41 protein-coding genes and 1 pseudogene (1 of these 42 running past the window's edge) are annotated in these 57671 nt (G+C 46.4%); 20 read left to right on the top strand and 22 right to left on the bottom strand.

From position 1 onward, the window contains the following. Positions 1-316: 316 nt before the first annotated feature. Positions 317-2353 (bottom strand): S9 family peptidase, encoded by a 2037-nt coding sequence (locus LZG72_RS12540; protein WP_409017698.1) that lies wholly within the window; start codon positions 2351-2353, stop codon positions 317-319. 383 nt (positions 2354-2736) lie between these two features. On the opposite strand from LZG72_RS12540, the gene polA reads away from it, so the two are divergent. Continuing rightward, on the top strand, positions 2737-5610 hold the full coding sequence (polA, locus tag LZG72_RS12545; RefSeq protein WP_233872399.1) for a DNA polymerase I: 2874 nt from the start codon (positions 2737-2739) through the stop codon (positions 5608-5610). 194 nt (positions 5611-5804) lie between these two features. Here polA and LZG72_RS12550 read toward each other — a convergent pair whose 3' ends face one another. Beyond that, complete coding sequence (locus LZG72_RS12550) at positions 5805-7400, bottom strand: SusD/RagB family nutrient-binding outer membrane lipoprotein (RefSeq protein ID WP_233872402.1); 1596 nt, start codon at positions 7398-7400, stop codon at positions 5805-5807. A gap of 45 nt (positions 7401-7445) precedes the next feature. Then, positions 7446-10700 carry a SusC/RagA family TonB-linked outer membrane protein gene (locus LZG72_RS12555; protein WP_310590557.1) on the bottom strand — a complete coding sequence of 1085 codons (3255 nt, stop codon included), beginning with the start codon at positions 10698-10700 and terminating at the stop codon, positions 7446-7448. 590 nt (positions 10701-11290) lie between these two features. Between LZG72_RS12555 and LZG72_RS12560 the strand changes: the two genes are divergently transcribed. From LZG72_RS12560 to LZG72_RS12605, 10 genes and pseudogenes are all read left to right on the top strand, one after another. Continuing rightward, positions 11291-11494: a response regulator transcription factor gene (locus LZG72_RS12560; RefSeq protein WP_233872405.1), complete on the top strand. Its 204-nt coding sequence runs from the start codon at positions 11291-11293 to the stop codon at positions 11492-11494. 124 nt (positions 11495-11618) lie between these two features. Then, on the top strand, positions 11619-13340 hold the full coding sequence (locus tag LZG72_RS12565; protein ID WP_233872408.1) for a family 16 glycoside hydrolase: 1722 nt from the start codon (positions 11619-11621) through the stop codon (positions 13338-13340). A 44-nt stretch (positions 13341-13384) separates the two neighbouring features. Next, the gene (locus LZG72_RS12570; protein ID WP_233872411.1) at positions 13385-15376 is read left to right on the top strand and encodes a plastocyanin/azurin family copper-binding protein; all 1992 of its coding nucleotides are present in this window, start codon (positions 13385-13387) and stop codon (positions 15374-15376) included. 175 nt (positions 15377-15551) lie between these two features. Continuing rightward, the gene (locus tag LZG72_RS12575; RefSeq protein ID WP_233872414.1) at positions 15552-16169 is read left to right on the top strand and encodes an RNA polymerase sigma factor; all 618 of its coding nucleotides are present in this window, start codon (positions 15552-15554) and stop codon (positions 16167-16169) included. Positions 16170-16316: 147 nt separating this feature from the next. Then, positions 16317-17417: a FecR family protein gene (locus tag LZG72_RS12580; protein WP_233872417.1), complete on the top strand. Its 1101-nt coding sequence runs from the start codon at positions 16317-16319 to the stop codon at positions 17415-17417. Between the two features lie 184 nt (positions 17418-17601). Beyond that, positions 17602-21069 carry a SusC/RagA family TonB-linked outer membrane protein gene (locus LZG72_RS12585; RefSeq protein WP_233872420.1) on the top strand — a complete coding sequence of 1156 codons (3468 nt, stop codon included), beginning with the start codon at positions 17602-17604 and terminating at the stop codon, positions 21067-21069. A gap of 81 nt (positions 21070-21150) precedes the next feature. Further along, a complete protein-coding gene (locus LZG72_RS12590; RefSeq protein WP_233872423.1) occupies positions 21151-22683 on the top strand; it encodes a SusD/RagB family nutrient-binding outer membrane lipoprotein in 1533 nt (510 codons plus the stop codon). 26 nt (positions 22684-22709) lie between these two features. Next, a complete protein-coding gene (locus LZG72_RS12595) occupies positions 22710-23642 on the top strand; it encodes an RraA family protein (RefSeq protein WP_233872426.1) in 933 nt (310 codons plus the stop codon). A gap of 232 nt (positions 23643-23874) precedes the next feature. Next, entirely contained in the window at positions 23875-25359 is a 1485-nt protein-coding gene (locus tag LZG72_RS12600; protein ID WP_233872429.1) for a mandelate racemase/muconate lactonizing enzyme family protein, read from the top strand. A 107-nt stretch (positions 25360-25466) separates the two neighbouring features. Next, positions 25467-27045, top strand: a pseudogene (locus LZG72_RS12605) (IS1182 family transposase). 145 nt (positions 27046-27190) lie between these two features. Here LZG72_RS12605 and LZG72_RS12610 read toward each other — a convergent pair. Further along, the gene (locus LZG72_RS12610) at positions 27191-28012 is read right to left on the bottom strand and encodes a complement C1q domain-containing protein (RefSeq protein ID WP_233872432.1); all 822 of its coding nucleotides are present in this window, start codon (positions 28010-28012) and stop codon (positions 27191-27193) included. Between the two features lie 213 nt (positions 28013-28225). Here LZG72_RS12610 and LZG72_RS12615 point away from each other — a divergent pair, with 213 nt between their 5' ends. Both LZG72_RS12615 and LZG72_RS12620 read left to right on the top strand, forming a co-directional pair. Further along, the gene (locus LZG72_RS12615; protein ID WP_233872435.1) at positions 28226-30499 is read left to right on the top strand and encodes a cation:proton antiporter; all 2274 of its coding nucleotides are present in this window, start codon (positions 28226-28228) and stop codon (positions 30497-30499) included. Positions 30500-30604: 105 nt separating this feature from the next. After that, positions 30605-33856, top strand: coding sequence for a cyclic nucleotide-binding domain-containing protein (locus LZG72_RS12620; RefSeq protein ID WP_233872438.1), 3252 nt, complete (start codon positions 30605-30607; stop codon positions 33854-33856). A gap of 5 nt (positions 33857-33861) precedes the next feature. Here the strand turns inward: LZG72_RS12620 and LZG72_RS12625 are convergent, their stop codons facing one another. The 11 genes from LZG72_RS12625 to LZG72_RS12670 form a co-directional block, all read right to left on the bottom strand. Further along, a complete protein-coding gene (locus LZG72_RS12625) occupies positions 33862-34431 on the bottom strand; it encodes an HD domain-containing protein (RefSeq protein WP_233872441.1) in 570 nt (189 codons plus the stop codon). A gap of 1 nt (position 34432) precedes the next feature. Beyond that, on the bottom strand, positions 34433-35479 hold the full coding sequence (locus tag LZG72_RS12630) for an adenylate/guanylate cyclase domain-containing response regulator (protein WP_233872444.1): 1047 nt from the start codon (positions 35477-35479) through the stop codon (positions 34433-34435). Beyond that, the gene (locus LZG72_RS12635) at positions 35476-35853 is read right to left on the bottom strand and encodes a response regulator (protein ID WP_233872447.1); all 378 of its coding nucleotides are present in this window, start codon (positions 35851-35853) and stop codon (positions 35476-35478) included. Before LZG72_RS12635 ends, LZG72_RS12630 begins: the two co-directional genes overlap by 4 nt. A gap of 40 nt (positions 35854-35893) precedes the next feature. Then, positions 35894-37258: an ATP-binding protein gene (locus LZG72_RS12640; RefSeq protein WP_233872450.1), complete on the bottom strand. Its 1365-nt coding sequence runs from the start codon at positions 37256-37258 to the stop codon at positions 35894-35896. 116 nt (positions 37259-37374) lie between these two features. Beyond that, positions 37375-38058 carry an NAD-dependent epimerase/dehydratase family protein gene (locus LZG72_RS12645; RefSeq protein ID WP_233872453.1) on the bottom strand — a complete coding sequence of 228 codons (684 nt, stop codon included), beginning with the start codon at positions 38056-38058 and terminating at the stop codon, positions 37375-37377. Positions 38059-38121: 63 nt separating this feature from the next. Then, on the bottom strand, positions 38122-38961 hold the full coding sequence (locus LZG72_RS12650) for an oxidoreductase (RefSeq protein ID WP_233872456.1): 840 nt from the start codon (positions 38959-38961) through the stop codon (positions 38122-38124). Between the two features lie 85 nt (positions 38962-39046). Next, complete coding sequence (locus LZG72_RS12655; protein WP_233872459.1) at positions 39047-39949, bottom strand: AraC family transcriptional regulator; 903 nt, start codon at positions 39947-39949, stop codon at positions 39047-39049. Positions 39950-40033: 84 nt separating this feature from the next. After that, positions 40034-40462 carry a hypothetical protein gene (locus LZG72_RS12660; protein ID WP_233872462.1) on the bottom strand — a complete coding sequence of 143 codons (429 nt, stop codon included), beginning with the start codon at positions 40460-40462 and terminating at the stop codon, positions 40034-40036. Between the two features lie 25 nt (positions 40463-40487). Then, a complete protein-coding gene (locus LZG72_RS29165; protein ID WP_255701018.1) occupies positions 40488-40619 on the bottom strand; it encodes a hypothetical protein in 132 nt (43 codons plus the stop codon). 150 nt (positions 40620-40769) lie between these two features. Continuing rightward, the gene (locus LZG72_RS12665; protein WP_233872466.1) at positions 40770-41444 is read right to left on the bottom strand and encodes a metal-dependent hydrolase; all 675 of its coding nucleotides are present in this window, start codon (positions 41442-41444) and stop codon (positions 40770-40772) included. A 75-nt stretch (positions 41445-41519) separates the two neighbouring features. Then, positions 41520-42089 (bottom strand): Crp/Fnr family transcriptional regulator, encoded by a 570-nt coding sequence (locus LZG72_RS12670; RefSeq protein WP_233872469.1) that lies wholly within the window; start codon positions 42087-42089, stop codon positions 41520-41522. 215 nt (positions 42090-42304) lie between these two features. Between LZG72_RS12670 and LZG72_RS12675 the strand changes: the two genes are divergently transcribed. The 7 genes from LZG72_RS12675 (at position 42305) to LZG72_RS12705 (ending at position 49656) form a co-directional block, all read left to right on the top strand. Then, positions 42305-44734: an ABC transporter permease gene (locus LZG72_RS12675; RefSeq protein ID WP_233872472.1), complete on the top strand. Its 2430-nt coding sequence runs from the start codon at positions 42305-42307 to the stop codon at positions 44732-44734. A gap of 1 nt (position 44735) precedes the next feature. After that, entirely contained in the window at positions 44736-45851 is a 1116-nt protein-coding gene (locus LZG72_RS12680; protein ID WP_233872475.1) for a hypothetical protein, read from the top strand. 57 nt (positions 45852-45908) lie between these two features. Then, a complete protein-coding gene (locus LZG72_RS12685) occupies positions 45909-46391 on the top strand; it encodes a PA2169 family four-helix-bundle protein (RefSeq protein ID WP_233872476.1) in 483 nt (160 codons plus the stop codon). A 187-nt stretch (positions 46392-46578) separates the two neighbouring features. Then, a complete protein-coding gene (locus LZG72_RS12690; RefSeq protein ID WP_233872580.1) occupies positions 46579-47103 on the top strand; it encodes an RNA polymerase sigma factor in 525 nt (174 codons plus the stop codon). Continuing rightward, positions 47090-47929 (top strand): zf-HC2 domain-containing protein, encoded by an 840-nt coding sequence (locus LZG72_RS12695; RefSeq protein WP_233872479.1) that lies wholly within the window; start codon positions 47090-47092, stop codon positions 47927-47929. The genes LZG72_RS12690 and LZG72_RS12695 overlap by 14 nt, the downstream gene beginning before the upstream one ends. 21 nt (positions 47930-47950) lie before the next feature. After that, on the top strand, positions 47951-48814 hold the full coding sequence (locus LZG72_RS12700) for a hypothetical protein (protein WP_233872482.1): 864 nt from the start codon (positions 47951-47953) through the stop codon (positions 48812-48814). A gap of 5 nt (positions 48815-48819) precedes the next feature. Continuing rightward, entirely contained in the window at positions 48820-49656 is an 837-nt protein-coding gene (locus tag LZG72_RS12705; RefSeq protein ID WP_233872485.1) for a DUF4097 family beta strand repeat-containing protein, read from the top strand. A gap of 163 nt (positions 49657-49819) precedes the next feature. Here the strand turns inward: LZG72_RS12705 and LZG72_RS12710 are convergent, their stop codons facing one another. The 7 genes from LZG72_RS12710 to LZG72_RS12740 form a co-directional block, all read right to left on the bottom strand. Next, a complete protein-coding gene (locus tag LZG72_RS12710; RefSeq protein WP_233872488.1) occupies positions 49820-50254 on the bottom strand; it encodes a MarR family winged helix-turn-helix transcriptional regulator in 435 nt (144 codons plus the stop codon). A gap of 138 nt (positions 50255-50392) precedes the next feature. Then, positions 50393-52240: a chloride channel protein gene (locus tag LZG72_RS12715; RefSeq protein ID WP_233872491.1), complete on the bottom strand. Its 1848-nt coding sequence runs from the start codon at positions 52238-52240 to the stop codon at positions 50393-50395. A 182-nt stretch (positions 52241-52422) separates the two neighbouring features. Beyond that, a complete protein-coding gene (locus tag LZG72_RS12720) occupies positions 52423-53118 on the bottom strand; it encodes a hypothetical protein (RefSeq protein ID WP_233872493.1) in 696 nt (231 codons plus the stop codon). A 170-nt stretch (positions 53119-53288) separates the two neighbouring features. Then, the gene (locus tag LZG72_RS12725) at positions 53289-55217 is read right to left on the bottom strand and encodes a response regulator (RefSeq protein ID WP_233872496.1); all 1929 of its coding nucleotides are present in this window, start codon (positions 55215-55217) and stop codon (positions 53289-53291) included. 41 nt (positions 55218-55258) lie between these two features. After that, entirely contained in the window at positions 55259-55711 is a 453-nt protein-coding gene (locus LZG72_RS12730; RefSeq protein WP_233872499.1) for a chemotaxis protein CheB, read from the bottom strand. After that, positions 55708-56523 carry a protein-glutamate O-methyltransferase CheR gene (locus LZG72_RS12735; protein ID WP_233872502.1) on the bottom strand — a complete coding sequence of 272 codons (816 nt, stop codon included), beginning with the start codon at positions 56521-56523 and terminating at the stop codon, positions 55708-55710. The genes LZG72_RS12730 and LZG72_RS12735 overlap by 4 nt, the downstream gene beginning before the upstream one ends. A gap of 3 nt (positions 56524-56526) precedes the next feature. Next, a protein-coding gene (locus tag LZG72_RS12740; RefSeq protein ID WP_233872505.1) for a response regulator crosses the window boundary here: on the bottom strand, positions 56527-57671 show its end. Its footprint extends 2263 nt past the window's final position; only the last 1145 of its 3408 coding nucleotides appear in the window; the start codon falls outside the window, past its right edge — the gene reads right to left on this strand; the stop codon is at positions 56527-56529.

A 57671-nucleotide genomic window follows, 5' to 3' on the forward strand; every position in this document is an offset into this window, starting at 1 on the left:
ATCCGAAACTGGGGCATGATCCTGAATCAATTTTTGACTATTTTTGAAAACAGAGTCAGGCTTTAAGCTTTGCCCGACCCCGATTGAAAAGTTTACACAGTTAATGCGATAGTCCCAAAGTAAGATTTAAAAAGTAATTCCTACATTTCACATTTACTTCTCACATCCCACTTTTTACTTCTCACATTTTACTTCTCACATTTCACATTTTACATCTCACATTTCACATTTTACATCTCACATTTCACTTCTCACATTTTACATCTCACATTTTACATCTCACATTTTACATCTCACATTTCACTTCAAACACATCTCACTCCCTAATCCCTTCCAACGCAAACATAAACGCACATCTCAGCGCGATTTCTTTCAGGTAGTCGAACCTGCCTGACGCGCCGCCGTGGCCTGCCTCCATGTTGGTTTTCAGGAGCAGCACATTTTTATCGGTTTTGTGCGTTCTAAGCCTCGCTACCCATTTAGCGGGCTCGAAATACTGGACCTGACTATCGTGCAATCCGGTGGTAACTAGCATATTGGGATACGCTTTCTTCTCAACATTATCGTAGGGCGAGTACGACTTCATATACTCGTACGAATCTTTGTTCTTCGGATTTCCCCATTCATCCCATTCATTGGTCGTCAGCGGGATACTCTCATCGAGCATGGTTGTGACCACATCCACAAATGGCACATCGGCGACAATTCCCCGCCATAGGTCCGGGCGCAGGTTTGAAACGGCACCCATTAACAGACCGCCTGCACTCCCACCTTCTGCGAATAAATGGGCAGTGGATGTATATTTTTCTTTGATCAGGAATTCGGCGCAATCGATGAAATCAAAGAAGGTATTCTTCTTTTTAAACATTTTCCCGTCCTCATACCATTGACGTCCCAGTTCCTGTCCGCCGCGAATGTGCGCAATGGCGAAAATAAAGCCGCGATCCAGTAAACTGAGCCTTGAACTGCTAAAACTCGCATCCATGCTATACCCGTATGATCCATACGCGTACAATAACATCGGGGTTTCCGCGCTTTTCGCCGTTCCCTTTTTGTACACCAATGAGATAGGCACCTTCACGCCATCACGCGCCGTGGCGTACAACCGTTCCGTCACATATTCTTCGGGATCATATCCGCCCAGCACTTCCTGACGCTTTTTCAATTCCTTCTTTTTTGACTCCATATCGTAGTCGTAAACCGAATTTGGCGTCGTGAGTGAGGTGTACGAGTAGCGCAGGTTTTTGGTATCGTATTCCGGATTGCCGGATGGATAAGCTGTGTAGGCCGCCTCGCCAAAATCGACATAATGCTCGGCCTGGTTGGTGATATTCCGGATACGCAATTGCAGCAAACCGTTTTTGCGCTCGGTAATCACGAGATAATCCTTAAAAACATCGATTCCCTGCAACAGAACATCTTTTCTTGTCGGGATCACCTCCTTCCAGTTTGCAACGCCCGTTTTCCCAATAGGCGTTTCCATTAATTTGAAATTCAGCGCGTCCTGATTGGTTACGATCAAAAATTTGTCGTTCTGGTGATCGATGTCATAAAGGACATTTTTTATCCTGGGCTGAAAAACCTGGAACTCACCTTCGGGTTTATTCGCATCGAGTATGCGGTGTTCTGACGACATGGTTGCCGTGGAAGAGATTACAATGAATTTGTCAGATTTGGTTTTGCCTACTCCGATGTAGTTGCTATTGTCCTTTTCTACATAAACCGTCACATCCGTTTTAGGATCAGCCCCCAGCGTATGTCTTTTGATTTTTTCGCTTAAAAGCGTTTTCGGGTTTGTAGCGGTGTAAAAAAGCGTTTTATTGTCATTCCCCCATTCGTACCCCGGGTCAGTCGGAAAGATCGCATCTTTCAGGATCTCGCCCGTTTCCAGGTGTTTAATGTGAATGGTATACTCGCGCCGCGAGACGGTATCCACTCCGAATGCCAGCAACTTGTTGTCCGGACTGACGCTAAAACCAGATGCAGAATAATACGGGTGACCTTCCGCCATTTGATCGACATCCAGTAAAATTTCCTCCGTCGCTTCGAGCGTTCCTTTTTTTCGGCAGTATTTGAAATATTGTTTACCCTCCTCGCTTCGGGTGTAATACCAATATCCATTGCTGAACACCGGAACAGACTCATCCTTTTCTTTAATGCGGCCTTTCATTTCCGCAAAAAGGTCTCTCTGAAACTGCTTTGTACCTGCCATCATGGTATCCGTATACGCATTCTCGGCATTCAGATAGTCTACCACTTTCGAACTGTCCGGACCTTTGCTGAAATAATCGGCCATCCAGTAATACTCGTCATTCCTTTTGTCGCCATGCATTCCAGTCTCATGGTCTTTCATTTCTGCTACGGGAGGCGTTGCTTCCGGCCATTGATATGCTTCTTTCACTTCCTTATTTTGTTTACACGAAAAAATGATAACAGCTAAAAACAGTATAATAATTCTCACAGGCCAATATTGTTTAAATGAATAAAAAGTTCGGTATGCTGTAATAGAATGATACTTTTGAAACTGATCATACTATTTAAAAGAAAGATTATTAAGTTATTAATTAAATGAATTTTATGTATTATTAATTAAATACTTTTAAAACATATATAATGTATTATAATTACTATAAGTAATAACTAAATGAGCTTACAAGGCAATCTACAAAAATCCTCCTGTAATCCATTTCAGTCCTCCGACTTACATTATATTTGAGTTTCGATACAAACTTACCCATGGATAAACCGGTTCATAAGCTTTTCCTTCTCGACGCAATGGCGTTGATCTACCGCGCGCATTTTGCCTTTATCAAAGCGCCGCGTATCACGTCACGTGGGTTGAATACCAGCGCCGTTTTCGGCTTCACGAACACCTTGCTGGAAGTATTGCAAAAGGAAAAGCCGACCCATATCGGAGTGGCATTTGACACCCCCGCACCTACGTTCCGACATGTGCAGTTTGAAGCGTATAAGGCACAGCGCCAGGAACAGCCGGAAGACATTACCGTCGCAATCCCATTGGTGAAACGCTTGCTGAAAGCCATGTGCATTCCGGTGCTGGAACTGGACGGTTATGAAGCCGACGACGTGATCGGGACGATTGCGAAAGAGGCGTCATCGCACGGTTTCGAAGTTTTTATGATGACGCCGGACAAAGATTATGGTCAGCTGGTTGAACAATATGTCCATATTTATAAGCCTGCATTCCTTGGAAAAGGCGCTGAAGTACTTGGTGTAAATGAAATCCTGGAACGCTGGCAGATCAAACGCATTGATCAGGTTATTGATATTCTAGGGCTCATGGGGGATGCGGTCGACAACATTCCGGGTGTTCCGGGAGTGGGCGAAAAAACGGCGCAGAAACTCATTGAAGAATATGATACCATTGAAAACCTCATCACGCATGCAGATGAGATCAAAGGAAAACTCGGAGAAAAGATCCGCGACAATTTCGATAAAGCGATTCTCAGCAAACAGCTCGCGACCATTGATACCAAGGTTCCCGTTCCATTTGATGCCGAAGATCTCACCATCTGCGCAGCGAATTCGGATCTGATCGTCGAGCTGTTCGATGAACTTGAATTCAAAACCTTAAAAGCCCGCGTTTTGGGCGGTACAAATCAGCCGGTTCAAACCACGCAGATCTCGCGCCCGGCGGCTAAAAGCAAAGGTCAGCTCGACCTTTTTGGTAACCCGACCGAGGAAGTCGGAAAACAACCCGCGATCATCAGTGAAGGCATTGCCGACGACGATGCTCCGGAACAATCCTTTGAAGATCTTCGAATTCCCACTACCAGAAGGACGATCGACAATACATTTCACCGGTATCACACGGTTGATACACCGGAACTGATGAAAAGTCTTGCCTATTATCTGAGTCTGCAGGATGCTTTTTGCTTTGATACCGAAACCACGTCGTTGGATACGATCGATGCAGAACTGGTGGGATTATCGTTTTCTTACCTGGCCGGCGAAGCATTTTACATTCCGGTACCGGCTGATAAAATGCAGGCCCAGGAGATCGTAGAAAATTTCCGGGCCGTTTTTGAAAATGAGAACATTGAGAAGATCGGCCAAAATATCAAGTATGATCTGCTCGTACTGAAAAACTACGGCATTGATGTGCACGGAAAACTGAGCGACACCATGCTCGCGCATTACATCCTGGAACCGGACAAACGCCACGGAATGGATATTCTGGCGGCATCTTACCTCAATTATGACCCCGTTTCCATTACATCTTTAATTGGTAAAAAAGGAGTTAAACAAGGCACCATGCGAGATGTTGCGATTCCTGAAATCACGCAATATGCCGGGGAGGATGCCGATATTACCTTTCAGTTGAATGAAATTTTTTCAAGAGAACTGCCGAAAGTAAATGCATCGAAACTCTATTATGACGTAGAAATGCCTTTACTGAAAGTGCTCGCATCTATGGAAAGTACCGGTGTAAGACTGGATATCAATGCATTAAAAGAAATGTCAGGTGTGCTGGAAACAGATTTGCGGATTACCGAGGCAGAAATTTACGAAGCTGCCGGTCAGTCGTTCAACATCAGTTCTCCGAAACAGCTGGGCGAGGTTTTGTTTGAAAAAATGAAACTGATCGAAAAGCCTAAAAAGACGAAAACCGGACAATATGCGACCGGCGAAGATATTCTGTCCGACCTGGAAGCAAACCACATCATCGCCAGAAAAATACTCGATTATCGGGAGCTGCAGAAACTGAAATCAACCTACGTGGATGCATTACCGTTATTGGTAAGCAAGAAAAGCGGCCGCATTCACACATCATACAATCAGGCCGTGGCGGCGACGGGTCGCCTTAGCTCTACAAACCCAAACCTCCAAAACATCCCGATCCGCACCATCCGCGGTCGCGAGATCCGGAAAGCATTTGTGCCCGACACCGACGAATTCCAGATCCTGTCCGCGGATTATTCCCAAATCGAGTTGCGGATCATGGCTGCATTCAGCGGGGACGCCAGTATGACGGAAGCATTCAATCAGGGACGTGACATTCACGCCACCACGGCCAGTAAGGTTTTCAAAGTCCCGCTCGACCAGGTTTCTTCTGATATGCGCCGCAAATCCAAAATGGTGAACTTCGGGATCATTTACGGGATTTCCGCATTTGGGCTGGCGCAGCGCCTGGCAATCCCGCGCGGCGAGGCAAGCGAAATCATCCGTGCCTATTTCGAGGAATTTCCGGCAGTGAAAGGATATATGGACCGCATTGTGAACGATGCGCGTGAAAAAAAATACGTGGAAACGATCTTAGGAAGAAGACGGTACCTGCCGGACATTGTTTCGGGAAACCAGACAAACCGGGGCTACGCGGAGAGAAATGCCATTAATGCGCCCATTCAGGGTTCAGCTGCCGATATGATCAAAGTAGCGATGATCCGGATACACGACTGGATGGCGGAAGAAAAGCTGAAATCACGGATGATCCTGCAGGTGCATGATGAACTCGTGTTCGACGCGCATTACAGCGAAATCGACCTGCTGAAACAAAAAGTCGACGACCTCATGCGAAACGCGATCCCGATGTCCGTACGAATGGAAACCGGCATCGGAGTCGGTGCCAACTGGCTGGAAGCGCACTGACGAAGGAGTGTCGCTGGTGAGCGAGGTGTTGCTGGTGAGCGAGGTGTTGCTGGTGAGCGTGGTGTTGTTGGTGAGCGTGGGTGTTTCTGGTGACAACACCAGCAACGGCTGGGTGGCCGGATGGCGTGGGAATGAACGGAGAAAGAGCGGCTTGCCGCTCTTTCTCCGTTTTCATCAACCATACCGAAGGCTTCTTACTTCGAAATCCATAATGGCTGGTTAATATCATCTTTCCCGGCAAACTGCGCCTGAATGGCCGAATTATAGTTGGCCTCATTCGTGGTGCGTTCGGAAAGCGGGTACTGCCAGCGAATGGCTATCCTGCCTGAGTTACCCGTTCCCACGCCGGTCATGAATTTTGGAAATCCGGTGCGCCGATAGTTGAAATAGGCTTCCATACCCGAGTTCATGAAGAATGAAAGGTATTTCTGCGTCACAATCTGCTCGATACCCGTAATGTTGTTCCCCGCATATTTCACCAGTGGCTGCGCGTAATACGTATCAAAATTATAATTGACCGTATAATTTGCAAAATCCGTCGCGGCACGTCCGCCCGTTTTGGAATAAGTCATGGTCAATGCACCGGTTTTGACGCCGTAAAACTCCTGGGACGCTTTGATGCCTTTCTTGTACCAATCTTCGGCACTTCCCGCACCCCATCCTCTCGCAATACCTTCGGCAATGTTGAAGCACATTTCAGGATATCCCACGATGAATGTACTTTCACCAATGTAGTTGGAATAATACCTCGATCTGCTCTGAAATGAATATTCGCCCGGCGCGAAACCGGCTCCATTATCCTTACCCGCTTTGTTGGACATATCCGAAAGATCTTCTCCCGAGCTGGCAGCAATAAATGCAGTAAAATCCGAAGGTAATTTCCCGGCTTTCAATTGTGCTCCCGCAGGTTCCGTCGTCACCATCACGCGCGGATCTTTACGCTCGGTCAGCAAACCCACATACGTTTGTGCCATGTTCTGGCGGGTAGCGTCAAAACCGAAGTTGTCCGGGTTCGAAGGGTATTTGTTGAAAACATTCGATTTGAATTCCAGATTATCAGCCATTCCATCCATCAATGGATATTTGGCAGGATTGGCCAGAATTTCAGCAAACTGGGCTTTTACATTCATCCCGGCCTCATTTTCTTTTTTACTCAACCGGATCAATATCCGCAACCGGAAACTGTTAACCACTTTTTGCCATTTAAACAGATCCTCGCCCAGATAAAAATCACCCGTCAATTTCGAATTACCGGAAGCGATCAGGGAAGCCATTTCTGCATTGGATTGGTCGAGCCACGCCAGGATCTGCATGTAAACATCTTTCTGTGAATCATACTTCGGTTCCAGGTTTACCAAACCTTTCAGTGCCTCGGAAGCTGGGAGGTCGCCCCCCCGAATCGACATCTGATCGATGAAGAATGCACGGAAAAATTTACCCACTGCCGAATACACATTCACATCCGCAAGTCCGGCGCGTTTCGCTTCTTCTTCCATTTTCACCACATTTTTCAGCGTGGCATAATGGTCGGTGAAAGTGGACCAGGTGTATTCATTGTTCCCATAATAATTGTAATTGATCGCATAAAACTGATTCCAGCGCATTTCTTCACTAAAAGGTCTTCCGGTATTGTCGTACATATCGAACTCGATACCTTGCAGCACAAGCGATGCGGGCGCAGTAACAGCGCGGTTTGGATCTTTCTCGAGTTCCTCGAAACTCTTTTCGCAACCCGATAACATCAGGGCAAAAACAGTGCATAATCCGATAAGTTTATGATTGAATCTCATTGTTTCAAGAATTGGATTGTTGAAATAATCTGTCTTAGACGTGATTTAGAATGTCAGGCTTACGTTGACACCATAACGGCGGACCGACGGAGTTTGCAAACCAGAACCGCCATCGTCGATGTACTGGTTAAGGTCCACGTCTTTTTTCTCAGCAAAATAGAGCAGGTTACGTCCCACAAGCGAGATGGAAGCATTGCGAATGAAGGTTCTTTCAAGCAATGCAGCCGGGAAACGATACCCGATCACCACTTCACGCAACATGCCGAAAGAGCGGCTCATGAGGTTACCTTCATCCGAGTTGTAATAACGGCTCACCCAGTCCTGTACATTCTGCGCAGTCGCATTCGGCTTAAATTTCAGCTCGTTAAGATTGGTAATGTTGCCATCGGCATCGAAATTGAGAGCAGTTCCACCCACCACCTGCACCCCTTCTCCCACATATGTTTTGTTCTCCGTATTTTTCTTGAAAGCGATGTAATCCGTTTCGCGGGAAGCACCTAACTGGCCTTGAATAAGCTCGATGTGGCGTCCTCCCCGGAAAGTCTGCTTCTGAATGTAGTTGGAGATCACGCCCCCGATGCGCCCGTCGAACTGAAAACCCAGGTTGAAGTTACCGTAAGAGAATTTGTTGTTGATACCAAACACAAACTTGGAATTGGTGTTGCCCAGGTACCTGGATTGTGAAGAATAGATAGGGCGGCCCGAGTCGTCATTGATGATCTGCCCGTCAGCGGTTTTGGCAAATGCGCGACCATAGAATTTGTCCAGCCTATCGCCCACTTTGAAAAACGTATTGAACTGGCCCTGACCCGGATAGATCTCGGTCAGCACTTTTTTGTACGTAGAATAGTTGGCCACAATATCCCAGTTAAATCCTTTTTCCGAACGGATCGGAGAACCTGTCAGGGAAATTTCCAGACCGTTTTTCCGCGTTTTGATACCATTTACCAAGGCAGCCGTGTAACCCGTTGTGGATGAGATCGGTAAGGCAAAAATACTTGGACCGTCGTTGGAGACAAAATAGGTAACGTCCAGTCCCAGACGGTTTTGCATAACCCTCACGTCTAGTCCCACCTCTGTTTGCGAAGTTGTGCTCGGCACGATTTCGGGGTTGTTCAATGTGTTGGTGTAATACGCAGCAGGCTTGTTATCGTAAGCGAAAGGAGTTGAATAAACAGCTGAATTCTGGTAAGTGGGTCCGCCGTAAGACGATTTATACTCCTCACCATAGCCCAGAAAATAGCTGGTTCCCGGAGTTCCTACAATCTCCGATGCTGTCAAACCATCTTTCACATTGGCATAAGATCCGCGCAATTTCAAAAATGAGATCACTTCCGGCAGGTGCGTGTAATCCGAGATCACCGTAGACAAAGCCACAGATGGATAGAAGAATGCATTATGTCCTTTCGGAAGCGTCGAAAGTTTGTCCATACGGCCTGTTGTAGATACCGTCAGGTAATCTTTAAAAGTAAAATCCGCAGAATAGTAGGCAGATGCCACACGCATATCCGAAATAAAGTTGGCAGTTTTCACCGGATTGGCGGAGTTTCCGAAGTTATACAAACCAGGCACGTTCAGGTAATCCGTGGTGGTGAACTGCGAGTTGTACGAGAAGCTGCGAATGTTACCGCCGCCCCAGATCTTCGCGTTGAAGCCTGGAAAAATATCCTTATCGAACTTGATCAGCAGGTCCGTATTGTTTTCAAACAGGTTCCGGCGGTCCTCACGGTAATCACCGCGACGTTCCTCACGGCCATAGGAACCAGCCGAAACGGGCATTTTTTCACTGCGGAACATGCTCCACGTATTCACCTGCGAACGGAACGTTGCTTCCAGGAAGTCAGTGAATTTATAGGTCATTGCAGCCTGCCCGATAATATCTGATTTCTGGTGGCCTCTCAGCCATTCATAACTCATGAAATACGGGTTGTTATAACGCTGATATTCCGCGTAGATCTGCTGAGTACCTTCTTTTCCTGGCTGCCAGTAGTTACGCATATCATCCACATTCCAGTCCGCACCTGCCCAAAGTACAATGTTGTAAATGATCGAGTTAGGACCATAGTTAATGTCCGGGATGTTCGGCGTGTACTGACGGTTGTATTGCAGTGATGAATTAAATGTCAGCTTTTTGGAGAAATTGTAATCCGCTACGATGTTGAAGTTTGTAATGTTCAGTTTCGTGTTCGGGACAATCCCTTTTTGATGAATATGCGACGTTGAGAAACGTAAATTGTATTTTTCACCAGATGCAGAAACGGATATGTTGTTTGTAGATAAAAGACCTGGCTGCAAAAAGCGACTCAGGTTGTCTTTTCCGCGCGCTACCCACGGAGTTCCCTGCCTCACGCCGGTCACCGGGTCTACCGGGCTGTCGTATTGCGGGATCAGCTGGCCTTCAAATTTCGGTCCCCAGCCGCCATCGTAGTCACCGTCGTTCAAACCGCCGCCTTTGCCGTCGCCAAATGCATAACGACCGTGGTCACCTGGTCCATAAAGATCCTGAACTTTCGGGATTGCGTAAAAACCATTATCGATCATGGTCGACGAGTTGAAATCTACCGAGAAGCCGCGTTTGTCTTTTGAACCTCTTTTGGTGGTGATCAAAATCGCGCCGTTTTTCCCGCGGAAACCGTAAAGTGCAGAAGCTGAGGCACCTTTTAATACGGAATAGGTATCAATATCATCCGGACTAACATTCCACGTGTCGGAGTTTACAGGCACACCATCCACAACAAAAAGTACGTCTGAATTGCCACGGAGCTGCAAATTCGGTTTGCGGAGCATCTCCTGCTGCACACCCACGGTAAGTCCCGCCACTTTTCCGGCCAATGCATTGATCGCGTTCGGTTCGCGTGCCTTTACGGTCGCATTTCCATCCACGGTCTGAATGGCCACTCCGATTCTCCGGATGTCTTTTTTGATCCCGAGTGCCGTAACAACCACCTCGTTCAATTGCCTCAGATCCGGCGTCAGGATCACGTCAATCACGGAACGGTCGCCAACTTTGACGTCTTTGGAAGCAAATCCCAGAAATGAAAAAGTCAGTTCCGCTGCATTATCGCGAACATCCAGCTTATATTTTCCTTCCGAATCCGTGATCGTTCCGTTGGCGGTACCTTTCACGACCACACTTACACCGGGGATCGGCGCGCTATCTTCCTGTCCTTTCACCTGCCCGGTAATCGCGAGCTGAGCAAATGTCGCCTGAGCGAAAAGCATGATGCCAAAGAGCAAACCGGCCTGCCTGCTCCGTCCGGAACTAATCAGACTTGTTTTTAAGTAGAGTTGTCTAATCATGAGCTAAAACATTTAATTGTGATAATTAAAGAAAGATTTTTGGAGTGAATAACTTATCCAGAATACAAAACTCCTGTTTTAGACGGCTATTTGTGTTAAGTATTTATTAACATACTATAAACAAATCTGAATAAGCTTATCACCCCTGCTCGTTATGGGAATGCCTCGACAAAATGGCAATGGAAGGTCTCACCAGGCATTTGTCACCGGTGGCACTGCTGTCTTTAAATGTAAAAAAAATGGTTCAGAAAAGGAACAACTTCCCTTCAACTTATTTACCTATAAATAAGTCAATTACAGTTACATTTAACTAAATCCATCCCGGATCAGCACTTTATGTTGGTAAGAGTAAAGTGCTTTCCGTAAATGCTTTTCCGGACATTTCACTGTATCAGGCGATTACAGTTTGTAGAACGACACTTTCGATATTTCGGCGGGGCTTCCCCATTTTTTTGAAAATAAACTGTCCCTGTATTTTAAATAAAACTAAACATCCGGCCTTCATCCGACCTTTCAATTTTTTTCCGTTACTTTTTCCAAATCCCGCGTATCAATAGAAGTGGTTAAACGATCATCAAAAACCAATCATCATGTTCACAAAGAGAGAAATCGAAATCATTCATCTGATATCAAAAGGTAAAACTTCACGCGACATTGCATTAAAAATGTTCGTGAGCGAGTATACGGTGAAGACGCACCGGAAAAATATCCTCCGTAAAATGCGAAAGGCGGAAACCGAATTCATAATGCTGGTCGCGAATTCCGCCAGACTACATAACCGTCTGAAAAAGTAGCTGTTCGGTGAACGTTTCGGCAACGCATTCATTTAAAAATAAATCATAATAAATCAGGATATATTAGTAGAAAAAATCCCGACCTTCGCTTTTTAATTGTAAACAATACACTTAATATATTACAATGCGTCACGTCATTTTAAAAGCATCCTTTCTGTTACTTAGCTGCCCCATTCTGGTATCGGCACAGAAAGGAAATTACTCGCCGCTTCCTCTCACAGACCTCAGTTCATTCGAAACCAAAAGTGCCAACTGGTCGGTCCAGGGCAATGTCGCGATTCCTCCGACGGCCAACGGCAAGATTAAAACAACAACGGGAAGCGGAGTACTGGTGGGTAATGCAGGTACTGCAATAACCACAAAACTGAAAGCAAGTGACCTGCGCCTTTATCTCGAATTTGCCGTCTCCCCAGGCGCGGAAGGAAGTGTTACCCTGCCCGGCGGACAAAAAGTGCGCATTTCAGACAGTAGCAAACAAAAACAGTTAAGTGCACTGACCTCGGGTTATATCGGGCAATTTCCAACGCAAAATGCTGCAAAAGCTGCGGGATTATGGCAGACAATGGAACTTGCGTATGATGCTACTGTTCAGCACCTTCCTAATTCCGCGAGATTGAATTCACTGGTGTTGAATAACGTGACCATTCTCGAAACCATTTACCTGCCGAATTCAAAGACAGCGGCAGATGGTCAGCCACTGACTTTCGAAGTCACCAAAGGCACGATCGCATTCCGGAATGTCGGCTACCAATTACTTGCGAGCCGTAAACCGCTATCGTTAAATAACCTGACCTACAAAGTATACTCAGACAAATGGGACGCCAAAGAATATACGAAGGTCGATCATGAAGGAACTTCACAGGTGCTCACACAGGAAGTCACCAATGGAATGCGTGAGTTCCACCTGATTTACGAAGGTGAAATGGAAGCCACCGAAGCTGGTGATTACAATTTTACTTCCATTTATTCCGGTAATGTCATGACCCTGGATGTGGACGGAAAAAGCGTGCTGAATAATGGTGAAAGTACTTCCCAGGAAAGTCACACCGGCTCGGTGAACCTGACGCAGGGCAAACACAAGTTTAGGATCCATTATTCCAAATTCCCGTGGCGCGCGCCAGCACTTGGTTTACGCGTTGAAAAATCCGGAATCCGGCCGTACGATCTGCATACACTTTCATCGCTCCCGGAGCCAGAACCGAAACCGTACATCAGTGTCACTCCCGAAATGCGGCCTGAAATGGTCCGTTCATTTATCTTAATCGACGGAGAAAAAACAAAACGCACGCATTGCATCTCCGTGGGAAGTCCGGATGGCTGGAACTACACCATCGATCTGAACCGCGGCGCATTGATCCAGGCATGGCGCGGACAGTTTGCGGACGTGACCGAAATGTGGTACGAGCGCGGCGAGCCTCAGCTCCTTTTTCCCGCCGGACTAAAAATTCATGTTTCAGGAAGAAGCAGCTTTGCAGGTCTTGAAAATACAAATGCAACCTGGCCGGATTCTTCGGATATCAATTTCCTGGGCTATAAAATCAATCCGCAGGGATATCCTGTATTCAGGTACGGAATGGACGGCGCTACGGTGAGCGACGAGCTTGTTTCGGCAGGTAATACGCTATCGCGTACATTAAAACTGGAAGGAACAGCAAAAAAACCACTTTATTCCTTGCTGGCGAGTGGGAACAAGATCGTAGAAATTGAGAGCGGTCTTTACCAGATCGACGACCGGTTTTATGTGGTGGTCGATAAAAAAGCCAAAGCAGTTGTGCGGCCGGCTGGTCAGGTACAGGAACTGATCTTACCGATTTCGGGTACCACCAACTATTCCATGTACTGGTAGTTGTCGACCCATCTCATTCGTTTCAAGATATCCGATTTTAATAAATGAAAAATATAGTTCTTACCTCTCTGATTTCCCTTGGCTGCATGGCCGCGCTGGCACAGTCAAAAACCAATAAAGAAGACGATTTCTATCGCATTGTAACATTACCCATTCCTGAAAACATCAGGATGGAAGTGGGCGGAATGCAGGTTATGCCCGATGGCAGACTGGCCACCACAACACGCCGCGGCGAAGTGTGGCTGATTGGCAATCCATACCTGAAAGGCGATGGAAAACCGTCGTTTCACAAATTTGCGAGTGGCTTGCACGAACCGCTAGGGCTGCTGAACCGTGGAAAAGACTTTCTGGTGTCGCAAAGAGGCGAAGTGACGCGCCTCGTTGATACTGATAATGATGGTGTTGCCGACGTGTACGATTCGTTCGCTAAATGGCCGCTTTCCGGAAATTATCACCAGTATTCATATGGTCCTGTTGCGATGCCAAATGGCGAGTTGCTGGTTACACTGAACCTGGACTGGGTTGGCCGCGGGGCGAGTGGTTCCAAATGGCGTGGCTGGATGCTCAAACTCGGTGAAGATGGAAAACTGACTCCTTTCGCAACGGGACTTCGTTCCCCATCCGGATTCGGGTCATATAAAGGTGATATATTTTACACTGAAAACCAGGGTGACTGGGTTGGTTCGGGAAGAATGACGCATCTTGAAAAAGGCGATTTCGCAGGTAACCCGGCCGGATTGAAATGGAGCGGCGAGGAAGGGTCCCCAGTGAAACTAAAACCCGAAGACATCCCAAACACCGGCGAGCCGATCTACGACGTGTCCAAACGAGTAAAGGGCCTAAAACCGCCAGCTGTATGGTTTCCTCACACATTGGTCGGTATTTCAACTTCGGACTTCAAAGAAGATGTTACAAATGGAACATTCGGGCCATTTGCCGGACAGATGTTTGTTGGCGACCAGGGACATAGTATCATCACCCGCGTCGATCTTGAAAAAGTGAATGGCGTTTGGCAGGGAACTGTTTTTCCTTTCCGGGAAGGATTTATGTCCGGGATTTTGCGACTTGAATGGGGCCTGGACGGTTCTTTATTTGTAGGTCAAACGAGCCGTGGCTGGTCTGCAACGGGTAAGGAAGAATTTGGTATCCAGCGATTGGTGTGGACAGGTAAAATGCCTTTTGAAATGAAAACTGTCCGCTCGATGCCAGACGGTTTCGAGATCACATTCACCAGCCCGGTCGATAAAAAAGCTGCTGCGGATCAGAATGCCTATAAATTAAACAGCTTTACCTACAAATACCATCAAACCTACGGTAGTCCGATCGTAAATACGAAAGAAGTCCCGCTGAAAGGAATTGTCGTTTCCGAAGATGGTTTGCGTGTAAGACTGGTGGTAGACCCTGCCCTGCTTCGCAAAGGATACATTCATGAAATAAAAGCTGACGGCGTAAAAGCGACGGAAGGAAATGCATTGCTACACGCGACCGGCTACTACACCCTGAATGAAATTGCGGCGGGAAATCCGGTAGCCAGCTCACAATTCACGACGACTGTAAAAGCAGAAGCAGATCACAGCGCCCATGCGATGCCGGCCGCTGAGGCTGCAAATACCGCTGCTTCGGCAAAACGCGTTACCGAGATGCCGGCGAGCTGGACGAATGGTCCAGACCAGGTGGTGACGATTGGTACGGTACCGGGTCTCAAATTTGATATTTCAGAAATTCAGGTGAAAGCCGGAAGCCGCATTAAGATTGTTTTTAACAACAACGATGATATGCTTCATAATCTGGTGATTACCAAGCCAGGAACGGCCAATGCTGTCGGCGAAGCCGGTTTGAATTTAGGGCTGAAAGGTACTGAAATGAATTATGTGCCAAAAACCAATGACGTACTCTTCCATAGTAACATCGTCGAGCCGGAAAAATCGGAGTCCATTTATTTTGTTGCTCCGAAACAGGCCGGGACATACCAATATGTGTGCACATTTCCGGGACATTATACTTTAATGCAGGGAAAACTGAAAGTCGTTAAGTAATATTTGCTGCCGGTTTTAGTGACGTTCACCCCGAACAATCCACTAAAACCGGCATTTTTTTCAAATCATCCATTTTCTCCAAATAAATAGCAGGTATATACAAGGAGAATAAAAGTACAGTCGACTTTGATTAGCACAATTCATTGAATAAATAAAACAAAGCGTATAAGTAACTTTGAGCAGCACGGACTCTATACTGCAAGCTACTGACATCAACATTCACCTCTGGAAACGATTCAAAGCGGGTGATTCGGATGCTTTGGGCCAGCTCGCCCAGGTCCACTACCGTGCTCTTTACAACTACGCCACCCGTTTTTCTTCAGATCCCGACTTCATCCGCGACTCCATCCAGGACATGTACCTCGAATTGTGGGAACGCCGCAAAAACTTATCCGAAACGCATTTTGTCAAGTCGTATTTACTTAAAGCGTTGCGCCACAAACTCATCAAGGAGAGCATTCGCTTAAAACGGTTTCAGGAACCTCAGAGTGACTTTTTTGGTGACGATGACACCGACCCTTCCATTGAAGCGCATATCATCGAAGACGAAAACCTCCGGTACCAGAACGGCAGGCTCAAACAGATCATCACGCTTCTCTCAAAAAGGCAACAGGAAATCATCTACCTGCGCTTTTATCAAAACCTCGACAACGAGAACATAGCAAACATTATGGGACTCGGTCGGCAAAGCGTTTCGAACCTTCTCTCCCGCACTTTAAAAGACATAAAAGAAATCTGGGTTCCGGTGGAATTTGTTCTGGTGCTGTCGCTTGCGTTTTTTTGTGAGATGTGAGATGTGAGAGCCGACCGCCGAAAGCCGACTGCCCTATCACTATTTGAAAAAAAACTATACTTTTTTGGTTATATCCTGCTGAAAAGCTGACATACATACATAGAGACCATTCATATCTACGGACTTTATGATTGCAGCATTTACCCGATGATCAACTACCGCGCGCATACCGTTGAAGAATTGGCGACGGATGAGATGTTTCGCCGCTGGGTGATGGATCCGACGCCCAAACTTGCTTCGTTCTGGAAGCAATGGACGGATGAAAACCCCGACCGGCTGCATATAGTGGCCCAGGCGAGGGAGATGGTGCTTGCTGTCCATGATATTTACAAAGATGAACTCTCCGATGAAATGGTCGGTCACGAAATCCGGGAGATTGTCCGACTGGCCGAACTGAGGCCGGAGCCGGAGCAGCGTAATATTTTTTACTGGCCTGCTTTCAGGCGAATTGCTGCTGTGGTCACACTGGTGTCGGGACTGGGTTTGCTCTATTACGCCAGTGAGTCCTCATTACCGTTGGCGGGAACGAAACCGCAGGATGAGCAAACGGAAGAGTTGATGTTCTCAAAAACGAACACCACGCAGGAAGAAATGATCGTACTGTTGAGTGACAATAGTGTCGCTACGTTGTCTAAAGGCAGTAAAATCACTTTCCCAAAACATTTCGGGACTAAGGAGCGAAGGGTTTATCTCACCGGTGAGGCATTCTTTGATGTGACGAAAAATCCAGCGCAGCCATTTCTGGTTTATGCCAATGAAACCGTCACCAAAGTGCTCGGGACCAGCTTTCGGGTGAAGGCGTTTGAGGAAGACAACACCGTTCTGGTAGTTGTAAAAACCGGCCGGGTATCTGTATTTCCAAAGCATGAATATGAGGTAAAGCCCGGAGAAAAAATCGAAAAAACAATTGGGGTCATACTCAACCCAAATCAGCAGGCGGTATTTCTGAGAAAGGAAAACCGGCTCGAAAAAGGGGTCGTAATGCAACCTGCATTACTATCGGAGTCTGTAGTCCGGAAAGACCAGATTTTTGATGAAAGACCTGTTTCCGAGGTGTTCCAGTCGCTTGAAAAAATGTATGGTATTACGATCATACACAATGCCGAAACCTTGTTGAATTGCATGATCAGCGCGCAATTTGTGGATGAAAACCTGAAACAACGCATGAATGCAATTTGTGGAGCGATCGGTGCCAGCTATGACATGATAGACGGGCAGATTGTGATCAGTTCGAAGGGTTGCAACTAGTTTTTGTTTGAAACAAAACTCCTCCTGCCTATGATATAAATGGTACCGACTTGTAAATATACCAAGAATAGGAGCCAGCGATGTTTGCGCCATCACTGACTCCATTACTCCAAAAAACACATCTACTAAATGTGGGAGGCCGTTTGTCCTATCTTTTCAAATACTGAACAAAACAATCAAAAGTATGAAAAAACACCGACACTTGTCCAGGCTACTTTATCGGGTTATGAGAATATCATTTTACCAATTAATAATTGCCTCTTTCTTCGCAGGGATTTCCCTGGCGAGTCACGTTGGAGCCCAGAATGTACTTTCACAAAAGATTACCATTCAGGTTAACAACCAGGAAATCAAGACGGTACTCAGTAAATTGAACAAGCTGACGCAGGTTCGGTTTACTTATAATGCATCCATCCTGAAAACGCAGCAGAAAGTGTCCATTCACGCGGTGGAGCGTCCGCTGGGTGATGTGCTCGACGAACTGTTCAAGCCGATCAATATTACGTATAGAATTGAGGGAAAGCAGGTTGTATTGGTCAAAAACGCTCCGGAGCCCAGCTCTTCAACGCCTTCACAACTGAAAGATCCGGCCATAATTGACCGTACGATTTCCGGTAAAGTTTCGGATGAAAAAGGCCAGCCGCTGCCCGGAGTCAGCATTGTGGTGAAAGGGACAAAATCCGGAACCGCTACAAATACGGAAGGTACATACCAACTAAGCGCCCCGGACGCTGGCGGCGTTCTCACATTTTCTTACGTGGGTTATACCTCTCAGGAAGTGACGCTCAGCAGCCAGTCCAACTACGACATAACCATGCAGCCGGACGTCCGCAACCTCGAAATGGTGGTGGTGACAGCACTGGGTATAAAAAGGGACGCAAAAAAGCTGGGCTACTCCACAGCAACCATTAACACGGAGGAAATTACGACCAATCGCACAACCAACCTTGGTAACAGTTTACAGGGTAAGGTGGCCGGCCTGAATGTGACACCTCCTGCGAGCGGCCCGGGCGGTTCCACGAAGATCCGTATACGCGGCCAGTCGTCGTTCGGCGGCAACAACTCCCCGCTCATTATTGTAAACGGGATTCCGATCAATAACAGCAGCGTTTCGGCAGGTGGTTCAAATGGGAATGGAACCGGAAACCCTACCGGTGGCTCTTCGGATGCGGGCGACGGTTTGCAAAGCATTAATCAGGATGATATCGAGTCGATGACGGTGCTGAAAGGTGCAGCTGCCGCGGCATTGTATGGTTTTCGTGCGAAAGATGGCGCGATCATCATTACCACTAAAAGCGGCAGCAAAACCACGGGCATCGGCGTCGAACTGAATTCAAATTTCCAGGCGCAGGAAGCATTGGATTACACGGACTTTCAGTATGAATACGGGCAAGGTGAATTTGGGAAAAGGCAGACCTCCGTTGCAGAGGCGCAAAGCTCTGGTGTGTTTGCATTCGGTGAAAAAATGGATGGGAAACCAACGCCGCAATTCGATGGAAGTACTCAACCTTATGTGGCCCACAAAAACCGCATCAAAGACTTTTACCGCACGGGTACCAGCTTTACGAACTCCGTTGCATTATCGGGCGGAAATGAGAAAGGCAACTTCCGTCTTTCGTTTGCGAACACGGACGCAACTGCGATCATGCCGAATTCCGATTATCATAAGAAGATTTTCAACCTCGGTCTGAATTACAAGTTTTCCCCAAAGCTATCGGCGCAGCTTAATGCCAATTATTCCAACGAGTACAACAAGAATCCACCGCAGATCGGTATTCAGGATATGAATGCCAATACGACGATCTACACGCTGGCCACAAGCATTGATCCCGAATGGCTCAAAAACAGGAAGGATGCGAATGGAAATGAAATGCCACTGGCCCGATTTACAAACCGCAACAATCCATACTGGGTTGCCTACGATCGTTTTGAAAACGTCCGCCGCGACCGGATCTTCGGAAATACTTCACTTAGGTACGATTTTACGGACTGGCTTTTTGTCCAGGGCCGCATTGGACAGGATTACTACACGCGTCCGTATAACTACAACCGTCCGACCGGAACACGATCGATCGGAGCCGTGGCAACCGGCTTTAATGGGTATTACTATCAGGATGTAGCAACATTCCGTGAAAGAAACTTAGACATTCTGATTGGTGCTAACCGCACATTCGGCGATTTTGGCATCGATATTACATTAGGTGGTAATCAAATGCTGCAGGTGAGCGACAACGTTTCTACGGCGGTAACCAATTTTTATGTACGCGACCTGTATACCATCGCGAATGGCCAGGTGAAAAATCCAAATTACGGGTATAGCAAAAAGAAAGTAAACTCTGTTTACGGCGCAGCTGAGTTTTCCTTCAGAAATTTCCTTTTTGTGAATGTAACGGGCCGCAACGACTGGTTTTCTACTTTAAACCCGATGTCGAACAGCTACCTCTACCCTTCCGTGAGCGCGAGTTTTGTATTCAGTCAGGCATTTCAGAATGCACCTAACTGGCTGAGCTATGGCAAATTGCGCGCTGCCTATGCGGAAGTGGGCGGCGATACGGACCCTTATTCCAATAATTTGTACTACGGGATCAATGCTAACCCATTCAATGGAACGGCACTCGGAAACTTTCCATCGACTGTCAGCCCGAATGCGAATTTGAGGCCATTAAAAGTGAAAGAAGCAGAAGTCGGAATCGAAATGAAAACGTTCGATAATCGTCTGAACCTTGATCTTTCATTATACCGTAAGAACACGGTCGACGAAATCCTGAATGTTGACATCTCAAATGCTTCCGGATTCAGTCAGACCAAAGTGAATGTGGGTAAACTCCGCAATCAGGGCGTTGAATTCCTTTTGACGATCGTGCCGGTCAGGACGGAAGGCGTAACCTGGGAAACCGGTTTCAACGGAAGTTACAACATCAGTAAGGTGATCGAACTTGCCCCGGGCCCACCCCGTCAGCCGCGGTTTGACGTTGGTACGGGTGAATTTTTCGGTACCGTTTCTCACGAAGTCGGCAAACCACTGGCCTCACTGCGCGGATTTGACTATAAAAGGGACGAGCAGGGACGCATCGTTACTTCCGGAGGTTTGCCGCAGCAAGGCAACCTCACTACTTTCGGAAGTGCCATTCCGAAATGGGTTGGCGCGTGGGTTAATACCATCAACGTCAAAGGAATACGTATAGGAACGCAGATCGATTTTAAGGCAGGCAACACCATTTTGTCTAACTCAAACCTTAACTTCCTGCGTGAAGGACTTTCCAAACCATCCCTGGTCGGGCGGGAAGGCGGCGTATTGCTTGAAGGTGTTACAGCCGACGGTTCTCCCAATACTCAACGTGTTGAAGCTGAGCAATTTTACACCGCCTACCGGAGCACAAATATCGCAGCGCCATTTGTATACAATGGTTCTTTTGTAAGATGGAGAAGCATTACACTCGGCTATGATCTCTCACGTTTTGTGCGCGATAAAACCTTCATCAAAGGTCTGAGCATTTCAGCCATGTGCAACAATGTGTTTATGATCAAAAAATACATCGATAACCTTGATCCTGAGGCACAAGTATCGGCATCTGACAATTTACAGGGCATTGAAACCCACACGCTCCCGACTACCCGGAGCTACGGTCTTAATCTGAATGTGAAATTGTAGGTGACGATGACGATTGACGAATGATCTTGACCATTGACTAATGAATTTAGATTGATTTCCATTGATTTAGACATTGATTTTATGAAAAAAATAGTGATATATGTTACGGCTTTTAGTGTTCTGGCTGGTGCCAGTTCGTGTGATAATGGCTTTGAAGATGTGAACAAAAACCCGGTCCAAGCCACGAGCGTCGATCCGATCTACTTGTTTTCGAATGCGGAGTTTACCTCAGCCATCGCGACGCAAAACTACCAGTTGCAGATTGTGCAGCAGATCAATACACCTTATACGGGCGTACTGGAAGGCGGTAATCACAATGCAGTGTCCGACCCGAATTCGAATGCGAATTTCAATTCCTTATATCTGCAAAACGGCCCGGTGAATCTTTTGACGACAGTTATCGCTCAGACGAAAGACAATCCGGCACGGGTCAATCTGTACAATATGTCGCGGATCTGGAAGGCGTATGTATTTATGGTTCTGGTAGATACGTATGGTGATGTACCTTATTTTCAGGCTGGCAAAGCATTTCTGGAAGGCATTAATCTACCAAAATATGACGACCAGAAGCTGATTTACGATGATATCCTCAAAGAACTTTCGGAGGGTACAAAAGCGCTGGACGCAACAAAAGCCATTGAAAGCGGTGACCTGTTTTTCAAAGGAAATATTGCTCAATGGAAAAAGCTCGGAAACTCACTGCTGCTGAGAGCTGCGATGCGCTATACCAAAATTGACGTCGCAAAAGCAAAACAGTATGTAACCATTGCGGTGGACCCGGTCAACGGCGGACTGCAGAGTTCCAATGCCGACAATGCATTCATCGCATTCAACAGCACATTCAACCATCCGCTGGCAAATTATTTCCAGGGAACGGAACGTGGTAATGTGTACCTGGGAAAAGCATTTGTGGATTATCTCAAAACCACCGCAGATCCGAGATTACGTGTGATCGCCGTGAAATACGAAACGCCCGGCAACCCGATCGCAACCGCCGGGGCGGAAGATACCGCACCCGCTAACCAGGAAGGAATGCCGTATGGTTACAATGAGTCTACGCTGGCGAATGCGCCCGGATATCCTGGAAAAATCGGTTCTGCATTCAAATACTCGCAGATCAACCGGAAGACGCTGGGCAAGATCGACGCTCCAGAGTTCTTCATTACCTATTCTCAAACTTCGTTGCTGCTGGCCGAGGCGGTTCAGCGCGGATGGGCAACAGGCGATGTGAAAGCACTTTATGAGGCGGGCGTAAAAGCACATATGGCTCAACTGGCCACGTATGATGTTTCCGCCACAGTTCCAGCCGCTGCCCAGGACGCATACATTGCCGCAAATCCATTCGTAGCCGCAAAAGCTCTGGAACAGATCAACACGCAATACTGGATTTCATCCTTTCTGAATGGCTCGGAAGCGTGGGCTAATTTCCGTCGTAGTGGGTTTCCTGCATTGCCGGTCAACACCTACCCCGGGAAAGATCCTTCGGTGAAAGATTTCATCCGGCGACTGGTATATCCGGTCAGAGAAAGGTCTGTGAATGAAGCCAATTACAAAGAAGCCGTTGCCCGGATGGGCCCGGATGAACTTGGGACGCCTGTTTTTTGGGATAAATAAAAATTGTTAACCTTAATTTTTCTAGTATGCTTAAACAGAGTTTTATCGCAGGGGCACTTATGCTGCTGGGACTAACGGCCACGGCCCAGTCCATCTCCCCCACCCCTGATCAGATCAAAGCCTACACGTCCGGCTGGAAGGGTGAACGGTCCGCAGATGGTCGCCCACGTGTTTCCGACGCGATCCTGGCACGTCTGAAAAACATCTCCATGGAAGAAGCCTGGGGCGTTTTGAGGAATAAAGGGTATCACAACCAGTTCGAGGGAGACTGGCAGCTGATCCACACGGACAGTTCCATGACCGGCCGCGTGGTAACTGCCCAGTATGTGCCATTAAGACCTGATTTGGCCGATTTGGTAAAAGAAACCGGCAAGAAAGAAGGTCGAGTACAAACCGGTGGTACCAATTCCTGGCCCATTGACGTACTGAAAGACGGCGACGTTTACGTGGCCGACGGGTATGGTAAAATTGCCGACGGAACGCTGATCGGCGACAATCTGGGTAATTCCATTTATGCCAAATCAAAGCGGGGCGTCATATTTTATGGCTCCGTGCGCGATGTGGAGGGTTTGAGTGAGATTAAAGGTTTCAATGCGTGGATGAAAGGTCAGGATCCTTCCTACATCCAGCAAATGATGCTTTCGAACATCAATACACCCATCCGGATCGGCCGCGCGACCGTTTTGCCGGGCGATGTGGTGCTCGCCAAAAAGTATGGTACCATCTTCATTCCGGCACATCTGGTTGAAGAACTCGTACTCACATCCGAGGTAACCGCATTGCGCGACGAATTCGGCCATCTGCGGCTCCGGGAAGGAAAATACACCCCTGGCGAAATCGACACCAAATGGTCGGATACCATTTCAAAGGATTTTTTGAACTGGGTAAACAACTATCCCGGCAAGCTCCCGATGACGAAGAAGGAGCTTGATGATTATTTGAAAGAAAGGAATTATTAGGGGAGCTACCAGCTGTTAGCCGTTAGCTTTTAGCTGTTAGCTGTTAGCCGTTAGCTTTTAGCTTTTAGCCTTTAGCTTTTAGAAGTAATGGTTGACAGGTAATCCTGGATCTTTACTGATAGCTGATGAACCTTAATCACATTTATTCAAACAATTAATTAAAACAAAGGCTAATGGCTAATGGCTAAAAGCTAACAGCCAACAGCCAACAGCCTTTTCAACCAACTTCCCAATGAAAGAAATCTTAAAACAAATCATTGCCTCCAACAAAGAAGTCGAAAAAGCTGAAAAAGCGGCTGCTTTGGCAGAAATTAACAACCAGACTACCAAAGACAGTCGCCGGAATTTTCTTCGGAAGACTGCCGTTGGCGGGATTGCATTAGGTGGATTTATGTCAATGTCGACGGAAGATACCATTGCGCAGGCTACTTCCAAAGTAAACCGCGCTTCAAAACCTTCGGAGTTGAAAATCACGGATTTGCGCTATGCGATTGTCCAAAATGTGGGCCGGACACCGATCATCCGCATTGATACCAATCAGGGGATTTATGGTTTGGGAGAAGTTCGCGACGGTGCCGACGAGCGGTATGCATTGTTTTTGAAAGCACATTTGATTGGTCAAAATCCGTGTAATGTGGAAATGCTTTTTAAATCCATTAAGCAGTTTGGCTATCATGGTCGTCAGGCTGGTGGTGTTTGCGGGGTTGAAATGGCACTTTGGGACCTCTGCGGAAAAGCTTACGGTGTGCCCTGCTGGCAGCTGCTCGGCGGAAGGTACCGCGACAAAGTAAGGTTGTACGCGGACACGCCGGAGTCGGACAACCTGGATGAATTTAAACAAAAAATCAGGTTCCGGACGCAGGATCAAGGGTATACCTGGCTAAAAATGGATGTGTCGATCGGGATGCTGCGAAATAAGGAAGGCAGTGTGGTGAATAACAAGGTCTGGGGAGGCGGCTTTTCACAATGGGCCGGCGATTACCATTCCTATGCCAATACCAAACATCCATTCACTGCGATTCAGATCACGCCGAAAGGATTGGATGAAATGGCGAAAGTGGTGGAAGATGTCCGCAGCGTAGTAGGTTACGAAATCCCATTATCCACCGATCATTACGGCCATTTTGACCTAAATAACGGCATTCGTCTGGGAAAAGCATTGGACAAATACCGTCTGGCGTGGTTCGAAGATATGGTACCCTGGGAATATACGGATCAATGGAAAACGATTTCAGATGCATTGGAAACCCCGACTTTGACGGGAGAAGACATTTACCTGAAAGAAGGTTTTAAAGCATTGATTGAAAAACGCGCCGTCGATATCATCCACCCGGATCTGGCATCTTCCGGCGGACTTTTGGAAACCAAAAGAATTGGAGATTACGCCGAAGATAACGGTATTGCGATGGCCATGCACTTCGCCGGAACGCCGGTGAGTTTCATGGCGAACGTCCATTGCGCGGCAGCAACCCAGAATTTCCTTGCATTGGAACACCATTCAGTAGATGTACCCTGGTGGGAAAGCTTGGTAAAAACCACCGACGGCCGCAAGCTCATCGACAAAGGTTACGCGCCGGTACCTCTGGAAGCTCCGGGCCTGGGCATCGAGCTGGTAGATGAAGAGGTGAAAAAGCACCTTCATCCGAAGGATAAAAGCTTCTTCGCCCCTACTCCGGATTGGAATGAAAAGCGGTCGCATGATAGGTTGTGGAGTTAAATCGAAGAAATAAGAGGCTGTCTCAAAATGAGGCAGTCTTTTTGCTTTTTATTGGTTGCATAAAATCCTTGAATTGATTATCTTTAGATATAAGCAATTCAGCGAAAATGGCCCGCAGACAACCTTCTTTTAAACCTTACCATCAGCAGCAATTGATGCTGCTTCCGCCCAGTATTGACGATCTGGTTCCCAAAGGGCACATTGTTCGTGTGGTCGATGATGTGATCAACCGGATTAATTTGGAACCGCTCAATGCAGCTTACCATATGGCGGGCTCTGCGGGCTATCATCCCCAAATGCTTTTGAAAGTGCTTGTATTTGGCTATATGAGCAACATTTATTCTAGCAGGAAGCTGGAAGCAGCATGTAAGGAGAGCATTTATTTTATCGGGGCCGCCCGGCGGTTTTTGAGCTCGATGAGCTTTCCTGACCATAATACAATTAACCGGTTCCGGGGCGTGCGTTTGAAGGATACGTTCAGGACAATTTTCGAGCAAGTGGTCAGTTTGCTCGCCCAGGAAGGTTATTTAAGTATTGAAGAGGTCTTTACCGACGGGACCAAAATTGAGGCCAATGCCAATAAATACACTTTTGTTTGGAAGAAGGCCGGGCCGCGTAGGCGATTGCCACCAACAAAGAAAAGATGAAGAAGCAGTTAGCTGATATCTGGGCGTATGCGCAGAGCGTGGCTGCCAGCGAGGACAACTTGCCCGAGCCGCCAGACCTGACTACCATCAACAAAGAGAAAGTGCAGGATGCGGTCGATACACTTAACCAAGTGCTTGGCAAAAAAGAGAACATCGACAAGAAAATGAAGGCAAGCTAGGCTATGTGACCAAACACTATCCGGCCAATATTGCCCGTTATGAGAAACAGGAAGCCATTTTGGGTGAACGTAATTCTTACAGCAAGACTGATCCTGACGCTACGTTCATGAAGCTAAAAGAGGACCATATGCGCAACGGTCAGCTCAAACCAGCCTACAATGTGCAAATATCAACCTCGAATCAGTTCATCGTAAATCGCCGGGCGACCCCGTACTCCATTCATCCTAATCCGACTGACACCAACACACTGGCGGGGCACCTTGAACAGCATGAAAAGAGTTTCGGCTCTGCCCCAAAATCGCTGACAGCCGACGCTGGTTACGGTTCAGAAGAGAACTATACATTGCTAGAAGAAAAGAATGTAACTGCTTTTGTGAAATATGGCCTTTTTGACAAAAGCTAGAACCGCTCTTTTAACAAAAAACATCCCTTTGCAGCGGACAAACTTTATTATAATCACAAGCAAGACCATTATATCTGTCCGATGGGCCAGAAAATGGATTACATAGGCGACCGTACCAGAAAAACAACGACTGGTTTTGAGCAAACCGTAAGGCTCTACAAAGCCAAAAACTGCCAGAACTGTCCTTTGAACGGGGCCTGTCACAAGTCGCAAAGCGACCGGATCATTCAAGTCAACGTCAACCTGGAAAGACAAAAGCAGCAGGCAGACCAGCTGCTAAAAAGTGAAGAAGGGATTGCCAGGCGAAAGAAGCGGTGCTTCGATGTCGAGCCTGTTTTTGGCAACATAAAAAACAACCACGGCTTCCGCAGGTTCATGCTTCGTGGGACACAAAAGGTCGAAATCGAGTGGGGATTGATCGCAATAGCCCAAAATCTAAGGAAAAGGGCAGCCTAAGAAGGGCTGTTTTTTAGAAATAGATAAATAAGGCCTGTTAGCTTTTGACAAAGAATATTGATTGTAAATTCTTCATTCATCAAATTAAAATAAGAGGGTGCCTCAGTTTTAAAAATGAGACACCCTCTTATTTTATTATAAATCTTTATTGAGAGACGACACTGACTAACCTTCCATTAAAATGAGTAGCTACATTATCAGTGTATAGATAAAGAAAATCGCCACTAAAATAATTTGGATTTGGATAATATCCATTGGTCAAAAATATCTGATCTCCTTGCTCCAATTTTAAGTCTGCTGAAATTTCGTTGTAAAAATCAGTACTATTATGACCTTGATTAGTGTAAGCTTGGGCGATATTTGTAGTAACACCATTTCTAATTTGCTTGATGTACATTGGAGACTTAAACATGTTATACAGGATTTCGCCCTGCAACGCATTAGTAAATTTGATAGAGACATCAAAGTGATAAATTCCGCTAACAGGAGCGGTGAAGACATTAGCGGAATAATTATTTCCAAGATCATACTCCTCCGTCGAAAATAGAATATTTGAATCTGAATTTGGTGCTATCTTTCTGTCTGCTTCTGAAACACCGCTCGCTCTAAAAGCAATCTTATCGCTCCATATTGCGTTAGGATCTGCTTGAAAAGCAGTCCATTGAGGTGCATTAGCTGATCCTCTATTAAAGTAATAGCCGGTTCCAGACTCTAACGCAGCATTCGTATTCCAAACTAATAGTGAATTGGCCGGATGGACTATCGTAACACCGTCATTTAAAGAAGTTAAAGCAACCCTCGGGATTAGTATTCCTTTATTATTACTATGAATATCTAGAGCGCTACTGAGGTCTGGCGAAATGGTATTGATTCCTACGCCTTGTGCAAACAGGTTTGCTGAAAACGGAAAAGATGTGAGTAGACAGAATGCAAAAACCGTGCGGTAAAGCTTTAATAATGAAAACATTGCCTTCATTGTGTTTTTAAATTAAAGATTGAAAATTCGAACAAAATATTAGAGTCTAATATTGAAATCGAAGGTCTCAAACTTTCATTTGAAGCTAACAGACGGGTTATCTATCGGTCGAAAAGCTATTGGAAGGTAAATTAGGGGAAGATAAATCCCTTGCCAAGTCTCCCCATTTTCAGTATTTTGCATACTTCACTCTTGCCTGTAAACATGAAAAACCTACGCAATGTACTTTTCTACACGATTACAATAGGTGCCTTTTCCGCTCTGCTTTACTTCTTCATTTACCAAGGTACGTTTCTTGAAAAACCCGACTTACATGCTAAAAATCAAGTAAATAACGCCTCTTCCTGGGATCAGTTTATGGATACCTTCGGACATAATCTCACGCACCCGCTCGCCATCCTACTTCTGCAGATTATTACCATAATCATCGCAGCCCGTATCTTCGGCTGGATCTGTAAATCCATCGGCCAGCCTACGGTAATCGGTGAAATTGCGGCGGGTATTTTCCTCGGCCCGTCACTGCTGGGCATGTTTTATCCGGGTGTTTCGGCTTTTTTATTTCCCGCTACTTCACTTAGTAATCTTCAGTTTCTGAGCCAGGTCGGGCTTATCCTGTTCATGTTCATTATCGGAATGGAACTGGATTTAAAAGTCCTGAAAACCAAAGCCCAGGAAGCTGTTGTGATCAGTCACGCCAGCATTATCCTGCCATTTGCATTGGGCGTCGGACTCGCATTATACATGTATCAGGACTTTGCCCCTGAGGGAATTAACTTTCTTTCATTCTCATTATTTATCGGTATCGCGTTGAGTATCACCGCATTTCCGGTACTTGCGCGCATTGTCCAGGAACGTGGACTTTCACGTACCAAGCTGGGCACCATGGTGATCACCTGCGCCGCTACGGACGATATTACGGCCTGGTGTATTCTGGCAGCGGTTATTGCGATTGTAAAAGCCGGCTCGTTCGTAAGCTCCATTTATACCATCATCCTCGCAGCAGCGTATGTTTTCGTTATGCTGAAAGTGCTGAAACCACTTTTAAAGCGCATTGGCGATCATTATTCCTATCGTGAGGGACTCACCAAACCGGTGGTCGCACTATTCTTCCTCATTCTGCTTTTATCCTCATTTTGCACCGAAGTAATAGGCATTCACGCGTTATTCGGCGCATTTATGGCGGGTGTGATCATGCCCGCGAACCAGAGTTTCAGGAATATATTTATTGAAAAAGTTGAAGACGTGTCGATGGTGCTTTTGCTGCCATTATTCTTTGTATTTACTGGTTTGAGGACGCAGATCGGTCTGCTGAATGAAGGCTATTTGTGGCAGGTAACCGGTCTGATCATTTTGGCGGCTGTTTTTGGGAAGTTTGTAGGCAGCGCAGTGGCGGCTCGTTTTGTCAAACAATCCTGGCGGGACAGTCTTGTTATCGGTTCCCTGATGAATACACGTGGTTTAATGGAGCTCGTTGTACTCAATATCGGATATGATATCGGTGTTTTATCGGCCGAAATATTCGCGATGATGGTGATCATGGCACTGGTTACCACCTGCATGACGGGTCCGGCATTGGATCTCATCGACCGTTTTTTCCCAAAAAAGAAGTGGGAGGCTTTTCAGGGACTTTCCGAAACGTCCAGGTTTTCCCTGCTGATCGCATTTGCCAGTCCGCAGGGTGGCCGTAAAATGTTGAGACTCGCAAATAACCTCATTCAGAAATATTCTGATCGTCAGCATATTACGGCACTCCATTTATCTCCAAGCAGCTATCTGAACCAGGTCAACACGGAGGAATATCAATACGAAACGTTCAGACCCATTACCGAAGAAGCGCAACAACTCGATCTCGAATTCAATTCTCTTTTCAAACCTTCCCAAAATATTGAGCAGGATATCATCAATTCCGCGAACAATGGCGAGTATGATATGCTCCTGATCGGCATTGGCAAGTCCGTTTTCGAGGGCACATTCCTGGGCAAAATCCTGGGTTTCACTTCCCGGATCATCAGCCGCGAGCGATTGTTTGACACCATTACAGGCAAAGAAAAGTTGTTTCATGCCGATGTTTTCGATGAACGTACTACGCACATCATAAAATCCGTAAAGGTACCCGTGGGCATTCTGATCGAGAAAAACCTTAGTAAAATGGAGGAGATCTTTATCCCGATCTTCTCTCCACAGGATGAATTCCTGCTCCAATTCGCCCAAAAACTGGTGGCGAGCGGCAATCTGAATGTGTCCATTATGGATCCGTCGGATATGGTTTTACAAGATGCCGACACACACGACACGTTCAGCGCATTGCAGGAATTTGCGCCGGAGAAAGTCGCCATTCACATGGAAAAAGCACTTGAAAAAGAATTTCTTCAGGAAAAAGACCTGATGATCATCAGTCTCGACAGCTGGAAAAAAGCCGTTGAATCACATAGCATCTGGCTTTCTTACTCGCCATCCGTTTTGATCGTACGCAATTAACAGAACCGTTTCCAGGCCGCTCTGACCTGGGAACTTCCCCTATTTCAGTTTTTAAAAGGAATAATAAGTGTTTACTTTACATAAGCGACGCTAGCATTCCAACTTATGATGTCCTTTTTAAAGAATAACAGAATTTCGAGTTCCTTCAATCCCCAGACAATCCTTTTCTTCTTTCATAACTTCTTTATCAATGTAGGTACCACGCTGGTTTACGTTTCCGCCAACGTGCTTTTGCTTGAAAACCATCCCGAATATTCTCTGCCCATTGCCTATATAGCTGCCGCGCTGGCGGTTATGACCGCGGGAAAAATCTACGAGTATTTTGAACATCACCTTATATTAAAACGGCTGAGCCTCGGCACGATGGTCTCGTCGCTTTTTATGGTTGTGGTGGTGATGGGATTACTTTGGGCTGGACATGGCATTGCTACGGCTGTGGCGATTATGGTTGGGTACCGCATTATTTATTTACTTATTAATCTGGAGTTCTGGGGGTTATCGGCTTTGGTTTTTGATGTACGTCAAAGCAAAAGACTCTTCAGTGTGATTGGTTCGGGTGATATGCCTGCCAAAGCGCTCGGTGCGGTATTGGCGGTTCTGATCCATTCCAATTCGGTTTTGATGATCCTGCTGATCATTTCGCTGGTCTTCTTCGCCCTGGCTTTTTATACACAAATCCTGACTTTCCGGTTTACCGAAATCCCAAATCCACACCATTCCCGGCCTCGCCAGACTTCTGATTCCGATTCGAGGATTATTCAGAAATATTTTGGCGGCAACAAATTACTGACTTCACTCTGTCTGGGGATGGTAGCCATTGCGGCGACTGCAACCTGGATCGAGTACCATTTCTTTGTCAATGTCAAATACAAATTTCACAGCCAGCACGATGTTATTACGTTTGTAGGTACATTGTTATCAGCAACTTATGTCATTTCTACTTTTGTAAAGTTGATTCTTTCGGGAAAAACGGTTGAACGTTTCGGAGTAAAACTGACTCTTTTCCTACTGCCGCTCACCACGATCCTGATCTCACTGGGACTGCTCATTTCTTCCTATTTCCGAAAAGACGAACCTTCGTTACTTGTCTATTATTGCGTCGCGTACCTGCTTTTCGAACTCGTCAGAAGAACGATTTTCGATCCCGTTTTTCTTGTTTTGTTCCAGCCATTATCTACAAAAACACGTTTAAAAGGCCATACGCTGGCAAAGGGACTTTTTGAGCCGCTCGGAATGCTCATTGCCGGGGCTTTACTGTGGATTGTGTACACGCAACAGTTGAGCAACATCAGTCTTACATTCGACTTGTCGCTGCTCTTCGCCGTCGCGTCGCTTTTTATCTTCCGAAAAGCCTACGGACATTACATTCAGGAGCTCAAATCGGCGATCAGCAAACGATTTATAAGAAGTGGCGAAATGGCTTCCCCCGCCGAAGCGCTGCCCATTATCACTGCGAACCTAAAAAGCGACCGGAAAGAAGAAGTACTGAATGCGATTGACTGGCTGTCGAAAAACAAGGTGATCCTGTTTCGAAAAAATGTCGATTTGCTTTTGAAAAATCCTTCTGTGGCCGTCCGGCTCAGGACTTTACAAACGCTCGCCACGCTCGAAAAACCAGAACTTTCAGACACGTTCCTGAAATACATTGAAGCCGAGCCCGACACAGCCTGCCAGACACTGGCCGTCAGAATTGCCTGTTCTGCATCGTATCTATCCGACGAACAACTCGCCCGATTTCTCGCACACAACGATCTGGACATTGTCAAAGGCTGCATTATCGGTTGCTGGGAAGCTGGCAAGGCACTACCGCTCATTCATGCCACATTACGCCGGTTGTTCAATTCAGAATCCGAGGAAGATCGGCTTGCCGCGCTGGATTGTATCAAAGTTACGGGGATTAATTCTTACGAAGAATTCGTAAAAAGTTACCTGAAAAACGGCTCCGATAAAGTCCGGAATTACGCGCTCGAAGTTGCGGCCGAAGTTGGTTCGCCGCAACTTTTACGTGAGCTGAAACCAATGTTAACGGGAAATCTTTCCCGAAAAACAGTTGCAGCATTGGTCAAGTCCGGCGATCCGGGCATTCGGATCGTAGAGGAATGGCTTCATGACGACCGTGCCGGAGAACGCATTCAGCTGGTGATTAAAGTCGCTGAAAAGCATAAGAATGAATTTATTCTTTTAATACTTTTCAAACTTATTAATCATATATACCAAAATAAATTTTCTAAAAGTACTGATAGTTCTATTCATATGAACGGTATTGATACTTTTACGCATTTAGCTGCATTAAAAGCGTTGACGAGTTATTCGTTAGTCGCTGATTATAAGGATAATATATCTGAATTTGTCGAAAAAGAACTAATCCATGCTTCTCAGTTGCTGAATGGCATGGAAGATGATAGTACAGATAAAACCTGGAACGACTCGCTCGAATACGAACTCGAACTGACAGGCCGACGTCTTTTTTACCTTTTCATGATGCAGTACGACAAAGATGCGGTACAAAATGCATGGAAGGGAATCCGGCACGCGAGCAAGGAAAAACGGGCGAATTCGCTGGAAATGATCGAGAGTCTGCTGCCCCGCATGCTGTACCCCGCCCTGCATGCATTGTTTGAAGATATCCCCATTCAGAAAAAACGCGACGCATTGCGGCAGTACATGGGAAACCTGGATACCGGCCTTTCTCTGACCACTTACGTTTTGACACAGAACGAAAAATCTTTTACAACCTGGACTGTGGCACTGGCGATCAAAAATATGCCCGCACTCGACAGCGATATGGATTTGTTGAGAGGATTGGCAGAACATCCTTCCCGGTTGATCAGAGAGGCAGTGCGGGAGAAATACGCTGCATTAAGCCTGGATCCTGACTTAAAATTTACACTGAATGTACCCATGAAACACATAGAAGCGACCCAGCAAATCTCGGAAATGGAGCGGGTTATTGTTTTAAAAAACACCCAGCTTTTCTCTCAGACACCCGAAAACGTGTTAAGCTCCATTGCTCCGATCATGAAGGAAGTATCGTACAGCGATGGACAGGAAATTTTCGCAAAAGGCGACCTGGGCGACTCCATGTACATAATATACACCGGACAAGTTGGGATTTACGATGGTAAAAAACAGCTCGCGCTTTTCAATAAAGGGGAGATCTTCGGCGAACTGGCGCTGCTCGACACCGAACCGCGCTCAGCTACGACTATTGCAGAAACCGACATTCTGGTATTCCGGATCGATCAGGAAGATTTTTTTGAGCTAATGGAAGAACGGGACGAGATACTGCGCAACGTGCTGCGCATTCTTTGCCAGCGAATCCGGGTGCAGAATGACAAAATGAGGCAGCTAGCGTAGCGCGGCTAGCGTAGCCCGGCCAGGTGCATTCTTTTCATCTCGTCACGGCGGTTTCGCTCTGATTCTGTCCAGTAAGAATGGGATTCAATAAACTTTTCCTGAATTTTGTTCCAGGTAGGCAGGTCATGCACAGTTCCTCGTGCATTCAACTCCACAAAAAGCTTCATGGCGATCGGCCAGAAATCATTTCGTCCCAGATAATCCAGATCGGCGTCGCTGATAATGCGTTCCAGATGTGTTTTAGGGTTTTGAGGGATTTTTGTCGCCATAATCATTCCGCAGATCTGGTCGATCTGCTCCGGCGAGTAATCGAAATCAATCAACACTTCCCGTGCGATCCGGCAGCTTTCTTCTTCATGCCCCTGATAAGTATTCATAAAACCGCTATCATGGAACAGCGCGGCGGTTTTCAGCAAGTTGAGCGATTCTTCATCCGCAATTCCTTCAAGCTCAGCAATTTCCGCCGTTGCTCGAATTACATCGAGAGTATGATGTAATCCATGATAATGCAGATTCGGATCGAGCGAGCTCCGCATTTTCTCTATCATGAATTTTTCAACCTCTTCTACCCGCATATTATTCAACAACTTCGTAAACCGTCACTGCATTTGCCTTGTTTTTAAGTACCACCTCTCCCACCGGATTACATTGAAAAGCCTCCTTGATCTGTTCGTATGCAGCTTGCGGTACCACAATCTGACCGGGTTTGGCAATGGACTGGAGTCGCTGGGCCACATTCACAACGTCACCTATCACCGTGTAATCCAGTCTTTTAAGCGCCGCAGAGCCAATGTTCCCGGATACCATTTCGCCGGTATTAATCCCGATCGAGACTTTTGGAAAATAACCCGACTGGTCCGAAAGTTCTTCTTTAAAGCCATTGATATGATTGCGCACCGCCAGTGACGATTCGACCGCACGGTCCAGATGGTAATCGCCACGAAAAACGGCCATTACGGCGTCTCCCATGAATTTATCCACCAAACCACCCTGCGCGAGAATCTCTTTCACCATCACATCGAAATACTTGTTTATAAGTTTAACAACCAGATCCGGAGCTTCTTTTTCCGATATGGAAGTGAAGCCGCACACGTCCATAAAGACAACGGTACCCACGATATTTTCACTGGTCATCAACGATTTCTCGAATGTCTCCTGCGTCATGAATTGCAGGACAGACGAATCCACATACATGCGAAGGATATTGTTTTCCCTGACTGCTTTGAGGGTTTCTTTCAACTGCGTCACATACGTGAGCGTTTTTTCCATGGTTACTTCAAGATCCTTGAAATCAATGGGTTTTGTAAGAAAATCGAATGCCCCGCGGTTCATTGCCGTGCGGATATTGTCCATATCGCCGTATGCCGAAACTATGACCGATTTGAGCAACGGGCTTGTCTCACCGATCCGTACCAGTAACGTCAGGCCATCCATTTCCGGCATATTGATGTCACTGAGAACCATATCCACATCGGGATGCTGGTCGATTGCTTCCAACGCTTTCACGCCATTTTCGGCAAAAATAAATTCGTATTCCTGTTCCCGGATCTGCCTCCTGAATTTCTGCTTGATCAACAATTGTAAATCAGCCTCATCATCCACTACCAGTATTTTGGCTTTCATAAAGTTTGTAACAATTTCTCTTTCAGTTCAACAAAATCGACCGGCTTGGTCAGGAAGTCATCCGCGCCAAGCAACATCGCCTGTTCATGGTTGGCGCTGTCGCCATAAGCAGTGATCATCATTACCTGCGGGGGCGCGAGCGGATGTTCCTTGCGTATCGTTTTCAATAGCTCGATCCCGCTCATTCCCGGCATATTAATATCGGACAGGATCATCACTACCTCCGACGGGTGTTCGGCCAGGTATTGCAATGCTTCTTCTCCCGAAAAGGCAAATGAAAATTCCAGTTGGCCGCTGCGGATCTCGCGTCTGAACTTTTGTTCAAACAGCGATTTAACATCTTCCTCGTCGTCCACGACTAATATCTTCGTCATTTTTTATACAGTTTGGAGGTTCGCATTTCGTATGATGGGATCAGATCATCGGGATTGTGATCTTGAAGTCGGTTCGCTCACCCGGCACTGTATCCACGTCCAACGTCCCGCTATGTCCGCTGGTAATGATATCGTAACTCATAGAAAGCCCCAGGCCCGTTCCCTGGCCGGTCGGTTTGGTCGTAAAAAACGGTTGAAAAATCTTTGCTTTCACATGATCCGGCATTCCGGTACCGTTATCTGAAACTCTGATATACAGTTTGTTGTCAAATTTCTTGGTACTAACCCTGACCTCAGGTTTGTAGTCCGCCGCAGTTCCTTCCTCGGTAAGCTTGCGCTTTTTCTCGGCCACCGCGTAAAATGCATTCGTAAACAAATTGAGAAAAACACGGCCAAGATCCTGCGGAAGCACATTGACCTTCCCGATTGTAGGATCAAAATCCGTGACCAGCGCAGCATTGAATTCTTTGTCCTTTGCCCGCAAGCCATGATAGGCGAGCCGCAAATACTCGTCCGCCAATGCATTGATTTCCACCGGTTCTTTCTCGCCCGAGGAAGTTCTGGAATGTTGCAACATTCCTTTTACGATCGAATCTGCGCGCTTTCCGTGGTGTGTGATCTTCTGCTGGTTCTGGCTCAGATCGCCGATAATCTCTTTGATATAATCCTTATCCGAATCCGGCAGGTCTGTTTTATCAATTTCTTCGGTCAATTCCTGGCAAAGCTCCACCGAAACCTCCGAGAAGTTATTTACAAAGTTTAAAGGGTTCTGGATTTCGTGCGCGATACCGGCGGTAAGCTCACCCAGAGACGCCATTTTTTCACTCTGGATCAATTGAGTCTGAGTGGCTTTCAGTTCTTCGATCGTCTTTTGAAGTTCCTCCTTTTGAAGCGTTAGTTCCAGCGTTCTTTCATTCACAAGGTATTCCAGCGATTCTTTCTGCGCCCGGCTCGCGATCTCGTCTCGCATTCTGTCCTCGCGTTCCTTAATCAGGATTCTCTGTTGCTTCCGGGCGTAAAACCAAAGCACAAATGCGAGGGCAAATGCAAAGAAGACAGCAATTTGAAGGTAGTCGCCATACTCTTTGTAAAATTTTGGGGCGGCTATTCTAAGAAAATCATTTAATATCGAAAGTACCAGATACGGGATTACCGACTGGATCATTGTCCGTATCGGCCGTATTTGCTCCTGCCGGTAACAATAAACAAGAAATACGGTGAGGTAAATAAACCAGAGCCAGTCGAACCATCTCGGTTCATCCGCAGCGTAGTTGACGGCGATCAGGGCAATGGATACGTACCTCGCGAGCAGTATCATCTTGTCCAGATGCGGGTACTGGATCTTGGTCTGTAAAGTAGAACGAATGTATTGGATCAGGAATAATGATACTAAAAAATATCCCATGCAGGTAATGGATTCGCTAATGTTGTATGAAGCTCACAATTAATTGCCAAAGTAAATATTTTCCCGTAAATAATCAGGATTACTGCTTTTACCTCCGCAAACAGCTGCCACACCCATTAAACAAATTGTCTGTCGGCCAAGGTATTAATGTCCTTTACTTCCAGGATTTTCTTGTCGTAGCTATACTTGGTGACTTTCAGCATTGCCTGTCCAAGCTGGCTCAGTTGCGAAGCTGTGTTGGGAAACAGCGCTTTTAGAACCGGAAATAGCCAGTTAAAATATTTATAATACTTCAATGCATATTTTGCATCCGGTCTGGGTTTCATAAACCCGGGCCGGAATGCAAATACTTGTAGAAAAGGCAGTTTCATCAAATCATTTTCGGTTTTACCCTTCACCCGCGCCCACATCTGCCGACCCTTCTCCGAGCTGTCCGTACCTGCACCGGAAACGTAACAAAACGTCATCTCAGGGTTATTACGACTCAAAATTTCCGCCACATGCATGGTCAGTGAGTAGGTCATTTCCGTGTATTCAGGTTCCTTCATACCGATTGAAGATACGCCGAGGCAAAAATAGCACGCGTTGTAGCCTGACAATTGAGACTCAATTGGTGTAACATTCAGGAAATCAGTATGTACGATTTCTTTGAGTTTGGGATGATTAAAACCCGCAGGTTTGCGGTTGATGATCAGAACCGATTCGACATCGGGATCTTCCAGACATTCATACAAAACACCTTCTCCGACCATTCCCGTCGCTCCGGTGACAATTGCTCTTATTTTGTTGTTCAAAGCCATTTTAATGCGGGTTGAGTTCAGTATCCGGTATTTTGCAAGATATCTATATTCTCCGTTCTGTACTTAGAAACCGGTCGAAATTGTCAACGATTTCCAATTGTCGAGATCTCTGCTAATCGACTCGATTTTCGCTTGCGCAAGATCAAAAGCATCCTGGCCAAGAAACAGGTTGAGCGGCGGAGTCGTTTCTTCCGAAATGCGGATCAAAGCTTCTGCTGCCTTTCCGGGATCACCCGGCTGATTTCCGTTGATGTCAAACTGATGCGCTTTCTGCATCTCTCTCACTTCTTTATAATCCGCAATTTCGTTTTGGGGAATGCCCAGCGAACCGGAAGTCAGGAAATTGGTCCTGAAATATCCCGGCTCAACAACGGTAACCTTAATGCCAAACGACTTCACTTCCGCCGCAAGAGATTCTGTCAGTCCGTTTACAGCAAATTTTGTGGCGCAATAGATTGCAAATCCGGGAAAATCGCCGGTAAAGCCTCCAATGGAAGAAATATTAAAAATATGCCCGGATCTTTGAGCCCGGAGGTGCGGCATCGCTTTCCGGATCACATTCAGCGTACCAAACACATTTACATCGAAATTTTCCCTGGCTTCCGCATCTGTCAGTTCTTCGACACTGCCCGTTAAGCCATATCCTGCATTGTTGACCACAACATCTATTTTGCCAAAGGTGCCGATCGTCTTTTCAATGGCATCCTGCACGCTGGATTCGCTTTTGAGATCGACTTGAAGAGGCAAAAATAAATCAGTCCGGTCGCCGGCAGCAGCTTGAAGGTCAGCGACATTCCGTGAGGTAGCTGCTACCTGAATGCCATTTGATAGTAATTTTTGAACTAAAACAAGCCCCAAACCTTTTGATGCGCCTGTAACAAACCATACTTTTTGAGTTTCCATTTTTTCTGTTGATTAATTAACACAACAAAATTAGGCACCTCGTCCAGCGTGATGATTGCGGGGTTCAAACAGATACTTACAAAATTCAAACAATCCTGAAAGAAGAAGGAGTTTGGCTGGTTTGTTTTTTGAAAAAGTTATTGAAATGGGCCGGTTCTTCGAAACCCAGGCTGTAGCTGATCTCGGAAATATTCCAGTTCGTATGTTTAAGCAATGCTTTTGCCTCGTTCGCGATTCTTTCTGAAATGTGCGCAGTAGTGGTTTTGCCGGTTGTTTCCCTGATCGCGCGGTTTAAATGATTCACATGTACCGAAAGCTGCTGGGCAAAATCGTTGGCTGATCGCAACGAAAAACGTTGGGAAGGAGATTCGATGGGAAACTGCCGTTCGAGCAGCTCGGTAAAAATGGAGGTAATCCTGGAATTTGCATTGGGATGCTGAAAAAGGGACTCGGTAGGCTGTATCTTCATCGCATAATGGATGAGTTCAGTCACGTAATTCCGGATGAGATCATACTTGAATGGATAATCCGACTCAATTTCTTCCAACATTTTTTGGAAAATCCCGGACACATGCTGCTCCTGCTTATCATCGAGAAGGTAAGATGGTTTCGCACCAATGGCAAACATGGGCAGGTCGCTCATGCTCCCCCGCATTCTCTCCTGAAAAAATCCTTCCTTGAAAATGCAGAAATAACCACTGCCATCACTACATCCGGATTCCCAGGTATAAGGCACCTGCGGATTGAAGAACATCAATGCTGATCCATCTACTTCCAGGCTTTTTTCGGCATAATGATAAATATTTTTGCCTTTTATCAATGCGATCTTATAAAAATCCCTTCTGCTGTATTTTACCGGCACAGCGTCAGGACCGAAATGCTTCGCCATCGAAAACACATTGAAGTGACCGATATCCTGTTTCAGGTTTTCAGGAAGCCAATTGAATTTATACTGGTAAAATTCTTCGAGTGTTTCTGTGCTAGCCATACAGCGAAGTTACGAAATTCAAATAGAAATCCGGGCCAATACTTGGCAAGTCTATAAGACGGGTCGCCAAGACTTACCAAGTATTTAGCTCACCAAGTAAATTTCATTCTTAATCAACTTCACATTATTCAATTGCGGAATTGCCAATACCTTGTCCCTGGGCACTACCCCTCTCGAAATCCAGTTTTGAACGCGACTCACTTTCAGATTATGCAAACGGGAATAATTTGAGATGGTTACCCAGTCATGCAAGTCATATTCATCCCCTGCAACCACGATTTTAACATCGTCAAGCCGCTTTATTTCATTAATAAGATCTTTAATTTCTTTAATAGACTGCCGCGCTGCTTCTTTTATACCCTTCCAAAATGGCTCAACCTGGCCCCTTTCTTGCTCCGAAAGCCCATAATACCAGTTCGAAAATTCAGATCTCAATTTGGCGACCTCCGGCTTTTCAGCATTCTTCATTGCTGATATATAGTGATCAAGTTTTTCCTTAAGTGTCTCATCCATAATAGTCTCTCTCCAATTATTATGATCATTCCAGCATTCGCAGCATCTCCCTGAGTTTAATCGCTTCTTGCTGCAATTCCTCAAATTCTTCGTCTTCCAGATAATTGCTGGGTGCAATCAGCAGTTCCTCCAATTCTTGCAACCGTTCTTTGGCCATTTCAACCAGTTACTCTCGCCGGGTCTTTCTTTGCATCGAAAAGTGTGTTGTAAAATAAAGCTAACGCATTTAAATTAATGACACAAGAAATAGTGTGAAGTTCGTTCACACTATTCAAAACTGCGAAGAACCGGTATACTTGGCAAATCTTTAAGACTTACCAAGTATCGAAACCCCCTCCCGGTTTTTCTCAACAAAATGCGCGAGTGCTAATACGATCACTTGTAATACCGCGAAGGAAACGAATAGAACCGGAATTGAATCTGACGGCGGAGGGCCGAACACGTTGTAAAGGTTCGCGACGATGAAGAATATCACCAGCGCCCAAAGTCCCCATTTACCTTTTGCATTCAATGCAGTAGTATTTTTGACATAAATATAGATACCGCCGAAAAAGATGATGCTTTCAATCAGAAGTGTCAGTGGAAGTGAATTCCAGAGCCCCAGCCCTACTTTTTGTGATCCGAAAGGTGTAAGGGGAAGATCGGGAATATGGACTACGAAATCAAGGAACCAGTGGCTCAATACGGCCAGGCCCACAACTACTGAACTTCGCACGTCTTTTTTCAATAACCAATAACATAACCCGAACAACACTCCCCAGACCAGACCCATCAGAAGACTATGTGTGTAAGGGTAATGGACAAACTCGAAAGGTGTAACTTCTGAAATACCGGGATGGACCTTCACTTGCTCCACATCGAACAACAACATGAACGGCCAGAGAATGTCGACAAATTCGACCGCGACGAAAAGGATTAGAAGTGAAACCCGGGGAGCCGCCTTTTTTGCTCCGAATGCTAAACCGTAGTGACCTAAAAACATATAAATAGTGATTGATTATTGACTTTACAAATGTATCAACGGCCGTTTCCGGCTCACTTGATCTAGATCAAGAAATCAGAAAAGTTGCTTTCTGCGTATTCTGCTGATGGTTTCGGGCGTCATTCCGAGCATGGAGGCAATGTATTGAAGTGGTACTTGATTAAACAGTTCCCGGTTGCTCTCAAACAAAATGTTGTAGCGTTGCTCGGCTGTCATGGACAGGAAGGAAAATACGCGGTCCTCCAATGTCGTGAAGCAATGCGCGATAAACAGCTTTTCGGTTTGCGGCCATTTCGGAATGTAACGTCCCAGTTGATTGTAGTCCGATTTATCAATCGTGTAAATGGCAGTGTCGGTCAATGCCTGGATGTTCCAGCGCGAGGGTTTGTCGAAAACGAGGCTCGATAAATCTGTGATGAAATAGCCATTGGTGGAAATCCATTGTGTTACTTCCCGATCCTCCAATTCCACGTAAACCCGCAGCAAACCGGATTGAACAAAGCTTAGCTTGTTACAGGACCTGCCCGTCCGCAAATAATAATCGCCCTTTTTCAGCATTTCAGGTTTGAAAAAAGCCGCTACTTTGCCCAATTCAGTCTGATCGAAATCAAAATAGGTTTGGAGGTATTGTTCGAGATCTGTCATGGTCAAAAGATATCGTTTTTAATTTTACAACGCGGTCATTTCCGTACGAAATGTGTTCGAAATTGAACGATGCGCATTTAATATCAGCTCACAAGGTGCACATAACCATACTTTTAATATCTTGGCATATATTTTATACCAAGAACTATGTAATACAATGTACCGATCTGTTAGCCATAAATCATCTCACTTCTGCCCTAATTTAAATCAAAGTCATGATTAAGAACTATTTCAAAATTGCCTGGCGAACTCTGCTCCGCAACCGCGTCTTCTCAGCAATCAACATTGCAGGTCTGGGCATCGGCCTCGCTTCCTGCATGCTTATCAGCCTGTATGTATTCGATGAACTTAGCTTTGACCGGCACAATGAGAAAGCCGATCAGATCGTGCGCGTATTCTTCAAAGGCACGATCCAGGGAGGGAAAATGAATGAGTCTCACGTAATGCCGCCAACTGCTGCTGCATTAAAAGCGGATTATCCCGAAGTTCTGGCCGCGACACGTCTGCGTGAGGGTGGCGCGCCGCTGGTCTTAATCGATCAAAAATTGTTCACCGATGACCGGATGGCATTTGTTGATTCCAACTTTTTTCAAGTTTTTACAGTGCCGTTTTTGCAGGGAAACCCGAACAATGCATTGCTGGAACCCAACAATCTGGTGATCTCGGAAACTTTAGCCGATAAATATTTCGGTAAGACAAACGCATTGGGAAAACTCATCAAATTCAAGGAGTGGAACAAGACTTACAAGGTGTCGGGCGTGATGAAAGACATGCCGAAAAACGCACATTTCCGGTTTGAAATGCTGGGCTCAATGTCGTCGCTGGACGATGCGAAATCAACTTCCTGGATGATTTCGGAATTTTTTACCTACCTCGTTCTGCCGAAAGGCTACGATTATAAACGTCTTGAAGCCAAGTTGCCGCAGACGGTCGCGAAATATATGGGGCCGCAGCTGACGCACGCATTTGGTATGTCGCTCAGCGAGTTCCGCAAAAAGGGAAACGACATTGGATTGTATCTTCAACCGCTGACGGACATTCATTTACATTCCGATTTTGAGTACGACCTGAGTGCGAATGGAGATTTGCGTTACGTCTACATTTTCAGTGCGGTGGCCATTATCATGCTTGTGATCGCCTGCATTAATTTCATGAATTTGTCGACAGCCGGTTCATCCAAACGGGCGCGGGAAGTCGGCGTGCGGAAAGTAATGGGCTCGGAAAAAATCGAGCTCGTCGGACAGTTTTTAATGGAGTCGCTTTTGCTGACGGGCATTGCATTGGTTCTGGCAGCAGGAATTTGCCTGATCGCATTACCGCTTTTCAACGAGCTTTCTGGCAAAGAGCTCTCACTGAGCCTGGATGAAATACCTGGTTTGATTCCATTATTGCTCATATTCGGAATTTTCGTAGGCGTTTTTGCCGGAAGTTACCCCGCATTTTTCCTTTCTTCCTTCAAACCCATTTCAGTACTAAAAGGCAGCGCGGCTTCGATAAAATTAGGTTCAAGGAGCAATATCGGGCTCAGAAGCAGCCTGGTAGTATTCCAATTCTTTATTTCCATTACACTTATCGTCGGTACCACCGTCGTGTACCAGCAGCTGAAATTTATCCAAAACAAAAAACTGGGTTACAATAAAGAACAGGTGTTGGTAGTGCCTGCCTGGGCTTTGGGTAAAAATCAGTCTGTATTTAAAGAAGAATTGCTGCGCGATTCGAGAGTTAGCAATATCAGTCAATCGGGGTATGTTCCCGCCGGTCCGTCGGGAAATAACAACTATACGATGTCTCCCGAAAACAACAGCTCGAATTTGATCAAGACACTGAGATTTGAGGTTGATTACGATTATCTGGCTACGCTGGGTATGGAAATGGCGGAAGGCCGAAATTTTTCAAAGGAGTACGGAATGGATTCAACCGCCATAATCCTGAATGAAACGGCCGCAAAAGCTTTCGGTTTTAACAAAAATGCGATCAACAAAACCGTCGAGCGGCGGGATAACGAGGGAAAAGTCGCTACGTTTCACGTGATCGGGATTGTGAAGGATTTCCATTTCAAATCGCTGCATGAACGCATTACGCCGCTGGTGATGACTTTGGCAAAAGACAATGGCTGGATGATTGTGAAGATCAAAACGAAAGAGGTTTCCGGCCTTCTTTCCACGATGCAAAAACAATGGGAAAGCTTTAAGCCGGATCTTCCTTTCACCTATTCCTTTCTGGATGAACGCTTTAATCAAACTTACAAAGCCGAACAGAAAACGGGTAAGATACTGGGTGTTTTCGCGGGTTTGACAATCTTTGTCGCGTGTATGGGATTATTCGGACTGGCGATTTTTACTGCCGAACAAAGAAATAAGGAAATTGGTGTTCGCAAAGTACTGGGCGCGTCGGTTGCTGGCATCGTCGCATTACTTTCGAAAGACTTTCTGAAACTGGTAGCGATTGCCATGGTCCTTGCGGTTCCGGCGGCGTGGTATATGATGGACAAATGGCTGCAGGATTTTGAATATAGGATCCGGATTTCGTGGTGGATGTTTGCATTCGCCGGCCTTCTTTCTGTCGCGGTAGCCTTGTTCACCGTCTCATTTCAATCGATCAAAGCAGCATTGATTAACCCTGTAAAATCACTTCGTTCGGAATAACATGGCGCAAGAAACCGTCTTTGTCGAGATTATAAAGCATTCGCGGGTTTTTGAGCCGGGTACTATCCTGGAACTTACTAGCCAGGCAATAGAGGTGGCGCCGGCACTTGGTGGCTATCTTTTGCCTGATATGGGCAATGGTGAAGCAGGTTTGCTGCCAATGCAATTTTTGAAAAAAATAAAAATACCGAAAGAGACAGAACCTTATTTCGGCAAATGTGTCCTGACAAGCGTCACCAATTTTGCCAGAAATGACCAGGAAGATCCGTCCATTGATACGGAAAATATTGGCTCAATAAAACCGGAAAAAGTGCGGGTTATTCATTACCCCGATTGCCAGCAGATCGTTTTTCACATGCCGAAGTATGCGTATCATGCGGGACACTTCACGCTGATAAACCATGTTTCTCACGAGGTGGAAAAAACGGCTGTGAAAAACAAATTGAATGGAGGTATGATGATCTCCATCGACACGCTGCCGCTGAAACCGGGTTTTTATACCATTGAAGCCGACTGGCCGGGCGGCTGGACGCATAAGATACGGTTCATCAAATTTCGCCAAGGTTTCCCCACAGCCGCATATCCCAATCCGCCGGTCAACATCAGACAAGCCATCCGCAATCAGGAAGTGCATTTGCCACCCCCGCCGACGGTAATTTCGCCGGTGCAGGAAACGAGTCGTTTGATCGTTGAAAAACCATTTGATGGGTACGAGCATCCGCCGGGAAACGTGCGGATGGTTCAATATGACAAAGAACACCGGTTGTTTGATTCCAATCATGTTGAGATTCAAAATGGGACGGATCTTCAAAGATTCAAAACGGACCTGACTTCCAAATTCGGGCCGGCAGTTGAGTACACGCAGGACGGACGCGGCGGAACTATTACTTATAGAGAGAAAGAAATCAATATTGCTTTTGAATGGGAATTTGGCGGCGGAAAAGCGGTTGTGGTTATTTTAATCCCGGAAGAAAAGTATTGGGAAAACCATACGAAAACGCCATTATCCCGAAGGGCTGAAATTCTGAATTTTGTTTCCAAAAAGGTGATTGAAGACCGGGCCCCCGGGTGTGATTATGAGGTTTATTCCAATACAATCAGCATTTTGCGGAGGTAAATGCGATTTGGAATAATTATTTTAGAAATGCTGCCATCAACAAACTTGAAGAATGTCATGGCAGAAAATTCAGAAGTAATTGAGGTTTTAAATGATCTTATTCTGATCAATAATGATCGGATTGCCGGGTACGAAAAGGCTGACGCGGAAACGAAGGAAATTGAAAATGATCTGAGGGCAATGTTTAAAAAGCTGGCTGAGCAGAGCAGGGACCATGTGCTGGACCTGAAAGCGGAGGTAGTAAAGCTCGGCGGCGAACCGGCGACAGGAACGATGACCTCCGGAAAATTATATCGCGTATGGATGGATATTCGCTCGGTTTTTACATTTGATAACCGTCTTGCCGTGCTGGAAAATGCCGAAGGCGGCGAAGATGCGGCAATAAAGGCTTACGGGGAAGCATTAAAATCCGAAGTTTTGCCGGCCGATATCCGACAGCTGCTATTGAGTCAGGAATCGGCGATCAAGTCATCACATGATACGATCAAAAAGGAAAGGGACCGACAACGGGACGTTCCAAATTATCCTCTGACGACTTAGAAAATGCCGGCTTGTCCGGCTTTTTAATGAGTTACCTATGCAGAAGCAGGCAACGCTACGAGTTGCTAGATTAGATAAAGAAAAAATATTTCTAAATTCCTGTAACCTTTCTCAGTACCCCCGGTTACCACAATACAATCAAACAAAAAGAGCCAATCATTTGAACGCTTTGACAGACAATTCGCTGATGCTCCGGGTGAAAGCCGGCGACCTGGATAAGATGGGTTTGCTCTTTGAGCGGTACAACCGACCGTTGTTTGCATTCTTTTACCATATGACGCATAAAGCCGATTCAAGCGAGGATCTGGTGCAGAATGTGTTTTACCGGATGCTGAAATACAAGCATACGTTTACAGGTGAGGGTGAATTCAGGACATGGATGTATCATCTCGCGAGAAACGTTTTGAATGATTCCGTTAAACAGCACAAATCGGCCAACCATTATGACGTCAACGAAATGGCGGATAAGATCGGAGGCGGGACTCTGGCCGATGAAAGTATTGAAAAGCAGCAGGATAAGGATTTTCTGCACAAGGCCATGGCAGGATTAAGTGAAGAATATCGGGAAGTATTGATTTTGAGCCGGTTCCAGGAACTGAAATACGACGAAATAGCAAAAGTCCTGAACATCAATGAAGGAACTGTGAAAGTGAGGGTGCACCGCGCACTGGGTGAGTTAAAAAAAAAGTTTTTTACAAATGAAAGGAAATAACGAAATGGGCTGTGAGCATACAAAAGATAAGTTAACCGACTGGCTGAACAACAGGCTTACCAAAGTCGACCGTGCGGAAGTGGATAACCATCTGGCAGAATGCATAACCTGCCAGGAAGAATTCTTAATGGATAAGCAACTTTGGGAAGGTCTTGGCAAAATGCGGATACCCGAACCGGACGAAGCGATGCGGGTCAATTTTTATCAAATGCTGGATCAGTTCAAAAAAGCGGAACAAGTCGAAAGCCCATTCTCTTTACAGCGGATTATTGATAAAATCAGGGAATTAGTGATTCCTCCCTGGGCGGTTCAGGTTGCATTTAGTTTGCTGCTGGTGGGACTTGGCTGGATTATCGGCCGCAGAACGGGTGGAGAAAATGTTAAAGCCACGGCTTATCAGGAGCAAATTGAAACGCTCGCATCGCAGGTTCAGGATATGAAAAGCACGATGATGTTGTCACTTATCGAAAATCCTTCGGCTACTGAAAGGCTCCGGGCAGTAGGCTACACCAGTGAGATCGCCAATGCAGACGAACGCGTAATCGAGGCGCTTTTTACTACCCTCAATACCGATGATAATGTGAATGTGAGGCTGGTGACGCTGGAAGCTTTGACGCAGTATACGAGTGATCCGGTTGTCAGGGAAGGTCTTGTAAAGTCGCTGCTCGTTCAGGATTCGCCTATGGTACAGGTAGCATTGGCGGATGTGATGGTGCAAATGCAGGAGAAAAAGTCCATCAAGGCATTGCGGACTCTGCTCCGGAAAGAAGGACTCAACGATTTGGTCAAAAATAAGATCGAGCAGTCGATCAAGGAGCTGTCTTAAACTGTAATTAATCTATTAGCCATGAACTATTTTGCAATCCCCCTGCTGGCGGGAGCGGTACTCGCTTGTACCCAGGCCCCGGCACAAAAGCTCGAATTCAAAGAGCACATTACCAAGGAGTTTTCTCTGTCGAAAAGTGCCGCCACCAACACGCTCGCCATTTATAATGTGAATGGATTTATCAAGGTTGTAGGGTATAATGGAGATAAAGTGCTGCTGGAAATCGACAAGACCATTTCAGCAAAAACCCAGGAAGCATTGGAAGAAGGTAAAAAGGAATTTAGTCTGGATTTTGAACAGAATGCAGACAGTGTCACTGCTTTTATCAAAACTCCTTTTGACTCACGTCCAAACCGCAATAAAAGAAACTGGGACGGGCCCAGAATCCAGTATCACTACGAACTGAATTTCACGGTAAAAGTCCCCTATTCGCTGAATCTCCATGTATCTACGGTGAATGGCGGCGATATAACGGTGAACGATGTGACCGGTTCGCTGGGCGTATACAATGTCAATGGGGCCATTACGATTGCCAATGCAAAAGGCGCTGCGAAGGTGCGGACGGTGAATGGAAATGTGGAGGCAAATTACCTCGTCATACCTCCCGGCGAGTCTGATTTCAAGACTTTGAACGGCGACATTAAGATCACCTACCCAGCCGCGCTCTCCGTGGTTTGTAGCTTCAAAACATTTAATGGCAATTTTTACACGGATTTCAACGATGTGGAATCGCTGCCGGTGAAAGTGATCAAGAATGCGGAGGTGAAAGACAATAAAACAGTTTACAAGCTCAGTACCGACACATTTATCCGCGTTGGAAAAGGCGGGCCTACCTATAAGTTCGAAACATTTAACGGAAATATTTATCTTAAAAAACAATCATAAGCAAAATGAAAACCAATTCAATAATATCCCTCGCCGTATCCATCGCATTAACCTTCGTGCAGACACGACTTTTGGCGCAGGCGGAATCAAAAGAAACGCTCACAGTGCCGTTGTCCGACCCTTCCAAGCCCGCAACGCTGGATGTGGGAATTCTCTACGGCAGCATCCACGTGACAGGCTATGCCGGAAACCATGTGGTGATCGACGCTTCCTCGAAAACTGAAGAAAGGAGAGACAAACCAAATGACGAGCAGGCTGGCGGGATGAAACGGATATCACCGCGGAATGCAGGTCTGGACATTACGGCCACGGAGCAGAACAATACGGTTAAGATCAATTCACGTGTGAACCACAACATTCTTACGCTGAATATTAAAGTCCCGCTGAAATGCAAGTTGAAAGTCAGCACCGTGAACGATGGCGACATCATCGTTGAGAACGTGGACGGCGAGCTGGAAATCAAAAACGTGAACGGCGATATCCGTCTCACAAACGTGTCGGGATCCGCAGTTGCTAACACGATCAACGGCACATTGAAAGCAACCTTCAAGAACGTAAATACGACTTCCCCCATGGCTTTTTCAACGCTGAACGGAAACGTGGATGTTACCTTGCCGGCTGCCGCCAAATTCGATGTCCGGATCAAATCCGACCGGGGAGAAATTTACAGCGACTTTGACGTGGACGTCGATAAAAGCCAGCCGCAGGCGACGCGTTCAGCCAAAGACGGCATGTACAAAGTATCCATCGAAGATTGGGTCAAAGGCAAAGTAAATGGCGGCGGCGGCGAGATTATGATGAAGAATATGAATGGGAATATTTATGTGAGGAAGGCGAAGTGACCCCCCGACCCCTGAAGGGGAGACGTTCTACTTCTTTCCCCCGGCCCCTGAAGGGGAGACATTCTTTTTTACAAAAAGTCCCCTTTAGGGGATTTAGGGGGAGATTTGCTAGGACTTTTCCAAGCCCGTTCTGTTTCTCCCCCTTCAGGGGGCCGGGGGGCAATCACTTAATCGTCGCTCCCATTTCCAGTAACATCTTCGAGAAATCGTCGAGTTTTTTAGTCTTTACCAGGGCCAGAATCTGCTCAGTTACCTCTTCGGCGGTGGCTGAGCTTTCGTTTAAAATCTTTTTCCCGGCGTTGGCCAGTTTTACGTAACTCACGCGGGCATCTCTGCTGTTCGCTTCTCTCTTTACCAGGCCAAGTTTTTCCAAAGGTGTCAGCATTCTCGTAATTCCCGAAGCTGTTAAACCAATTTTTTCAGCCAGATCTACCCTTCTCAACTTCTCGTCCGTCGCTTCTCCGAGGTGATAAAGGATCATGAATTCATTCAGGCTGATGCCATGCCTGCTCAGTTTTGTATCGAACCGTTTGAATATCAGCGACTGAACCATCGTGAGGTTCATAAAGAATTTCAATGCAGGAGTTGTAGTTGACATAAGCTTGAATAGTAGTTGTTTTATAGTTGATATATACTTGAATAATCAAGTATTATGCAAATATATAATAGACATACCCAATTAAACAACAGTTTGTTATGGATTTTAATAATAAAAAATATGTTTCACGTGGCACTTCTACCCTGAATGCGAGCGTAATAGCTGCCGGTAGCTGTTCAGAACGCCGGATTTGGAAATGAAGCCTACAAATTCACCCGAAGTCTTAACTACCGGGAGGTTCCAGGCACCCGTTTCGTCGAACTTTTTGACTACGCTGATGACCGTATCAAAGTCACTGATCACCGTTGCCGGCTCTTTCATCAGACCCTTAACCGTGAGCAAATCGTAGACCTCGGGATTGAACAAAAGCGGACGCACATCGTCCATTGAAATAATACCTACCAGCTTCTTCTCTCCATTAATTACAGAGATCATATTCCGCCTCCCATTCCGGAATAATTCGGCGAGTTCTTCCCGCGATGCATTCACATGAATGGTCTGAATATCCTTATCGATAAGATCAAGGACGTGCAGCAGGGAAAGCAGATTCCGGTCGTGTTCCCGAGTGAATATCTTACCCGAATCGGCGAGCTTCTGGAGGTCCGGAGAAATGGATGAAAACCATTTTGCAATGGAAAAGGAAATGACCGAAACGATCATTAACGGGATAAAAAGATCGTAACCGGAAGTAGATTCTGCGATCAGAAAAATGGCTGTAAGCGGCGCATACAATACCCCGCTCATCACCCCGGCCATTCCTACGATCACCAGGTTGTTCACGGGTACTTCGGTGATACCGGCCTGCACACAAAGCAATGCAAATGCGTAACCGAGCGACCCTCCGGCAAAGAGCGACGGCGCGAAATTCCCCCCGTTCCCGCCACTGAAAATGGTGATCGATGCAGAGAATGCTTTCAGCAGACAGATCACTGCGACGAACACCACCACCACCCATTCCCGGTAGCTGATAAACCGGAAAAAACTGTTCTCCATCACCTCGTGGATCTGCCCGTTCGTAAGGGCTTTAATGGTATCATATCCTTCGCCAAACAGCGGTGGGTACAACACGCATAAAATGGAAAGGATCGCCCCGCCGAGCATGGCCTTCCGGATACGGGTCATTTTCAGGCTGTGGAAGAGCTCGTCGACGTATCTGGCGATCAGGACAAAGTAACGGGCGTAAAGTCCGCAGAGAACGCCAAGAACGAGGTAAAACGGGATGTTATGGTAATCAAACGGACTTCTCGTCTTAAACAGGAAAAGAACTTCTCCCTGTAAAAGGATCTTGGATACCAAACTCCCGCAAACAGCCGCTACTACCAACGGGATAAAATCGGAGAAAACAACCCCTACCAGCAGGATCTCAAATGCGAACATCATCCCCGCGATCGGGGCATTGAATGCGGACGCGATCCCGGCGGTAGCGCCGGCTGCCAGCAAAAGTGTACGCTCGCGATAGTCCAGCTTATAGGTTTGCGCGAAATTGGAACCAATGGCCGCGCCGGTTACTGCAATCGGGCTTTCCAGTCCTGCCGAGCCACCAAGCCCGACAGTGATGGCGCTTTGCACGATCTGGGAATACATTTTGACGGAAGATACAATGCTGGAATTCTGGGCGATCTCATACAGGATTACCGGAATTCCTTTCTTATCCTGGCCTTTGAAGACAAAAATGACGACCAATGTAGTCAGGACAATGCCCAGGAACGGGAAGAGAATGTAAAAGAACACCTGCTCTTCGAAATGCACCTTGTGGGTGATGATGTAGTGGATGTAATGCACAAGGGATTTCAGCACCACGCCGGCCAGGCCGCAGGTTATCCCCACCAGGATACCCGACAAAATCAAAAACTGTGAGCGGCTTAAAACGCTTTTGAGCCAGAACAATACGATTTCATAACTCTTGAACTTGTTCAGGTTCCGACGCGTGAAGTCGTTCCTGAACTTTATGAAATGATAGAACTTTTTGATAGTGTCTCTATTCACAAGATCTTGTTTTGAGATACTTCCTCGACAAATCCGGTGTTGAGAAAAGCAGTAATCTCTTTTTAATTAAAATTCTGATGCGTCTAATCACAGCAAATTACGTTCCACAGTTGGAGAGCGGGACATATGCTGAATAAAAAAGCCCGCCGAGATCGGCAGGCTTTGACTTGAATAAGGCTGGGTTAATTCGCGCGTGCCAGCTGCACTTCGAGCCTGATATCTACATTTCGCTCGTTGTTATTATATCGCGAGCCATAGCCGCCACCCGATCCGATTCCAACGCCCATTCCGCCTCCCATTCCCATTCCGCCTCCAAGGCCGATCCCGATCCTTGGACTAAAACCAGACTGCGACGACTGTCCATCTACTTTGATATTCAGACCAAGCATAGCCGTTTCCTTCGCATTAACGCCCATTAAACTAAATGGAATTGCAATTTGCTCGGTTAACTCGCCATTCCGGTCCATGGAGATATGCGATTTGATACTTCCGTCCGGTTCCACGAGATTTATAAAATGCTCGCCTTTTCTGTCTTTCCAAACCGCCTCTTTATTGTAAGAATCTAGAAGCAGGTCCAACCCCAGGCTGTTTGGCAGATCCGTATCGATTCGTTTCAAAGCTTTTCTGTCTTCTTTCATTACCACCGGAAAAAGAAGGGAATAAGCTTCTTTTTTCTGGCCGTCCGGACTGAATGCGATCTTCATCCCACTGCTCAGAATATTCTGGATCGTCGATGGGTCTTTTGTTTTCAAGGTAATGTACACGTACTGGTCATCATTAATAATCCCATAACGCAACCGCGATTTCTGATCCTGCTGATCCGGTTTTACTTCATCCACGTATGAGAAAGGCGCATTCCATTTTGATTCATAGCTCATTGTTTTGGAGGAGCTGCATCCAAAAAGGCTGCATCCGAAGAGGGCGGCGAGCAGCGGTAAACCCCAACTGTTTCTTAAACTTTTCATTTTGGTCGGTTGATATCAATTACAATTACTTTATAACGAAATCTGTATTTAATCATTACGATAAGTACCAACAAATCGTTGCATTACGAACGAATGGCCGCACTCAAAAGCGTATCAATTTTAACATGCAGCTTTTCCGGCTCAAACGGCTTGGATAATGTGTCGGTCATTCCCGAATCCAGTGCCTGCTCGATTTCCTCCGGCAAAACGGTCGCCGAGAGGGAAAGTATGGGTGTTATGATATTCAATTGGTTCCTTACAATGCGCGCAGCCTGAAAACCGTCCATTTCGGGCATCCTCGTATCCATGATAATCAGGTCGAAACGTTGCTCGCGCAGTACATCCACTGCCTCTCTTCCGTTCACGACAAGTGTAACTTCCAGCTTCCAGGCTTTCAGGTATTTTTTTAGTAACAACGCATTAATTGGATTGTCTTCGGCTACAAGTACTTTTTTACCATTAAAAGGCGGTAAATCCTGGAATGCAACCGGTTTCCGCTCCTCCTGCGCTTTTTCGTTGGCGTCGGGCAAAGCAAGTGTGAAGAAAAACTGGCTTCCGAAATTCGAGTGACTGTTTACTTCCAGTTCGCTACCCATTAAACGAACAAGTTTTTGCGAGATCGTGAGGCCAAGTCCGGTACCTCCATATTGGTGCGAAGTATTTTCTGAGGCTTGTCCATACTCCGAGAAAATGTTTGCGATCTGATCCTGGGACATGCCGATGCCGGTATCTTCCACACTGAAACGGACCTGGTGTATGGTGTTGGTTTCCCCGAGATGATCCACTTTAAGTTTAACACTTCCGGTTTCTGTGAATTTTAATGCATTTCCAACCAGATTGAGCAGGATCTGATTGAGACGCATTCCATCCGCGATCACGCATTCCGGCACCGAATCTGCTATAATAAGCTGTAAATCAAGTAATTTCTCTTCTGCCTTGAATTTCATCAGATCAATAATTCCTTTGCCGAGAACCCGCAGATCTGTTGATGTAGGTAAAATGGAAAACTTCCCTTCGTCTATCTTTGAAATATCCAGAATGTCGTTCAGAATGTTGAGCAGCGATCCCGAAGACTGGCGGAGCATGCCCACCAGTTCTGTCTGTGATTCGTCTAGCTGGCTGGCGGCGAGCAGGTTACCGATACCCATGATGCCGTTCAAAGGCGTTCGGATCTCGTGGCTCATGTTGGCTAGAAAAGCTTCTTTTACTTTTCGCGCCTTTTCTGCCTGCGTCTGCGCATGGATCAGCTCTCGTTCGTGCGCCTTTCTTTTTTCAACATCATGCAGGTTGACAAACAAAAGTCTGTTCCTGTACATGACACGCAATTCCAACCACACCGGCTGGCGCAACCTTCCATAGAATTGATCCTCCACCACGATCGTTTCACCTCCGATGTAGCTGCGGTCCACCAGTACTTTGCGTAACCCCGAATTGGACGGATCCACAAGAAGGTTCAGGATACTCAGCCCGGTGAGGCTCGAAGGTGGAGTACCGAGTATGGTATCGACAGACGGATTAATGGAAAGGATTTTACCGGTTTCCGGCTCGACCGTCGCAATAATATCCGGGGAATTTAAGATGATCGTTGCATAGTTTTCGAGCAGCTTGTTCTTATCCCTGATCTCCTTCTGGCTGCGCGCAAGCCTGATCAGCGAATCGACTTTCGCATTTGTGATGTACGGGTCAAGCGGTTTATAGAGATAGTCGATGGCACCGGTTTTCAACCCACGAACCGCGTATGTCGTTTCCTTCGAAATGGCTGTGACAAATACGATCAGGATCTCTTTGGTTTTGGGATTGGACAAAAGCGTCTCCGCAAACTCAAATCCATCCATTCCAGGCATTTGCACATCCACCAGCGCAACGGCAACATCATTTTCCCAGACGATACGAAGTGCCTCATTGGGAGATGTCGTGGAAAAAACCTCGATATCGTCGCGGCTGAGAATAGCCTTCAACGAAATCAGGTTTTCTTCACGGTCATCAAGCAATAAAATTTTCGTGTTTTCCATGGCTCAGCTTCAATGTGTATAAAAAATATCGTGAGTTATTCTCAAAAATCCACTTTATCTGCCAGCAGTTTCATTCCATTCGCGCCGTCACCATTGGCGCCGGAAAGCAGCACGGCAGCCTTCACGGGAATACCCGACATTGCGGCTGAAATAAATGTGGCGTCAACGGAAGGTCTCGAATAAAAATCCTTTTCGGACAAATCATAATAAAAACGCTTATCTGCCCCAATCAGCAAATGGTAGTCCGGAAACGCGACATACGCACTTTTGGCGAGGATCGGGTCGAGATGGTTTGGCTCGCTCATCCAAATTTTAGTTTTGTTTCGGAACAAATCCGGAAGTACGGCAGTACTCGTTTTTCCCCGATGCAGCACGAAGATCAATGCAAACGATACCGGGTTAACCAGCAACTTTAATATCTCCTCAAAAAGGGTGAGGCTTCCGGAAGAACCGCCGATCAATACCAGGCTTAGCGGATCTTCGGATCTGTTCATTTGATTTTTTGGTAAATGTTCAACGCACTGTCGATCACTTTAAAATTATCTTCAATGCCCGAGTAACGCAGCGTCTCGCGCTTTCCGAGGCAAAGAAAGCCCAGCATGCTCAAACTGTCATACAAAAGCCTGAATACCTTTTGCCTCAGTTCCAATGTAAAATAGATCATCACATTCCGGCAACTGATGAACTGGAATTCGTTGAACACGCCGTCGCCAGTGAGGTCATGCAGTGAAAAAACGATATTTTTTCGCAGCTCCGGGGAGATAATGGCTTTGTTATACGCGACATGGTAATAATCGGACAGAGAACGCTTTCCTGCCGCCAGCATGTAGTTTTCCGAAAAACTCCGTGTGTTGCTTAATGTAAAAACACCTTCCCGTGCTGCATTTAAAACCTTGTTGTTCAAATCGGTGGCGTAAATCAAAGAACGGTCGAGAAATCCGGTCTCTTTCAGCAGGATAGCCATGGAAAACGCTTCTTCGCCCGATGCACATCCTGCTACCCAAAAACGCAATGCGGGATACGATTCGAGATAGGTAAAAACTTCCGACCGGATCTTCGTAAAAAAATCAGGGTCGCGAAACATCTCGGAATAGTTGACCGTCAGTTCCTGGATGAGATCATACACCATGCCGCCGCCGGGTTCGATGTGCGATAAAAGTCCGTTGAGATCCATCGCGTGCCTGGACAAATAGCGGCTGGCCCTGCGCAAAAGAGAAGGCCGTGCATATCCCGAAAAGTCAAACCCCGATATTTCCCTGATCCTGCCGATCAAAATTTCCAGCTCTGCGTATTCAATCACTACCATAGATCAGGCTGCGTGTAGCCACACTTTAATGAGGGATAAGAGCTTATCGATATCCACCGGTTTAGAAATGTAGTCGTTCGCCCCGGCCGCCAGGCATTGTTCGCGGTCGCCCTGCATGGCTTTCGCCGTAACCGCAATAATGGGCAGGTTGGCCCAGCGGCTTTGTTCGCGAATCCGCCGCGTCGCCTCGATCCCATCCATTTCCGGCATCATCACATCCATCAGCACCAGCTCGATACCTGGCCCTTCTTCCAGTTTTTGAATGGCTTCTCTCCCATTTGTCGCGATTTCAATTTTGAAACCGGCTTCCTCCAAAACCGCGCTCAATGCGAAAATATTACGCATATCATCGTCTGCGAGCAGGATGGTACGGCCTATAAAGACATTCTGCGAATGAACGACCGGATTACTGAATGCATCTTTTTTGGCTTTCGAAATTTCTGTTTTAGGTTGAATTTTTTTCAGGAACAGCTTAACCTCATCCAAGAGCCGTTCGTTCGATTTTTTTGTTTTGATCACTACCGGATGTGCATATTTCATGACCCTGCTAAGATCGGCTTGGCTAAGATCCTCGGCGGTATTAACGACCACCGGCAGCGCATTCCATTCAGGATTTTCCTTGATCCGGTCGAGCAGATCCAGTCCATTCATATCTGCCAGCCTCACATCCAGGATAATGCCGTCGACGGAATCTTTACGGAGGATCGTCAGCGCTTCTTCGGCGGAAAAAGCGTACAAAACGAAAATATTATTGGAGGCCAGGAAATCGCCGACGTATTTGCTTTGATAGGTATCGTCCTCGATCAACAGAATGCGCTGTTTTTCAAGATCTTTTCCTTCCAGTTTCAACAGATTGAACATATGCTCGGCAGACGCCCGGTCAACCGGTTTTTGCATAAATCCGATGGCGCCTTCTCCGAGCAGATCTTCGTCGAAAAAGTCACCTGATGAAACCGTGTGAACCGGTATCAGCCGGGTTTTGCTATCCGATTGCAATTCCTCTATAATTTCACGCCCATGCATATCCGGCAGACGCATATCGAGAATAATGGCGGTCGGACTAAATGTTTTGATGAGCCGCAGCGCCGTCGCGCCATCACTTGCAATTTCTACCAAAAAACCCGCGTCCCGCGCTTTTGCAGACATAT

The sequence above is a fragment of the Dyadobacter sp. CY323 genome (genome assembly GCF_021390245.1).
Lineage (GTDB): Bacteria > Bacteroidota > Bacteroidia > Cytophagales > Spirosomataceae > Dyadobacter.

Bases quoted from the DNA above. Each gene is read 5' to 3' on its own strand.
- LZG72_RS12540 (WP_409017698.1), bottom strand. From the start codon at position 2,353: ATGAAAGACCATGAGACTGGAATGCATGGCGACAAAAGGAATGACGAG.
- polA (WP_233872399.1), top strand. From the start codon at position 2,737: ATGGATAAACCGGTTCATAAGCTTTTCCTTCTCGACGCAATGGCGTTG.
- LZG72_RS12550 (WP_233872402.1), bottom strand. From the start codon at position 7,400: ATGAGATTCAATCATAAACTTATCGGATTATGCACTGTTTTTGCCCTG.
- LZG72_RS12555 (WP_310590557.1), bottom strand. From the start codon at position 10,700: ATGATTAGACAACTCTACTTAAAAACAAGTCTGATTAGTTCCGGACGG.
- LZG72_RS12560 (WP_233872405.1), top strand. From the start codon at position 11,291: ATGTTCACAAAGAGAGAAATCGAAATCATTCATCTGATATCAAAAGGT.
- LZG72_RS12565 (WP_233872408.1), top strand. From the start codon at position 11,619: ATGCGTCACGTCATTTTAAAAGCATCCTTTCTGTTACTTAGCTGCCCC.
- LZG72_RS12570 (WP_233872411.1), top strand. From the start codon at position 13,385: ATGAAAAATATAGTTCTTACCTCTCTGATTTCCCTTGGCTGCATGGCC.
- LZG72_RS12580 (WP_233872417.1), top strand. From the start codon at position 16,317: ATGATCAACTACCGCGCGCATACCGTTGAAGAATTGGCGACGGATGAG.
- LZG72_RS12585 (WP_233872420.1), top strand. From the start codon at position 17,602: ATGAAAAAACACCGACACTTGTCCAGGCTACTTTATCGGGTTATGAGA.
- LZG72_RS12590 (WP_233872423.1), top strand. From the start codon at position 21,151: ATGAAAAAAATAGTGATATATGTTACGGCTTTTAGTGTTCTGGCTGGT.
- LZG72_RS12595 (WP_233872426.1), top strand. From the start codon at position 22,710: ATGCTTAAACAGAGTTTTATCGCAGGGGCACTTATGCTGCTGGGACTA.
- LZG72_RS12600 (WP_233872429.1), top strand. From the start codon at position 23,875: ATGAAAGAAATCTTAAAACAAATCATTGCCTCCAACAAAGAAGTCGAA.
- LZG72_RS12610 (WP_233872432.1), bottom strand. From the start codon at position 28,012: ATGTTTTCATTATTAAAGCTTTACCGCACGGTTTTTGCATTCTGTCTA.
- LZG72_RS12615 (WP_233872435.1), top strand. From the start codon at position 28,226: ATGAAAAACCTACGCAATGTACTTTTCTACACGATTACAATAGGTGCC.
- LZG72_RS12620 (WP_233872438.1), top strand. From the start codon at position 30,605: ATGATGTCCTTTTTAAAGAATAACAGAATTTCGAGTTCCTTCAATCCC.
- LZG72_RS12625 (WP_233872441.1), bottom strand. From the start codon at position 34,431: ATGCGGGTAGAAGAGGTTGAAAAATTCATGATAGAGAAAATGCGGAGC.
- LZG72_RS12630 (WP_233872444.1), bottom strand. From the start codon at position 35,479: ATGAAAGCCAAAATACTGGTAGTGGATGATGAGGCTGATTTACAATTG.
- LZG72_RS12635 (WP_233872447.1), bottom strand. From the start codon at position 35,853: ATGACGAAGATATTAGTCGTGGACGACGAGGAAGATGTTAAATCGCTG.
- LZG72_RS12640 (WP_233872450.1), bottom strand. From the start codon at position 37,258: ATGGGATATTTTTTAGTATCATTATTCCTGATCCAATACATTCGTTCT.
- LZG72_RS12645 (WP_233872453.1), bottom strand. From the start codon at position 38,058: ATGGCTTTGAACAACAAAATAAGAGCAATTGTCACCGGAGCGACGGGA.
- LZG72_RS12650 (WP_233872456.1), bottom strand. From the start codon at position 38,961: ATGGAAACTCAAAAAGTATGGTTTGTTACAGGCGCATCAAAAGGTTTG.
- LZG72_RS12655 (WP_233872459.1), bottom strand. From the start codon at position 39,949: ATGGCTAGCACAGAAACACTCGAAGAATTTTACCAGTATAAATTCAAT.
- LZG72_RS12660 (WP_233872462.1), bottom strand. From the start codon at position 40,462: ATGGATGAGACACTTAAGGAAAAACTTGATCACTATATATCAGCAATG.
- LZG72_RS29165 (WP_255701018.1), bottom strand. From the start codon at position 40,619: ATGGCCAAAGAACGGTTGCAAGAATTGGAGGAACTGCTGATTGCACCC.
- LZG72_RS12665 (WP_233872466.1), bottom strand. From the start codon at position 41,444: ATGTTTTTAGGTCACTACGGTTTAGCATTCGGAGCAAAAAAGGCGGCT.
- LZG72_RS12670 (WP_233872469.1), bottom strand. From the start codon at position 42,089: ATGACAGATCTCGAACAATACCTCCAAACCTATTTTGATTTCGATCAG.
- LZG72_RS12675 (WP_233872472.1), top strand. From the start codon at position 42,305: ATGATTAAGAACTATTTCAAAATTGCCTGGCGAACTCTGCTCCGCAAC.
- LZG72_RS12680 (WP_233872475.1), top strand. From the start codon at position 44,736: ATGGCGCAAGAAACCGTCTTTGTCGAGATTATAAAGCATTCGCGGGTT.
- LZG72_RS12685 (WP_233872476.1), top strand. From the start codon at position 45,909: ATGGCAGAAAATTCAGAAGTAATTGAGGTTTTAAATGATCTTATTCTG.
- LZG72_RS12690 (WP_233872580.1), top strand. From the start codon at position 46,579: ATGCTCCGGGTGAAAGCCGGCGACCTGGATAAGATGGGTTTGCTCTTT.
- LZG72_RS12695 (WP_233872479.1), top strand. From the start codon at position 47,090: ATGAAAGGAAATAACGAAATGGGCTGTGAGCATACAAAAGATAAGTTA.
- LZG72_RS12700 (WP_233872482.1), top strand. From the start codon at position 47,951: ATGAACTATTTTGCAATCCCCCTGCTGGCGGGAGCGGTACTCGCTTGT.
- LZG72_RS12705 (WP_233872485.1), top strand. From the start codon at position 48,820: ATGAAAACCAATTCAATAATATCCCTCGCCGTATCCATCGCATTAACC.
- LZG72_RS12710 (WP_233872488.1), bottom strand. From the start codon at position 50,254: ATGTCAACTACAACTCCTGCATTGAAATTCTTTATGAACCTCACGATG.
- LZG72_RS12720 (WP_233872493.1), bottom strand. From the start codon at position 53,118: ATGAGCTATGAATCAAAATGGAATGCGCCTTTCTCATACGTGGATGAA.
- LZG72_RS12725 (WP_233872496.1), bottom strand. From the start codon at position 55,217: ATGGAAAACACGAAAATTTTATTGCTTGATGACCGTGAAGAAAACCTG.
- LZG72_RS12730 (WP_233872499.1), bottom strand. From the start codon at position 55,711: ATGAACAGATCCGAAGATCCGCTAAGCCTGGTATTGATCGGCGGTTCT.
- LZG72_RS12735 (WP_233872502.1), bottom strand. From the start codon at position 56,523: ATGGTAGTGATTGAATACGCAGAGCTGGAAATTTTGATCGGCAGGATC.